The organism is Castellaniella sp., assembly GCF_049650445.1.
In the GTDB taxonomy this organism is placed as follows: Bacteria; Pseudomonadota; Gammaproteobacteria; order Burkholderiales; family Burkholderiaceae_B; genus Castellaniella.
Genome location: NZ_JBASAD010000013.1, coordinates 1 through 51,455 on the forward strand (window position 1 = coordinate 1; position 51,455 = coordinate 51,455).

48 protein-coding genes and 1 pseudogene are annotated in these 51,455 nt (G+C 64.1%); 13 read left to right on the plus strand and 36 right to left on the minus strand.

The window, feature by feature from the left end; translation table 11 throughout:
• From WA983_RS03745 to WA983_RS03765, 5 genes are all read right to left on the minus strand, one after another.
• Nucleotides 1-247: GTP-binding protein (locus WA983_RS03745; RefSeq protein ID WP_424311615.1), on the minus strand; the 247-nt coding region annotated here is incomplete at its 3' end.
• A gap of 63 nt (nucleotides 248-310) precedes the next feature.
• On the minus strand, nucleotides 311-2,413 hold the full coding sequence (fusA, locus tag WA983_RS03750) for an elongation factor G (RefSeq protein WP_424250013.1): 2,103 nt from the start codon (nucleotides 2,411-2,413) through the stop codon (nucleotides 311-313).
• 30 nt (nucleotides 2,414-2,443) lie between these two features.
• Nucleotides 2,444-2,914 carry a 30S ribosomal protein S7 gene (rpsG, locus tag WA983_RS03755; protein ID WP_376813590.1) on the minus strand — a complete coding sequence of 157 codons (471 nt, stop codon included), beginning with the start codon at nucleotides 2,912-2,914 and terminating at the stop codon, nucleotides 2,444-2,446.
• Between the two features lie 134 nt (nucleotides 2,915-3,048).
• Nucleotides 3,049-3,423 (minus strand): 30S ribosomal protein S12, encoded by a 375-nt coding sequence (gene rpsL, locus WA983_RS03760; RefSeq protein WP_376813591.1) that lies wholly within the window; start codon nucleotides 3,421-3,423, stop codon nucleotides 3,049-3,051.
• A 354-nt stretch (nucleotides 3,424-3,777) separates the two neighbouring features.
• Nucleotides 3,778-4,677 carry a DMT family transporter gene (locus WA983_RS03765; protein WP_424250010.1) on the minus strand — a complete coding sequence of 300 codons (900 nt, stop codon included), beginning with the start codon at nucleotides 4,675-4,677 and terminating at the stop codon, nucleotides 3,778-3,780.
• A gap of 210 nt (nucleotides 4,678-4,887) precedes the next feature.
• Here WA983_RS03765 and WA983_RS03770 point away from each other — a divergent pair, with 210 nt between their 5' ends.
• From WA983_RS03770 to WA983_RS03780, 3 genes are read left to right on the plus strand one after another with little or no spacing between them, the layout of a single operon-like run.
• Nucleotides 4,888-5,601 (plus strand): IclR family transcriptional regulator, encoded by a 714-nt coding sequence (locus tag WA983_RS03770; protein ID WP_424250008.1) that lies wholly within the window; start codon nucleotides 4,888-4,890, stop codon nucleotides 5,599-5,601.
• Nucleotides 5,598-6,494, plus strand: coding sequence for a VOC family protein (locus tag WA983_RS03775; RefSeq protein WP_424250006.1), 897 nt, complete (start codon nucleotides 5,598-5,600; stop codon nucleotides 6,492-6,494). The genes WA983_RS03770 and WA983_RS03775 overlap by 4 nt, the downstream gene beginning before the upstream one ends.
• Entirely contained in the window at nucleotides 6,491-7,369 is an 879-nt protein-coding gene (locus WA983_RS03780) for a sugar phosphate isomerase/epimerase family protein (RefSeq protein ID WP_424311616.1), read from the plus strand. The genes WA983_RS03775 and WA983_RS03780 overlap by 4 nt, the downstream gene beginning before the upstream one ends.
• Here WA983_RS03780 and WA983_RS03785 read toward each other — a convergent pair.
• Entirely contained in the window at nucleotides 7,366-8,841 is a 1,476-nt protein-coding gene (locus WA983_RS03785) for an aldehyde dehydrogenase (RefSeq protein ID WP_424251168.1), read from the minus strand. The genes WA983_RS03780 and WA983_RS03785 overlap by 4 nt on opposite strands.
• A 57-nt stretch (nucleotides 8,842-8,898) precedes the next feature.
• A complete protein-coding gene (locus WA983_RS03790) occupies nucleotides 8,899-9,957 on the minus strand; it encodes a Gfo/Idh/MocA family protein (protein WP_424251166.1) in 1,059 nt (352 codons plus the stop codon).
• A gap of 178 nt (nucleotides 9,958-10,135) precedes the next feature.
• Here WA983_RS03790 and WA983_RS03795 point away from each other — a divergent pair, with 178 nt between their 5' ends.
• The 6 genes from WA983_RS03795 (at nucleotide 10,136) to WA983_RS03820 (ending at nucleotide 15,570) form a co-directional block, all read left to right on the plus strand.
• Nucleotides 10,136-11,029 (plus strand): shikimate dehydrogenase, encoded by an 894-nt coding sequence (locus WA983_RS03795; protein WP_424251164.1) that lies wholly within the window; start codon nucleotides 10,136-10,138, stop codon nucleotides 11,027-11,029.
• A 43-nt stretch (nucleotides 11,030-11,072) separates the two neighbouring features.
• Nucleotides 11,073-11,582: a TRAP transporter small permease gene (locus WA983_RS03800; RefSeq protein ID WP_424251162.1), complete on the plus strand. Its 510-nt coding sequence runs from the start codon at nucleotides 11,073-11,075 to the stop codon at nucleotides 11,580-11,582.
• Nucleotides 11,579-12,859 (plus strand): TRAP transporter large permease subunit, encoded by a 1,281-nt coding sequence (locus WA983_RS03805; protein WP_424251160.1) that lies wholly within the window; start codon nucleotides 11,579-11,581, stop codon nucleotides 12,857-12,859. The genes WA983_RS03800 and WA983_RS03805 overlap by 4 nt, the downstream gene beginning before the upstream one ends.
• Before the next feature lie 25 nt (nucleotides 12,860-12,884).
• Entirely contained in the window at nucleotides 12,885-13,898 is a 1,014-nt protein-coding gene (locus tag WA983_RS03810) for a TRAP transporter substrate-binding protein (RefSeq protein WP_424251158.1), read from the plus strand.
• 73 nt (nucleotides 13,899-13,971) lie between these two features.
• Nucleotides 13,972-14,421, plus strand: a complete 450-nt coding sequence (aroQ, locus tag WA983_RS03815) for a type II 3-dehydroquinate dehydratase (protein WP_424251156.1) — start codon at nucleotides 13,972-13,974, stop codon at nucleotides 14,419-14,421.
• A 141-nt stretch (nucleotides 14,422-14,562) separates the two neighbouring features.
• On the plus strand, nucleotides 14,563-15,570 hold the full coding sequence (locus WA983_RS03820) for a TRAP transporter substrate-binding protein (RefSeq protein ID WP_424251154.1): 1,008 nt from the start codon (nucleotides 14,563-14,565) through the stop codon (nucleotides 15,568-15,570).
• Between the two features lie 123 nt (nucleotides 15,571-15,693).
• Here the strand turns inward: WA983_RS03820 and WA983_RS03825 are convergent, their stop codons facing one another.
• The 4 genes and pseudogenes from WA983_RS03825 to WA983_RS03840 all read right to left on the minus strand — a co-directional run.
• Nucleotides 15,694-16,926 carry a CaiB/BaiF CoA transferase family protein gene (locus tag WA983_RS03825; RefSeq protein WP_424250802.1) on the minus strand — a complete coding sequence of 411 codons (1,233 nt, stop codon included), beginning with the start codon at nucleotides 16,924-16,926 and terminating at the stop codon, nucleotides 15,694-15,696.
• Nucleotides 16,927-16,937: 11 nt separating this feature from the next.
• The gene (locus WA983_RS03830; RefSeq protein ID WP_424311617.1) at nucleotides 16,938-17,393 is read right to left on the minus strand and encodes a MaoC family dehydratase; all 456 of its coding nucleotides are present in this window, start codon (nucleotides 17,391-17,393) and stop codon (nucleotides 16,938-16,940) included.
• 13 nt (nucleotides 17,394-17,406) lie between these two features.
• Complete coding sequence (locus WA983_RS03835) at nucleotides 17,407-17,772, minus strand: VOC family protein (RefSeq protein WP_424250808.1); 366 nt, start codon at nucleotides 17,770-17,772, stop codon at nucleotides 17,407-17,409.
• 3 nt (nucleotides 17,773-17,775) lie between these two features.
• Nucleotides 17,776-18,684: pseudogene (locus WA983_RS03840) on the minus strand (ketopantoate reductase family protein); the annotation flags it as partial.
• A gap of 110 nt (nucleotides 18,685-18,794) precedes the next feature.
• Here WA983_RS03840 and WA983_RS03845 point away from each other — a divergent pair.
• Together WA983_RS03845 and WA983_RS03850 are read left to right on the plus strand one after the other, a co-directional pair.
• Nucleotides 18,795-19,736: a LysR family transcriptional regulator gene (locus tag WA983_RS03845; RefSeq protein WP_424250798.1), complete on the plus strand. Its 942-nt coding sequence runs from the start codon at nucleotides 18,795-18,797 to the stop codon at nucleotides 19,734-19,736.
• 4 nt (nucleotides 19,737-19,740) lie between these two features.
• Entirely contained in the window at nucleotides 19,741-20,382 is a 642-nt protein-coding gene (locus tag WA983_RS03850; protein WP_424250796.1) for a TetR family transcriptional regulator, read from the plus strand.
• Nucleotides 20,383-20,446: 64 nt separating this feature from the next.
• On the opposite strand, the gene WA983_RS03855 is transcribed toward WA983_RS03850, so the two are convergent.
• From WA983_RS03855 to aroE (WA983_RS03905), 11 genes are all read right to left on the minus strand, one after another.
• Nucleotides 20,447-21,193: an ABC transporter ATP-binding protein gene (locus WA983_RS03855; protein ID WP_424250794.1), complete on the minus strand. Its 747-nt coding sequence runs from the start codon at nucleotides 21,191-21,193 to the stop codon at nucleotides 20,447-20,449.
• A gap of 4 nt (nucleotides 21,194-21,197) precedes the next feature.
• Nucleotides 21,198-21,941, minus strand: a complete 744-nt coding sequence (locus WA983_RS03860; protein ID WP_424250792.1) for an ABC transporter ATP-binding protein — start codon at nucleotides 21,939-21,941, stop codon at nucleotides 21,198-21,200.
• Nucleotides 21,938-22,924 (minus strand): branched-chain amino acid ABC transporter permease, encoded by a 987-nt coding sequence (locus tag WA983_RS03865; protein ID WP_424250790.1) that lies wholly within the window; start codon nucleotides 22,922-22,924, stop codon nucleotides 21,938-21,940. Before WA983_RS03865 ends, WA983_RS03860 begins: the two co-directional genes overlap by 4 nt.
• Before the next feature lie 10 nt (nucleotides 22,925-22,934).
• The gene (locus WA983_RS03870; RefSeq protein WP_424250788.1) at nucleotides 22,935-23,810 is read right to left on the minus strand and encodes a branched-chain amino acid ABC transporter permease; all 876 of its coding nucleotides are present in this window, start codon (nucleotides 23,808-23,810) and stop codon (nucleotides 22,935-22,937) included.
• A 99-nt stretch (nucleotides 23,811-23,909) separates the two neighbouring features.
• Nucleotides 23,910-25,058 carry an ABC transporter substrate-binding protein gene (locus WA983_RS03875; protein WP_424250806.1) on the minus strand — a complete coding sequence of 383 codons (1,149 nt, stop codon included), beginning with the start codon at nucleotides 25,056-25,058 and terminating at the stop codon, nucleotides 23,910-23,912.
• A gap of 58 nt (nucleotides 25,059-25,116) precedes the next feature.
• Entirely contained in the window at nucleotides 25,117-26,880 is a 1,764-nt protein-coding gene (locus WA983_RS03880; protein ID WP_424250786.1) for a thiamine pyrophosphate-binding protein, read from the minus strand.
• A 12-nt stretch (nucleotides 26,881-26,892) separates the two neighbouring features.
• Complete coding sequence (locus tag WA983_RS03885; protein ID WP_424250784.1) at nucleotides 26,893-27,735, minus strand: citryl-CoA lyase; 843 nt, start codon at nucleotides 27,733-27,735, stop codon at nucleotides 26,893-26,895.
• Nucleotides 27,736-27,753: 18 nt separating this feature from the next.
• Nucleotides 27,754-28,956: a CaiB/BaiF CoA transferase family protein gene (locus WA983_RS03890; protein WP_424250782.1), complete on the minus strand. Its 1,203-nt coding sequence runs from the start codon at nucleotides 28,954-28,956 to the stop codon at nucleotides 27,754-27,756.
• Between the two features lie 90 nt (nucleotides 28,957-29,046).
• The gene (aroE, locus tag WA983_RS03895) at nucleotides 29,047-29,862 is read right to left on the minus strand and encodes a shikimate dehydrogenase (protein WP_424250780.1); all 816 of its coding nucleotides are present in this window, start codon (nucleotides 29,860-29,862) and stop codon (nucleotides 29,047-29,049) included.
• Between the two features lie 100 nt (nucleotides 29,863-29,962).
• Nucleotides 29,963-30,793 carry an amidohydrolase family protein gene (locus tag WA983_RS03900; protein ID WP_424250778.1) on the minus strand — a complete coding sequence of 277 codons (831 nt, stop codon included), beginning with the start codon at nucleotides 30,791-30,793 and terminating at the stop codon, nucleotides 29,963-29,965.
• Nucleotides 30,790-31,602 (minus strand): shikimate dehydrogenase, encoded by an 813-nt coding sequence (aroE, locus tag WA983_RS03905; protein WP_424250776.1) that lies wholly within the window; start codon nucleotides 31,600-31,602, stop codon nucleotides 30,790-30,792. Before aroE (WA983_RS03905) ends, WA983_RS03900 begins: the two co-directional genes overlap by 4 nt.
• Nucleotides 31,603-31,760: 158 nt before the next feature.
• Between aroE (WA983_RS03905) and WA983_RS03910 the strand changes: the two genes are divergently transcribed.
• Complete coding sequence (locus WA983_RS03910) at nucleotides 31,761-32,561, plus strand: sugar phosphate isomerase/epimerase family protein (protein WP_424250774.1); 801 nt, start codon at nucleotides 31,761-31,763, stop codon at nucleotides 32,559-32,561.
• 106 nt (nucleotides 32,562-32,667) lie between these two features.
• On the opposite strand, the gene WA983_RS03915 is transcribed toward WA983_RS03910, so the two are convergent.
• From WA983_RS03915 to WA983_RS03970, 12 genes are all read right to left on the minus strand, one after another.
• Nucleotides 32,668-33,837 (minus strand): acyl-CoA dehydrogenase family protein, encoded by a 1,170-nt coding sequence (locus WA983_RS03915; protein ID WP_424250772.1) that lies wholly within the window; start codon nucleotides 33,835-33,837, stop codon nucleotides 32,668-32,670.
• A 10-nt stretch (nucleotides 33,838-33,847) separates the two neighbouring features.
• Nucleotides 33,848-35,017, minus strand: coding sequence for an ABC transporter substrate-binding protein (locus tag WA983_RS03920; RefSeq protein ID WP_424250770.1), 1,170 nt, complete (start codon nucleotides 35,015-35,017; stop codon nucleotides 33,848-33,850).
• 37 nt (nucleotides 35,018-35,054) lie between these two features.
• The gene (locus tag WA983_RS03925; RefSeq protein ID WP_424250768.1) at nucleotides 35,055-35,843 is read right to left on the minus strand and encodes an enoyl-CoA hydratase-related protein; all 789 of its coding nucleotides are present in this window, start codon (nucleotides 35,841-35,843) and stop codon (nucleotides 35,055-35,057) included.
• Between the two features lie 145 nt (nucleotides 35,844-35,988).
• Entirely contained in the window at nucleotides 35,989-36,996 is a 1,008-nt protein-coding gene (locus WA983_RS03930) for a Gfo/Idh/MocA family oxidoreductase (RefSeq protein WP_424311618.1), read from the minus strand.
• A gap of 15 nt (nucleotides 36,997-37,011) precedes the next feature.
• Nucleotides 37,012-37,767 (minus strand): SDR family NAD(P)-dependent oxidoreductase, encoded by a 756-nt coding sequence (locus WA983_RS03935; RefSeq protein WP_424250765.1) that lies wholly within the window; start codon nucleotides 37,765-37,767, stop codon nucleotides 37,012-37,014.
• 25 nt (nucleotides 37,768-37,792) lie between these two features.
• Entirely contained in the window at nucleotides 37,793-39,346 is a 1,554-nt protein-coding gene (locus WA983_RS03940) for an acyl CoA:acetate/3-ketoacid CoA transferase (RefSeq protein WP_424311619.1), read from the minus strand.
• Entirely contained in the window at nucleotides 39,343-39,804 is a 462-nt protein-coding gene (locus WA983_RS03945) for a MaoC family dehydratase (protein WP_424250761.1), read from the minus strand. The genes WA983_RS03940 and WA983_RS03945 overlap by 4 nt, the downstream gene beginning before the upstream one ends.
• 54 nt (nucleotides 39,805-39,858) lie before the next feature.
• A complete protein-coding gene (locus WA983_RS03950; protein WP_424250760.1) occupies nucleotides 39,859-40,905 on the minus strand; it encodes an alcohol dehydrogenase catalytic domain-containing protein in 1,047 nt (348 codons plus the stop codon).
• Between the two features lie 53 nt (nucleotides 40,906-40,958).
• Nucleotides 40,959-41,678, minus strand: coding sequence for an amino acid ABC transporter ATP-binding protein (locus WA983_RS03955; RefSeq protein ID WP_424250804.1), 720 nt, complete (start codon nucleotides 41,676-41,678; stop codon nucleotides 40,959-40,961).
• A gap of 89 nt (nucleotides 41,679-41,767) precedes the next feature.
• The gene (locus WA983_RS03960; RefSeq protein WP_424250758.1) at nucleotides 41,768-42,631 is read right to left on the minus strand and encodes a transporter substrate-binding domain-containing protein; all 864 of its coding nucleotides are present in this window, start codon (nucleotides 42,629-42,631) and stop codon (nucleotides 41,768-41,770) included.
• A 61-nt stretch (nucleotides 42,632-42,692) separates the two neighbouring features.
• Entirely contained in the window at nucleotides 42,693-43,343 is a 651-nt protein-coding gene (locus WA983_RS03965) for an amino acid ABC transporter permease (RefSeq protein WP_424250756.1), read from the minus strand.
• A 9-nt stretch (nucleotides 43,344-43,352) separates the two neighbouring features.
• Nucleotides 43,353-44,021, minus strand: a complete 669-nt coding sequence (locus tag WA983_RS03970) for an amino acid ABC transporter permease (protein ID WP_424250754.1) — start codon at nucleotides 44,019-44,021, stop codon at nucleotides 43,353-43,355.
• 254 nt (nucleotides 44,022-44,275) lie between these two features.
• Here WA983_RS03970 and WA983_RS03975 point away from each other — a divergent pair, with 254 nt between their 5' ends.
• Nucleotides 44,276-45,058, plus strand: a complete 783-nt coding sequence (locus WA983_RS03975) for an IclR family transcriptional regulator (protein WP_424250753.1) — start codon at nucleotides 44,276-44,278, stop codon at nucleotides 45,056-45,058.
• A gap of 254 nt (nucleotides 45,059-45,312) precedes the next feature.
• Here WA983_RS03975 and rpoC read toward each other — a convergent pair whose 3' ends face one another.
• Both rpoC and rpoB read right to left on the minus strand, forming a co-directional pair.
• Entirely contained in the window at nucleotides 45,313-49,575 is a 4,263-nt protein-coding gene (gene rpoC / locus WA983_RS03980) for a DNA-directed RNA polymerase subunit beta' (RefSeq protein ID WP_424311620.1), read from the minus strand.
• Nucleotides 49,575-51,455: DNA-directed RNA polymerase subunit beta (gene rpoB / locus WA983_RS03985; RefSeq protein ID WP_424311621.1), on the minus strand; the 1,881-nt coding region annotated here is incomplete at its 5' end. The genes rpoB and rpoC, both read right to left, overlap by 1 nt.

The following is a 51,455-nucleotide window of genomic DNA, read 5'->3' on the forward strand; positions in this document are numbered from 1 at the left end:
GGCAGTCCACGTGCGCGTAGTGACGGTTGGCCGTCTCGTATTCCACGTGCGAGGTGCTGATGGTGATGCCGCGCGCCTTTTCTTCGGGCGCGTTGTCGATCTGGTCGTAGCCCTTGGCTTCGCCGCCCAGCGCCTTGGCCAGCACCGTCGTGATCGCCGCCGTCAGCGTCGTCTTGCCGTGGTCAACGTGGCCGATCGTACCCACGTTCACGTGCGGTTTGGTCCGTTCAAACTTACCTTTTGCCATGATAGATCCCGTATTTCCTAGGAAATGAAAAGTGGATGCCCGGCCTGTCGGCCGGGCCGTGTATTACTTGCCGCGAGCGGCGATGACTTCGTCGGCGACGTTGCGCGGCGCCTCGGCGTACTGCTTGAATTCCATCGTGTAGGTGGCACGACCCTGAGTCTGCGAACGCAGGCTGGTCGAATACCCGAACATCTCGGCCAGAGGAACTTCGGCCTTGATGATCTTGCCACCGCCCGGGATGTCGTCCATGCCCTGGACCATGCCGCGGCGGGACGACAGGTCGCCCATCACCGTGCCGGCGTAGTCTTCCGGGGTTTCGACTTCGACGTGCATCATCGGCTCGAGCAGGACCGGGTTGGCCTTGCGCATACCGTCCTTGAACGCCATCGAGGCAGCCATGCGGAACGCGTTTTCGTTCGAGTCCACGTCGTGGTACGAGCCGAAGAACAGCGTGACCTTGACGTCCACGACCGGGTAGCCGGCCACCACGCCCGCAGGCAGGGTTTCCTGGATGCCCTTGTCCACCGCCGGGATGAACTCGCGCGGCACCACGCCGCCCTTGATGGCGTCGACGAACTCGTAGCCGCCGCCTGCTTCCAGGGGTTCGAGCTTGAGCACGACGTGACCGTACTGGCCGCGACCGCCGGACTGCTTGACGAACTTGCCTTCGATTTCTTCGCAGGTCTTGCGGATGGTTTCGCGGTAGGCCACCTGGGGCTTGCCGACGTTGGCTTCGACGCTGAATTCACGGCGCATGCGGTCGACCAGCACTTCGAGGTGCAGTTCGCCCATGCCGGAGATGATGGTCTGGCCGGATTCTTCGTCGCTGCGCACGCGGAAAGACGGGTCTTCGGCGGCCAGGCGTTGCAGGGCGATGCCCATCTTTTCCTGGTCGGCCTTGGACTTGGGTTCCACGGCCTGCGAGATCACGGGCTCGGGGAATTCCATCTTTTCCAGCAGGACGTGATCGCCCACGTCGCACAGGGTTTCCCCCGTGGTGACTTCTTTCAGGCCCACGACGGCGGCGATGTCGCCCGCCACCACTTCCTTGATTTCGGCGCGGTTGTTGGCGTGCATCTGCAGAATGCGGCCGATGCGTTCCTTCTTGCCCTTGATCGGGTTGTAGACGGTATCACCGGAAGACAGCACGCCCGAATACACGCGGATGAAGGTCAACTGGCCCACGAACGGGTCGGTCATCAGCTTGAACGCCAGCGCGGACAGCTTTTCCTTGTCATCGGCCTTGCGGGTGACTTCGTTGCCTTCGTCGTCGGTGCCGCGCACCGCCGGGATGTCCACCGGGGAGGGCAGGTAATCGATGACGGCGTCGAGCATGCGCTGCACGCCCTTGTTCTTGAAAGCGGTGCCGCACAGCATGGGCTGGATTTCGCCCGCGATGGTGCGCAGACGGATGCCCTTGTCGATTTCCTGCTCGGTCAGCGAGCCGGTCTCGAGGTACTTGTTCATCAGTTCCTCGTTGGCCTCGGCGGCCGATTCCATCAGCTTCTCATGCCATTCGTTGGCCTGGTCGACCATGTCGGCGGGAATGTCGATGTAATCGAACTTCGTGCCCTGGGAGGCTTCGTCCCAGATGATGCCGCGCATCTTGGTCAGGTCGATGACGCCCTTGAAGTCCTCTTCGGCGCCGATCGGGATGACGATGGGCACGGGGTTGGCCTTCAGGCGCAGACGCAGCTGGTCGTAGACCTTGAAGAAGTTCGCGCCGGTGCGGTCCATCTTGTTGACGAAGGCCAGGCGAGGCACGCCGTACTTGTTGGCCTGACGCCACACGGTTTCGGACTGCGGCTGCACACCACCCACGGCGCAATACACCATGCAGGCACCGTCGAGCACGCGCATGGAACGTTCGACTTCGATGGTGAAGTCGACGTGACCCGGGGTGTCGATGATGTTGACGCGGTGCTCTTCGTACTGGTGCTCCATCCCGCTCCAGAAGGCCGTGGTGGCCGCCGACGTGATGGTGATGCCGCGTTCCTGTTCCTGCTCCATCCAGTCCATGGTGGCGGAGCCTTCATGGGTTTCGCCAATCTTGTGATTGACGCCGGTATAGAACAGGATGCGCTCGGTGGTGGTGGTCTTCCCTGCGTCAATGTGCGCGGAAATACCAATGTTGCGATAGCGCTCGATGGGAGTTTTGCGGGCCATGATGTGTTTCCTGGTGATTGACCGACTGGATTACCAGCGGAAGTGGCTGAAGGCCTTGTTGGCTTCGGCCATCTTGTGGGTGTCTTCGCGCTTCTTCATGGCACCGCCGCGGCCTTCGGCAGCATCCATCAGTTCACCGGCGAGACGCAGGTCCATCGACTTTTCACCGCGCTTCTTAGCGGCTTCGCGCAGCCAGCGCATGGCCAGGGCCAGGCGGCGCACGGGGCGCACTTCGACCGGCACCTGGTAGTTGGCACCACCGACGCGGCGGGATTTGACTTCGACCACCGGCTTGATGTTGTTGATGGCGGTGTTGAAGATCTCGATGGGTTCCTTACCCGTTTTGGCCTGGATCTGGTCCAAGGCGCCGTACACGATGCGTTCCGCCACGGCTTTCTTGCCGGACAGCATGACGACGTTCATGAACTTGGCCAGCTCGACACTGCCAAATTTGGGATCGGGGAGGATTTCACGTTTCGGTACTTCGCGACGACGAGGCATTTCAATTTCCTTGTGACGATTCAGTTGAGCCGCTGGGCGGCCTCGGCTTCCATTCGGAGAGCCACTTACGTGCCACAGCGCCATAGCTGCTGCGGCTGCACGGCCGATCTAAAGCGATCGGGGTACTGCGGGAATTACTTCTTGGGGCGCTTGGCACCGTACTTGGAACGGGACTGCTTGCGATCCTTGACGCCTTGCAGGTCCAGAGAACCGCGGACGATGTGGTAGCGCACACCCGGCAAGTCCTTCACACGGCCGCCGCGCACCAGAACCACCGAGTGTTCCTGGAGGTTGTGGCCTTCGCCGCCGATGTAGGAGATGACCTCGTAGCCGTTGGTCAGGCGCACTTTGGCGACCTTACGCAGGGCGGAGTTCGGCTTCTTCGGGGTGGTGGTGTAGACACGGGTGCAGACGCCGCGACGCTGGGGGCAATTATCCAGCGCCGGGCTCTTGCTGCTCTCGCGACTGACTTGGCGCGGTTTGCGCAGCAGTTGAGCAATGGTAGGCATGACCTTTACGCATCCTTTGTACTTGCGTACGTTTACGTCGATATCCAAAGTGCCCGGGCTTGCTTGGCCGCGCAGGACGCGGCGGGGGCATTTTCAGGCGATGTGCGCAAAATCCGCCTGAAACGAATGACGTAAAGAGCGGGTCTTGCACAAGGGGCTTGCTCATTGAAACCGTAGGTTTTCAGTTTAAAAACCGGGGGTTTTCAATGGGTCTTCAATACGGACCGGGGTGTCATAAACCAGGCACAAGACCGGCGGCGCATACCGCGACCAGATGCCATTAACCCAGCAAGCCAGGAAGTTTAGCACGATTTGTTTTGGCGGAGCAAAGAGTTATTGCGTTTCAACGTGCTTTCAGCGCGGGCCTTTCGGCAGCATTCCGGCCACGCGGCGCAGCAGCGGCGCGAAGGACAGCAGCAAGCCGCCCGCAGCGATGATCAGCATTCCCAGCCGGCTCACGGAGTCCGGCACGGACGAAAAGGCCAGCCAGCCCAGCAGCGTCGCCCAGAAAATCTGGGTGTAGCTATACGGTCCCAAGGAGCCGGCCGGCGCGTACATCAGGGCCTGGGTCATCAGCAAATGCCCCAGCGCGGCCACCGTACCCAGGCCGATCAGCAGCAGCAGATCGAACCAGAGCATGGGTTCCCAGGCCATGGTGCCCCAGGGCGTCAGCACCAGCGCGCCGATCAGGCCGGTGTACAGATTACTGGTGGCGGGATGCTCGGAACTGCGTGAGAACCGCGTGACGATCTGGTAGCAGGCATTGCAGATGGCCGTGCCGATGGGAAACAGAATGGCCCAGGTCAGCAAGCCCCCGCCCGGCCGGGCGATGATCAGCACCCCCGCAAAGCCGCATGCCACGGCGGCCCAGTCCAGGCGACGGGCTTTTTCCTTCAGCACCAGCCCGGACAGCAGGGTGATGAGTACCGGCGCGATGAACACGATGGCGGTGGTCTCCGCCAGAGGCAGGCGTGCCAGGGCGTTGACCACCAGCATGCTGCCGCAGCACAGGCACAGGCCGCGAAACAACTGCACGCCATAGTGGCGGGTGCGGAACAGGTTGCGCCCCATGCGTGGCTGAAAGATCAGAAAGACAGCCAGCGCCTGCGCCGTGTAGCGCACCCAGACGAGCTGAATCACGGGATAGTCGGCCGTCAGGTATTTGGTACCCGTGTCCAGGACGGCAAAGAACAGACAGGCCGCGCACATGAGCAGCGGCCCCAACCAGACCCGGGTGGGACGATTCGCATCCATGGCGTCAAACCGGTCGAATCGGACTCTTGGAGGAACACGCGCCTGGAAGGGTCAAACAGTCAGTCATATGATGTTCCAAGAAAGCGTAAGAATAAATCATTACGGCGCTCATCGGTACTGATTCGGACGCGACAGGACCGAAAAATAGAACCGTATCGGTTATCATAGGTTCATGATCGAACTCCCCCTCTTGTGAGAAGGCCGCCACCTATGACTCGTGAAGGCGTCGCCGCGGTAGACCGCGCACTGACCATCCTGGACGTATTCATCGACGGGGGAGACAGCCTCACCCTCACGGACATTTCAAAGCGGGCGGGGTTCTATAAAAGCACGACGCTGCGGCTGGCCGAATCCCTGGAAAAATTCGGTTATCTCCGCCGCCTCGAGGATGGCACCTACCGCCTCGGCCCCAAGCCGCTATATCTCGGTTCGCTCTACCAGAAGCACTTTCGCAGCGCCGACATCGTCATCCCCGTGCTGCGCAAGATCGTGGACGAACTCCAGGAAGGCGCCTCCTTTTTCATCAAGGACCACGACGCCCGGATCTGCCTGCACCGGGTCGATGCGCCACGCTCCGTGCGCGACTCCGTCCACGAAGGCGATGCGCTGCCCCTGAACGTGGGCGCATCGGGCCACGTCATGCGTGCCTTCGCCCAGGAGGCAGGCGAGAAATATGACGACATACGACGATCCTTCTACGCGATCTCTCTAGGCGAGCGGGACCCGGAAATCGGTGCCGTGGCCTGTCCCGTCTTCGGCATCGGCCAGCAACTGACCGGCGTGGTGTCCATCTCCGGCCCCAAATACCGCTTCAGCGACGAAAAGATCGCTCAAGTCATCCCGACCCTCAAACGCTACGCGGCCGAACTCACCGACGCCCTGGGCGGGCACTGGCCCGACGGCGACACCGGTGCCACGTCATGAATGCCGAAGCAAGCGAGTTCGGCGGTCCGCCGCCCTCGATCCGAGGCATCGAGTTCATCGAATTCGCCTCCACCCGCCCCGAAGAACTGGGCGCCATCCTGAACCGGATCGGGTTTCGCCTGCTGGCCCGGCACTGCTCTCGCCAGGTGCTCCTGTACCGCCAGGGCACCATGAACATCATCGTCAACTCCGACCCCGCCACCCTGGAAAGCATGGCGCGCGAGGGCGAAGACCACCAGATCAGCGCGATTGCGTTCCAGGTGGACCACGCCGGCCAGGCCTACGACCGCAGCATGGCGTGGGGCGCCTGGCCCATCCCCACCCGGGCGAGCGCCATGGAACTGAACATCCCCGGCATCCACGGGGTGGGCGACACGGTCATCTATCTCGTCGATCACCTGCGTCCCTTCTCCATCTACGACATCGATTTCATCTACCTGAGCGAACAGCGGGACGTGGAACCCATCGTCCCGGACCTGCACTTCTTCGGCCTGGTGCAATACATCAACCTCGGGCGCAGCGCCCAATGGACTGATTTCTATGCCCAGCTGTTCGGCTTCAAGGCCCTGCCCCCGGAAACCCATTTAGGCATCCTGCCCCGTGGCACCATCCTCGCCAGCCCCTGTGAACGGTTCTATCTGCAGCTCGTCGAACCGGTCGGCGATGCCCTGTACGACACGGAATGGAACGAGCAATTCGCGCGGCTGGCCTTCGGGACGCCGGACGTGCTGGGAACGGTCCGGGCCATGGCGGCGCAAGGGGTGCCTTTCCAGGACAACGCCTTCGTCCATCCGGACAGCCACGGCGCCATCACCGCGGCCATGTCCTACGACGTGACGTTCGAACTGGTGCGCCACGTCGAATCCGCCCCGGCTGCGGACACCGCCCCATGACCCAGGAGCGCTTCGGCATCGACCTGGCCTGCATGGCCGGTTCCCTCGAAGAACGCCTGCGCGCCGCAGAGGCGGCCGGCTTCTCCCAGGTCATGCTGTGGGCCAGAGACCTGGTCAACCATCCGGACGGCTACGAGAACGCCGTCCGGATGGTGCGCGAAAGCGGCCTGGAAATCGCCGGTCTGCAGTTGATGCGCGACTACGAGGGCATGAACGGTCCGGCGCACCGACACAAGCTCGACGTCGCCAAGGCCTTGCTGGAGATCTGCGTCGACGTGGGCGCGCCGATGCTGATCGTGTCCGCCTCGGCGGCGATGCCCCGCCAGTGCGAGCCGGACCGCGCCGAGGCCGATCTGCGCAAATTGGCCAATCTGGCCGTGCCCACGGGCGTGCGGATCGGCTTCAAGGCGATTCCCTGGAGCCATACCAGTGCGGACATCCGCAGCGCCTGGGATCTGGTGGGCCGCACCAATCATGCCAACCTCGGTCTCGTGCTGGATACGTTCCATTTCATCGCCGAAGGCCAATCCTTCGAGATTCTGGACGAGATCCCGCCGGACAAGATCGTGCTGGTTCAACTCGCCGACTTCGGTGTCCCGGCCTTCCAGGAACATCGACGGCATGACGCCGACCACACGCGGGTGTTCCCGGGAGACGGCATGCTGAGCAGTCAGGTCGCCGCCCTCGTCCGACGCCTGGACGGCATGGACTACGCGGGCGGCTACAGCCTGCTGGTCTTCAACAAGGACTATCGGCAGTTGCCGGCCCACGTCGTGGCGCGCCTGGGCATCCGCTCGATTGCCTGGATCAACGACCAGGCCCTGCGCCGCCGCCTGCCGCTGCGGCAGGCGAGGACCGGCCAGGTTCCCTCTTAGCGCCGGATGAACGGATTCGGCACGTCCAGATCCGTGGACACCCAGACGCTCTTGGTATCCAGATATTCATGGATGGCGTCCGAGCCTGACTCGCGCCCGATGCCCGATCGCTTGTAGCCGCCGAACGGCGTCGTGAAACTGGTGGCACGGTAATTGTTGACCCAGACCGTGCCGGCCTTCAGGCGTTCCGTCACGTACAGCGCGCGATGCAGGCTGCGCGTCCAGACCGCCCCGGCCAGACCATAGAGGATGTCGTTGCCGATGCGGATGGCATCGGCCTCGTCCTTGAAGGGAATGATGCACAGCACCGGACCGAAGACTTCTTCCTGTGCGATCCGCATGCGGTTGTCCACGCCGGTGAAGATCGTGGGCTCGATGAACTGGCCCGCACCCAGGTCGGCGCGCGCCTTGCCGCCCAGCACGCATTGGGCGCCCTCGTCACGGGCGATGCGGATGTAGTCGAGAATCTTCTCGAACTGCGGCCGGGTCGAAATCGGCCCGATCTGCGTGTCGGGCTGGGTCGGATCGCCCAGCTTGGCCTTGCCGACGAAATCGACCAGGCGCCGGATCAGTTCATCGTGGATGCCTTCCTGCACCAGCACGCGCGAACCGGCCTGGCAGCTCTGGCCGGAGGCGGCGAAAATCCCCGACACGACGCCCTTGACGGCCTGGTCCAGATCGGCATCGTCGAAGATGATGTTGGGCGACTTGCCACCCAGTTCCAGGGTGACGGTCTTGAGGTTGCGCGCGGCGGCTTCGTAGATGCGCTTGCCGGCCAGTTCGCCGCCGGTGAAGCCGATGTGGGCCACGTCGGGGTGGGATACCAGCGGTTCGCCGACCTCGGCGCCGAAACCCGTGACGACGTTGACGACGCCTGGCGGAAAACCCGCCTGCTCGAACAGCGCGGCGAACTCCACCATCGAGGCCGAAGTGAATTCCGAGGGTTTGACCACCGCCGTGCAACCGGCCGCCAGCGCCGGCGCCAGCTTCCAGCTGGTCAGGGTCAGGGGAGAGTTCCAGGGCGTGATGATCGCCACCACCCCCTTGGCTTCGTAGCGGGTGAAGGTGAACACCCCGGTCTTGTCCGTGGGGATGACCTTGCTCTCGACCTTGTCGGCCAGGCCGGCGTAGTAATGGAAATATTCGCCCATGTAACGCACCTGGGCCACCACCTCGGAGGACAGTTTGCCGTTGTCGCGCTGCTCGATGTCCGCCAGACGCGGGGCGTGCTCGATGATGAGATCCGCCAGCCGGCGCAGCAACTGGCCGCGACGCGTGGCGGTCAGGCTGCCCCACGGCCCTTCGAAGGCTGCCTTGGCCGCCGCCACCGCAGCGTTCACGTCCGCCGCATTGCCTCGGGCGATGCGCGCCCAGGCCTCGCCCGAATACGGATTTTCGGTGTCGAAATAGTCCCCGGAAGCAGGCGGCACGCTGGCGCCGTTGATGAAATGATCGTATTTAGGCTGTGTCATGATGGTTTCAAACTCTTGGAATCGGATGAAAGGAATGGCGTGCGGAACGCCCGGCTGTCAGGCGGGCAGCGGGACGCGCACGCTGCGGCCTTCGCGGGCAGCCTCGCGAATGGCTTCCACCACTCGCAGGTTCTGCACGCCGTCGCGCACACTGACCAGCGGTTGCGCCTCGCCCCGGATGACGGCGGAAAAATGTTCGATCTGCTCGGCCAGCGGGTCCTTGCGGTGCAAATCCAGCATGTCCGTCTGGAACGGTTTCCACCACGAGCGATCCGCCTGGCTGGCATACGAGCGCAGGCGCATCGTGGGAACGGCCAGCGAACCCATCGTGCCCGCCAGGATGTAGCAATCCTCGTCGGGATAGGTGCTGTAGGCCTTGTTTTCCTGCGAGGTCTGTTCCCAGCTGCGCGGCGAAGCCGCCGTGTCCGAGAGCAGAAAGGTCCCGAGGGCTCCGCTGTCGAAGCGCAGGCTGATCGCTGCGGTGTCCTCGACCTCGAAGCCGCGCGTGGCATTCGAGACCACCGCCTGAACCTCGGTGATCTCGCCGCAAAGGGACCGCAGATTATCGATTTCATGGATCATGTTCACCAGAATGGGCCCGCCGCCCGGCTGGCGCCGCCACGGGGCCTCGGTGAAATAGTCATCCGGCTTGCAGAACAGGGCCGTACCCGTCACGGCGACGAGGCGGCCCAGGCGGCCGCTGCGCACGGTTTCGCGGGCCAGCGCCATGATGGGGCTGTGCGCGCGGTGGTGGCCCACCAGAAACGGCACCCGGCCGCCCTCGACGGCCGCAATCAGGCGTTCGCCCGCCTCGAGCGTGTGGGCAACCGGCTTTTCTATCAGTGCCGGGACCCCGGCGGCCAGGCATTCGAGCGCCTGGTCGACGTGCATGGCATTGGGTGTGCCGATGATGATGCCATCGGGACGGGCCGTGGCCAATAGCTGGGCCAGCGTCTGGAAATAGGCCACCCCGGCCTCGTCGGCCACCGCGCGCGCCCCGGGAGCCGGGTCGACGATCGCGGAAAGCACGCAGGATTCGCTGGCCTGGATGCGCAGCATGTGCTGCCGCCCGATGAGTCCGGCACCCAGCACGGCGATTTTGAGGCGAGTCGTCATGATGAGGCCCTTTCCCTTCGCGCAATCAAAAGTTCTTCCCTGCAGAATCTTATTCTGCTCCATAGAATAATTCAAGCCCGGAAAAATCCCTAGGGCAATTTCATTGACGCTGGCGCGCGCTCACTCCTATAGTGCGCGGTATGTACCAGATGGTACATAGGCACTCAACGGAACCCTCATGCGACCGGATCATGAAACCCCCGCCCTGCTGCTCGGCCTGATTGGCGAAGGCATCGGCGAATCACTCAGCCCCACCCTGTATGAAAGCGAAGCCGCCCACCGCGGCATTCTGTGCATCTACCAGCGCATCGATCTCGACGAACTGAAGCTCGGCCCTGATCACCTGCCTGAATTGCTGACGGCGGCCGAGCGCCTCGGCTTCGCGGGCCTGAACATCACCCACCCCTGCAAGCAGGCGGTCATTCCCCATCTGCACGAACTCTCGGACGAGGCGCGCGCGATCGGCGCCGTCAACACCGTGGTGCTGCGCAACGGCCAGCGCATCGGCCACAACACCGACCATTACGGGTTTTCGCAAAATATGCGCGAACACCTCGGGGCACGCGAACTGGGCCGCGTCGTCCAGCTCGGCGCCGGCGGCGCCGGGGTCGCAGTCGCCGACGCGCTCCTGCGTCTGGGCGCACACAGCCTGACCCTGTTCGACTCGGCGCCCGAACGCGCCGAGACGCTGGCGCAAACCCTGCAATCCCGCTTCCCGCAGGCGCAGGTACGCGCGGGCCACAGCCTGGCCGACGCCATGCGCGAGGCCGACGGCCTGGTCAACGCCACGCCGGTGGGCATGCGCAAGCATCCGGGCACACCGCTGCCGCCCGAGCTGCTGGAGTCGCGTCACTGGTTCTCGGAAATCATCTATTTCCCGCTGGAAACGGAACTGCTGCGCATTGCACGGCAAAAGGGCTGCCATACGGTCGACGGCCTGGGCATGGTCGTGCACCAGGCGGCCCGGGCGTTCGAACTCTATACCGGAGGGCTGCCGGCCGATGCGCGCCGCATGGCCGCCCACGTCACCGAAACGCTGAACCGGCGCGCCGAGGCCTCGCACGTCGTCTAGGATCACCCCAACCGGACTGGCTACCCACTCTAGGGAGACCCCATTGAACAAGTTTCTTGATATCTACATGAGAGGCCTGGAGATCCTCATCGCCGCCCTGCTGGTGGTGATGGTCGTCCTGGTCTTCGGCAACGTCGTGCTGCGCTACGGCTTCAATTCGGGCATTCTCGTTTCCGAAGAAATGTCCCGTTCGCTGTTCATCTGGGTCACGTTCCTGGGCAGCATCATCGCCCTGCGCGAAAACGCCCACCTGGGCTCAAACTTCATCATCAAACACTTCGGATCACGTGCCAAGCGATCCGCCCTGGTCGCGGGGCGTGTCATCATGCTCTACATCTGCTGGCTGATCTTCACGGGCGCGCTGACGCAGACCCGGATCAATGCGGACGTCGCCGCTCCGATCACCGGCATGTCCATGGGCATCTTCTATGCCAGCGGCATCGTGTTCAGCGTTTCAGCCGCGCTGATCCTGCTGGGCGACATCTTCAGGCTCTCGACCTGCCCGCGCGAGGCGATCGACACATTCCTCGACGAATCCGGAGAGCACGCATGATTCTCACGACTTTTCTCGTCGCCCTGCTGGGCGCGATGGCCATCGGCATTCCCATCGCCTTCGCGCTGCTGATTTCCGGCGCCGCGCTGATGTGGCAACTGGACATGTTCGATGCCCAGATCCTGGCACAAAACCTGATCAACGGGGCCAACAGCTTCCCCCTGCTGGCGGTGCCTTTCTTCATGCTGGCGGGCGAAATCATGAACGTGGGCGGCCTGTCGCGGCGCATCGTGGATTTCGCCATGGCGCTGGTGGGCCACGTCAGGGGAGGCCTGGGCTACGTGACCATCATCACGGCCGTCCTGATGGCGGCGCTGTCAGGGTCCGCCGTCGCGGACGCGGCCGCCATGACCGCCCTGCTGCTGCCCATGATGACGGCGGCGGGCCACGACAGGGCGCGCTCTGCGGGCCTGATCGCCTCGGCCGGGATCATCGCGCCCATCATCCCGCCCAGCATCGGCTTCATCATCTTCGGCGTGGCCGCCAACGTATCGATCTCCAAGCTGTTCATGGCCGGCATCTTCCCGGGGATCATGCTGGGCGCGGCGCTGTGGTTCACATGGCGCTACCTGGTGCGCCGCGAAACGCTCAACGAACCGCCTCCCCGCAAATCGCGCGCCGAGATCATGAAGGTCGCTCGCGAGGCCGCCTGGGCCATCGGCATGCCGGTGATCATCATCGTCGGCCTGCGCTTCGGGGTCTTCACCCCGACCGAAGCTGCAGTCGTGGCGGCGGTGTATGCCCTGTTCGTGTCGTTCGTGATTTATCGCGAAATGACGCTGCGTCAGCTCTACCAGGCATTCGTCACCTCGGCCAAGGTGACCGCCGTCATCATGCTGCTGGTGGCGGCCGCCATGGTCAGCGCCTGGCTGATCACCGTCGCCGGGCTGCCCGACCAGATCGTGGGCCTGCTGGATCCGTTCCTGGATCAACCCAAGCTGCTGATCGTGATCTGCATGGTGCTCATCATTCTGGTGGGTACGTCCATGGACATGACGCCCACCATTCTGATCCTGACGCCCGTGCTGATGCCCGCCATCAAGGCAGCGGGCATCGACCCGGTGTACTTCGGCGTGCTGTTCATGATCAATACGGCCATCGGCCTGATCACCCCTCCGGTGGGCACCGTCCTGAATACCGTGGCGGGCGTGGGGCGCATCAGCATGGACGAAGTCGTCAAAGGCGTATGGCCATTCATGCTGGCCCAGCTCACCGTGCTGGCCCTGCTCGTTCTTTTCCCCGATCTCGTGCTCGTTCCCGCGAGTTGGTTCTACTGATCCCTCCACAACCCAAGGAGTCACCATGAAACGTCTCATCCTTTCCTCACTGCTGGCCATGGGCCTCGGCCTGGCATCCCTGAGCGTCAGCCACGCGGCCGACATCCGCGAACATTCCATCAAGTTCGCCTCGCAGAACAACAAGGGCCATCCCCAGGTCATGGGCATGCAGAAATTCGCCGACCTGGTGGCCCAGAAGTCCGGCAACAAGATCCGCGTGCGGCTGTTCCCCGGCGGCGTGCTGGGTGGCGACCTGGAAACCGTGTCGTCCCTGCAGGGCGGCACCATCGAAATGACCGTGCTGAACTCCGGCATCCTGCAGGCACAGATCAAGGACTTCGCCGCCTTCGACTTCCCCTTCCTGTTCAACAATGACAAGGAAGTCGATGCCCTGGTGGACGGCCCCTTCGGCCAGACGCTGCACAAGAAGCTGCAGGACAAGGGCCTGGTGGGCCTGGCGTACTTCGACCTGGGCTTTCGCAACATCACCAACGGCAAGCACGCGATCAACAAACCCGAAGACATCGCCGGCCTGAAGCTGCGCGTGATCCAGTCGCCGATCTATGTGGACGTGTTCAAGGCGCTGGGCGCCAACCCCACGCCCCTGGCCTGGCCCGAGGTCTACAACGCGCTGGAGCAGGGCGCCGTCGACGGTCAGGAAAACCCGTTCACGGTCATCCTGAACGCCAAGCTCGACGAAGTGCAGAAACACCTGGCCATCACGCGCCACATCTACAACCCCCAGTCCGTCATCATCAGCAAGAAGTTCTGGGACTCGCTCAATCCGGATGAGCAGAAGCTGATCCAGGAAGCCGCCGACGAAGCCGCCGCCTACCAGCGCAAGGTGTCCCGCGACGCCGCCCTCACGGCGCTTGAAACCCTGAAGAAGCACGGCATGCAGGTCACGGAACTGTCGCCTGCTGACCTGGACAAGATGCGCGAGATGGTCAAGCCGGTGGTCGAAAAATATACTCAGGAAGTCGGCGAAGACACCATCAAGTCGATGTACGCGGAAATCGACAAGATCCGCAAACCGTAATCGCGTCCGGCGCGGGTCCCCCACGACCCGCGCCGGGGCGTCGATCCAGACCACGTAATACAGGAAACGTCGTATGAAAATCCTCATGCTGCATGGCATCAACCACAATATGTTCGGCAAGCGCGACCCCAAGCAATACGGGACGATCACGCTGGAACAGATCGACGCGCAACTGGCCGGCCTGGCCAAGGAACTGGGCGTCACGATCGACAGCTACCAGACCAACTGCGAAGGCGCGATGTGTGAACGGATCCACCAGGCCTACCAGGACGGCGTGGACGCCGTCCTGATCAACGCCGGCGCCTGGACGCACTACAGCTATGGTCTGCGCGACGCGCTGGCGATCCTGACCGTGCCCATCGTCGAACTGCACATGTCCAACATCCATGCCCGCGAGGAATTCCGCCACAAGTCGGTCTTCGCGGAAATCGCCCTGGGCCAGATCTGCGGCTTCGGCGTGGACAGCTACCTGCTGGCCCTGCGCGCCGCCGTGTCGGCGGCCAAGGCCCGGCAAGCAGGCTGATCCGCAGCACGCGTCACGCCGCACACATCACTGAACGCGCCGGGCGCACGACTTGCCACGGTGAACGAGGAACGAAGGCGGATGAGTCTCCCTCATCCCCCTCCTCGGAGAGGATCACCCCATGACAGGAGACAAAACCCCATGAAAAAACTGCTCACCCTCACGCTGATCGGCGCCTGCGCTGCATTCCTGGCCAGCGCGCCGGCACAGGCCGACACGCCGGTGCGCACGATCAAATTCGGCCATCTGAACAACACCGACCACCCCGTCAGCTTCGGGGCCCAGAAATTCGCCAAGCTGCTGGAAGAAAAAAGCGGCGGCAAACTCAAGGTCAAGGAATTCCCGGCCTCCACCCTGGGCAGCGAACTGCAGCAGCAGTCGGCCCTGCAAGGCGGCGTCCAGGAAATGTCCGCCCCCGCAACCACGTCCGTGGCCGGGATCGTCAAGGAGTTCGGCCTGGTCGACTTCCCCTTCTCCGTCTCCTCGTTCGAGGAGGCCGATGCGCTGCTCGATGGCCCATTCGGACAGGCACTGATCGACAAGCTGCCGGAAAAAGGGCTGGTCGCGCTCGGATACTGGGACCTGGGCTTTCGCAACGTCACCAACAGCAAGCACCCGGTCACCAAGACCGAAGACCTCGCGGGCCTCAAGATCCGCGTGATTCCGAATCCGGTGTTCCTCAAGACGTTCGAAGCGCTGGGCGCCAATCCGCTGCCCCTGACGTTCGGCGAACTGTACAACGCCATGGAATCCAAGGCGGTGGACGGCCAGGAGAATCCGTTCTCGGTCATTCTGTCGAACAAGATGTACGAGGTCCAGAAATACGTCAGCGCGACCAACCACGTCTACGCGGCCAACATTGTCCTGGTCAGCAAGAAGTTCTGGGACACGCTGTCCCCGCAGGAACAGCAGTGGATGCGTGAAACGGCGGATGAAACACGCGCCTACCAACGCAAGGTCAGCCGCGAAGTCGCGCAAAAGGCGGTCGACCAGCTCAAGGCTCACGGCATGGCGTACAACGATGTGGCGCCCGAAGAGCGCCTGCGCATGCGCAACACGGCCCAACCCGTGCTCGACCAGTTCACTGCCGAGTACGACCCGGCCATCGTGAAGCTGTACAAGGACGAACTGGCACGCATCCAGAAATAGCGCGGACTGCGCGAACCCTTAGGCCCCTGCGGGGGCCGTCCCGACGACACGAGGGGGCGCCGCAAGGCGCCCCCTCGTCGTTTCAGGCAGTGGCCCAGGCGGACTGCCGCCTCAAGGCGGCCCTCAGGCCTCCAGTCCGGCGACGGCGGCCTCCTGGTGCAGCACGCCTTCGTCCACCATGGCCTCGATCTCTGCCTGACCATAGCCCAGTTCTTCGGCGATCCACCGATTGTGCTGGCCCATCAGCGGCGCCGGTTCGCGGATCGTCGTGTCGCAGCCCGAGAACCGGAACGGCGTGTTGAGCAAATCGACGTCGCCCAGCACCGGATGGCGCTGGCGCACCACCATGCCACGCGCCTGAACCTGGGGGTCGTGGAGCACTTCGCCGATGTCCTGCACCTTGGCGCAGGGCACATCGACCGCGTCCAGGGCCTCCAGGCACTGCGCCACCGTGCGTGCCGCGACCCAGGCACGCACCACGGGCAGGATCTCGAGCCGATGGGCATTGCGCCCCGCCGCCGAATGGAACCTGGCATCGGCGGCCAGGGCCTCGCCGCCGACCAGCAAGGCCAGGCGTTTCCAGGACGCCTCGATTTGGGCGGCGATGACCAGATGGCCGTCCGTGGCCGTGAAGACGCCATACAGCGTCGAATCGGGCAGGTCGTGGCCGGTCTGTTCAGGGATCACCTGACCGTTCGACAAGGTGTAGCACTGCCCTGCGTACTCGTGCATGGAGACCAGGCAGTCGTACAGTGAAAGATCGATGTGCTGTCCCTTGCCGGACTTGATGCGCCCCAGCAGCGCCGCATTGATGGCGGCCACGCCATGGATGCCGGTGTACATGTCGCCCAGCGCAATGCGCAGCAGCGGCGGCGCCTCGCCCGGTGAACCGACCATGGCCATGATGCCGCTCTTGGCTTCGGCGATCAGCCCGAAGCCGGCACGGTGGGATTCCGGTCCGGTATGGCCGTAAGCCGAGATCGAGCAATAGACCAGGCCGGGGTTCAGCTTCGAGAGCGCCTCGTAGCCCAGCCCGAGCCGGGTCAGCGCGCCGGGCCGGTAGTTCTCGACGAAGACGTCGGCCGTGGCGACCAGCTTTTCCATCAATTCCCGCCCGCGCGGGTCTTTCAGGTTCACGCACAGGCCTTTCTTGCCCATGTTCTGCTGCAGGAAATACCCGCTCTGGCCCTGAATGAAAAAGGGGTGCTGCCGTCCGGCATCGCCTTCGGTGGGACGTTCGACCTTGATCACCTCGGCACCCAGCGCCGCCAGACAGCGCGACAGATAGGGGCCGGCAAGAAAATGGCTGTAGTCGATGACCCGGATGCCCTCCAGGGGGCGCATTTGCGTCGTCATGGTCGTTCCTATTAATGCGTGAAGCCGGGGCTGCAGGGAATCATGAGCCGGTGTTCGCCGCGCTGCACGACCTCGTCATGCTGATTGCGCAGTTCGGAAGGCAGTACCAGGATGCCCCAGCCCGGCCGGCTGCGCGACAGCCGGGCGCTGCCCACATGGAAGCGCACCTGCACGGTGTCATTGATCTTGATCGGGCCGGTGAAGTCCCACGCCCAGCCCAGCGACATGCCGGGCACGAAACGCAGGTTGGACTGGTTCTTGAGGCCGTCGGTCAGGGACAGGCCGAGCAGGCCGTGCGCCACGCGCGTGCCGAACGGCGTGGTGCGGGCATACGCTTCGTCGGTATGGACCGGGGTGTAATCACCGGTCAGGTCGGCAAACGTATTGATGTGGGCTTCGGTCACGGTCAGCGTGGGCGACACGCCCTGAGCACCGACCTCGACCTCGTCAAAATAGTGTTCTTTCATGGTTCCGGTCCTTTCAGCAATCAAACAATTCGAGCGCAATGCCATCGGGTGTGCGCAACCAGTTCGGCCCCTGCGGCAACGCCGTCACGGCCCAGTCCGCCGCCCGTGCGAGTGCCGTTTCCATCCCCTTCACACGGATCGCGACATGCGCGATCCAGGGCTGCGCCTGCGCGGCCTGCTCGGCCATGTCGGGCGAGGCGATGAGCTGGACGCCGCCTTTCAGCCAGACCTGGCGCGGCGCCTCGCGCGGGCCATCGGTCTCGCGCACCGGCATGTCCAGGACCTCTTCGAAGAAACGGATGTTCCAGGCGATGTCCTTGACCCGCACGGCGACATGATCGACGCCGGCCGGCCGCGCCGGCGCGGTCTTGCCCAGCATGGCCTCGATGCCTTTCACGCAGGCGACCAGCGTGCTGTTGACCGGGGTCGAAATGCCGAGCTGCAGGCCGCGATCCACCACGGCGCCATTGACGAAACCGATCTCGGTGACACTGCCTTTGTCCAGGCTCTGCAGCATCGACGTGCGGAAATCCGCCGGCAGGCCGGCGCCCGCCTTGCGCCAGGCCTCGAACGGATCGCTGATGGACAGACGCACGCCGCTGGCGGAGGCGATCTCCATCGCCTCGCGCACCGCGGCCACGCCCACGGCCTCGAGAGGGCCGCAGCCATACAGTTCACCGTAGGGCATGCGCGAAATGGCGGTGACCGCACCCGTCGCCACATTGATCAGGAGCTTGTCCCAGATCGTGCCCATGATGTTCTCGCTGACCTCGATCAGCATGCCGGCGCGCTCGAACTCGCGCGCGACCGCGCGCACGCGATCAGTAACGCGGCCGTCGAGTTCGCCGATCACGGTTTCCTTGCCGCGCACCCCATAGATGATGCGGCCCGGGCCCAACAGCGTCCCGCCGACATACGTCTTGCCGGCCAGCACACGCTCGCGGCCCACGTATTCCGCCAGAATGTCCTCGTGGCCCAGGCCGTTCTGCAGAGACAGCACCAGGGTGTGCGGCGCCAGCAACGGCCCGGCCTGTTCCATGGCCTCGCGCGTATGAAAGGATTTGACCAGCAGGATGATCAGGTCCACGGGCCCGACCTGCTCGGCCGAAGTCGCTGCCTTGATGCGCACCCGACGTTCGCCATCCTTGTCGCGCAGGCTCAGGCCTTCGGTGTTGATGGCATCCACGTGGTCGGCGTTGCGATTGACCAGCGTCACATCGGCGCCCCCTTCGGTCAGCCCGGCGCCAATGGCGCAGCCCAGGGCACCCGCGCCCAATATGCAGATCTTCATGGAAAAACTCTCCTCGGTACGCCCTTGCGTCTGGCATTCATTCTAGACAGGCAAGGATCTAAGTTAAATGCAATAATCACAATGTCGGTCATTGAGAATTTAAATAGACCATGTCTGATACGCCTCTCGAGCCCTTGCCCGAAACCAAGCTGCTGCGTCTGTTCGACGTGCTCTATGCCCAGGGCAGCGTCACTGCGGCCGCACAGCAACTGGGACTCAGCCAGCCGACCATCAGCATCTGGCTTGCCCAGTTGCGCGAGCAACTGGGCGACCCGCTGTTCGTGCGCACGTCCAAGGGCATGCAGCCGACCCCGCGCGCCGAAGCCCTGATCAGCATCGTACGCACCGCGCTGGACGCCCTGCGCCAGATCAGCGGCGTCGCGCCCGAATTCGACCCCACCCAGTCCGACCGGCACTTCTGCATCGCCATGAGCGACGCAAGCCACGTCAATCTGCTGCCGCAGATCCTCGGCCATCTGCGGCAGACTGCGGCCTCCTGCAGCCTCAAGGCCGGCCTGATCGATTCCACCCTGCCCGAGCGCCTGCAATCGGGCGTAGCCGACCTGGCTCTGGGCCTGATTCCCGAACTGGGGGCGGGTTTCTATCAGCAGACGCTGTTCACTCAGGACTGGGTCTGCCTGACGTGCGCCGACCACCCGCGCATCCGCGCGCGGCTGAGCCTGGCCGACTACCGCCGCGAGGGCCACGTCCAGATCGTCTCGGGCACCGGCCACAGCCTGCTCGAACACGCCCTCCGGCGCGCGCGGATCAGGCGTACGGTCGTGCTCGAACTGCCCGGGTTTCTCGGTCTGTCGGCGGTGCTGGAGGCCGGTGATCTGATCGTGACCGTGCCGCGCCAGACTGGCGAAACCCTGGCCAGCCGCAACGCGCTGCGCCTGCACCCGTGCCCGTTCCCGATCGCACCCTTCAGCGTGAAGCAGCACTGGCATACCCGATTCCACCACGACCCCGGCAACCGCTGGCTGCGTCAGGCCTGCATGACCCTGTTCGGCCACAGTCCCGCGCCGCGCCGCCGCTCTTCTTCCGTGTGACGTCATGACCCAGAAACCGTCTCCCCGCACCCGCAGCACTGATCCGGGGGCGAGCCGCAGAAACATCCTCGAAGTGGCCATCCGCGAATTCGCCAAGAAGGGGCTCGCGGGCGCACGCATCGACGAGATCGCCGCACAGACCTCGACCAGCAAGCGCATGATCTATTACTACTTCGGCGGCAAGCAGGGCCTGTACCTGGCCGCGCTCGAGGAATCCTACCGCAGCATCCGCCAGGTCGAAGGCACCCTGCATCTGGAAGCCCTGCCGCCCGACGAGGCCATGCGCACCCTGATCGGCTTCACGTTCGATTACCAGGCCAGCAATCCCGACTTCGTGCGCCTGGTGATGAACGAAAACATGCACCACGGGTCCTATCTCGCCCAATCCGCCTCGATCAAGGACCTGAACGTCCCGGCGATCGCAGGCATCCGTGAAATCTACGCACGCGGCTGCGCCCAGGGCCTGTTCCGGCCGGGTCTGGACCCCATTGACCTGCATGCATCGATCAGTGCGCTGTGCTTTTTCAACGTGTCGAACCAGCATACGTTTTCGCTGATCTTCAAACGCGACCTGATGGCCCCGGAGGCCTACGCACAACGCCGCAGCAATGTGGTCGACCTGATTCTGCGCTACATGCTGGCCTGAAGATCGGCCGCCGACGGCATGCACACGCCCGTCGCCGGGAGCGGGCATGCCGTCCGGCGCACCGTCACACGGTGGCCGAAGATTCCTCGGCAGGCAGCCCGGCCCCCAGGAACAGCCGTTCGATATGGGGATCGAGCAGCAGCTCGGCGGCGGGCTTGTGCAATACGCAGGTTCCCGAAGCCAGCGCCAGGGCATCATCCGAGATCTTGAGCGCGCTATTGACGTTCTGTTCGACCATCAATACCGTCAAGCCCTGCGCCACCAGTTGGCGCAGCAGCTCGAACACGCCCGCCACGATCTGCGGCGACAGGCCGATCGATGGTTCGTCGATCAGCAGCACGCTGGGGCGCAGCAACAGCGCGCGTCCGATCTCGAGCTGCTTCTGCTCGCCGCCCGACAAGGTCGAGGCCTGCGAATGCAGCCGCTCTTTGAGCCGGGGGAAACGATCCAGCACCTCGGGAATGCGCTCATGCGTGGTCTTCATGCCCAACGTGATGCCGCCCAGTTCCAGATTCTGATAGACCGTGAGCTGCCCGAACAGATTGCGCCCCTGAGGCACAAAGGCGATGCCGCGCGCCAGCAGTTCGCGCGCGCTGGTATTGGTGATGTCCTCGCCATGCAGCAGGATCTTGCCCTGGCGGACCTTGAGCAGTCCGAACAAGGTCTTGAGCACGGTGGACTTGCCCGCCCCGTTAGGGCCCAGCAGCAAGGTGATGGCACTTCGGCGGGCCTGGAAGGACAGCTCGTTGAGGATCATGAAATCCTTGTAGCCGGCCACGACACCCTGGAATTCAATCGCGGTTTCAGACATCGTCTCAGCTCCCCAGATAGGCGTCGAGCACCTGTTTGTTCGCCCGCACTTCGGCCGGAGTGCCCACCATCATCACCTCGCCTTCGACCATCACCAGGATGCGATGACAGAGATCCATGACGAAGTCCATATTGTGCTCGATCACCACAAACGAGCCCTGGCGCCGCTGGTTGAGTTCCTTGAGCATGCGTGCAATCCCGCTCACCAGCCGCGGGTTGACCCCGGCGCAAGGCTCGTCGAGCAACACCAGCGCGGGCTCGCTCATGAACGCCATGGCAATGTCCACGAGCTTCTGCTGACCGTATGACAGCGCACCGGCCGGCTTGTGCTTGACGTGCGCGATGTTGAACAGGTCGATCAGTTCGTCGGCACGGCCGCCCAGGCCCGAATCGGAGGGCGCGAACAGACGCTGCAGCATGGTGCCGCGATGCTCCTGCGCAGCCACGATCAGGTTGTCGCGCACGGTCATGTTGCCAAAGACCTGCAGGGTCTGGAACGTGCGCCCCACGCCCTGCATGCTGAGCTGCTGCGGATTGAGATGCGTGATCTCTTTGCCATTGAGGAAGATCTGGCCCTCGTCGGGCCGGATCTGCCCGAGCATGCTGTTGAACATGGTGGTCTTGCCCGAGCCGTTGGGCCCGATGACGCCGAAGATCTCACCCGGCATGACCTCGAAGGACACGCCGCGCACCGCCTGGATGGCGCCGTAGGATTTCTTGAGCCCCTTGACGCTCAGTATCGGATTCATGCGCCTCTCCTTGCCTGCGCGGCCGCCGACAGGCGCGCCACCTCGTGCGCCTTGGCTTCACGACGTGCGGCCAGGGCCTGGCGCAGCGACAGCAGCCCGCCCGGCAGCCAGATCATCAACAACACGACCACGCCGCCGAACAGCAGCAGGTACCAGCCCTCGGTAAAGCGCAGCCACTCGGGTGCGAAGACGCCGATGAACGAACCCAGCACCGGTCCGAGCAGATAGCCCGGGCCGCCGAGAATCACCATCAGGAACATCAGGATGGAGATCTGCACGCTGAAAGGCTCCGGATCGATGAACTGCACCAGTGAGGCGAACAGCGAACCCGCCACCCCGGCATACACCCCGCCGATGGCGAAGGCCAGCAGCGTGTAACGCTGGATGTTCACGCCCAGGCTCTCGGCGCGGATCGGATTGTCGCGCAGCGCCGTGAAGGCTTTGCCCCAGGGCGAATGGATCAGCCACCACAGCAGCAGGAAGGCGATCAGGGCGAAAGCCAGCACGAAGTAGTAGTACGGGATCGCCCCCTTGAAGACATAGCCGAACAGGCTGGGACGCGCAATGCCCGAGATGCCGAACGTGCCGCCGGTCAGCCATTCCTCGTTGCGCAGGACCAGCACGAAGATCTCGTTCAGGCCCAGCGTGGCGAAGGCCAGGTAATGCATCTGCACTCGCAGGGCCGGAAAGCCCACCAGCAGGCCCAGCACGAAGCACAGCGCCATGGCCACGGGCATCGCGGCCCAGAAGCTCACGCCGGCCTGCATCAGGATGGCCGAGGTATAGGCGCCGACCCCGAAGAAGGCGGCATGGCCCAGGGCCTTGAGGCCCGCATAGCCGACGATCAGGTTCAGCCCCAGGTTGGCGATGACATAGACCAGCCAGTAGGTCAGCAGATAAACGCCGTAGGTCTTGAAGAAGTGCGGGGCGATGATCAGCGCCGCGAGGCTCAGCACGCCCAGGAACAGATTGATTTTCTTCATGGCTGTCCCCTCAGACCTTGCGCTCGGCGGGCGCGCCCAGCAAGCCGTTGGGTTTGAACAGAATTACCAGCAGGAACAGGGCCAGGGCGACGCCGTCCTTATAGGCCGGCGACACGTAGGCACCGGCGAGGTTTTCGCTCACGCCGATGATGATGCCGCCCAGCAGGGCACCCCGCGAGTTGTTGAACCCGCCGATGATGGCCGCAAGGAACGCCTTCAGGCCCAGGGTGATGCCCATGTCGAACTTGGCCAGATACAGCGGCGTGACCAGCAGCGCGGCCAGGCTGGCCAACATGGCGTTGATGGCGAAGGTGTAGAAGATCATCCGGTTGACCCTGATCCCCAGCACCTCGGCCGACTCGGTGTTCTGCGCCACGGCCTGCATGGCGCGGCCGGTCACCGTGCGCTGCAGAAAACCCTGCAGGCCCAGCACGACGATCAGAGTGACGGCCAGCGTACCCAGGTCGCTGGCCGACACGCTCACGCCAGCGACACGAAAGACCTCGTAGCCGAAGATGTTCTGGAAAGGCAGCGCCTGGGCGCCGAAGGCGATCTGCACGCCGCTGCGCATGATCAGCGCCAGGCCGATCGTGGCAACCACCAGAGGCATCACGCCGAACTTGCGCATCGGATCGACGATGGCGCGCTTGAAGCCGAATCCCAGCACGGCGGTGGCGACCACCAGCGTGAGCAGGAAGCTCACCAGCAGGGGCAGGCCCAGCGACTGGAAGGCCAGCATCGAGAATGCCGGCAGCATGACGAACTCGCCCGTGGCGAAGTTGATCGTCCCGGAGGCTTGCCATAGCAAGGTGAATCCGAGGGCGGCCAGGGCGTAGATCGCCCCGGTGGCCATCCCGGAAATGATGAGTTGAATGAAGTCTGTCATCTTGACAATCACTGGTTTGGCCCCACCCGCAGGCAAGGCCCTTGTAATGTCTCATACGCCCTCTCCCGGAGAGCATCCGGGAGAGGTGCCTATGTCGATTTATTTCTTGCCCAGGGGCGGCAGGATTTCTCTGACTTTCTGGCGGCCGTTGTCCACCTGCACCAGAAAGCTTTCGCGGTCCAGATCACCCTTGTCGTCAATCGAGACGTCCATCAGAACACCCGGATGGTCCTTGGTCGAGATGTGGATGCCATGCAGGGTCTTGGCCACCAGTTCGCGGTCGAACTTGCCGGCCTTCTCGATGGCCGCCTTGAGGATGTAGATCCCGGTGTAGCCCTTGATCCCGTTATGATCCGACACGTAGCCATAGGCCTTCTGGAAGTCCTCGCTGTACTTTTTCATGCCACGGATGGGCGCATCCACCGTCAGGCCGACGTGGGCGATGGCGCCCTCGGCAGCGGGCCCCGCCAGCTCAATGACCTTCTGACCCGTGAGCGTGGTCTCGCCGATGACCGGCTTGTCCCAGCCCTGCTTCTTGAGTTCGCGCAGCAGGCGGGCGGATTCTTCTTCGTTCAGGTAGGCGAAGATGGCGTCGGCGTTGCTCTGCTTGGCCTTGAGCACAGCCGCACTGAAGTCCACCTGGCCGGTGCTGGTCGAAATGTCATCGGCGACTTTCACGTGGGTGCTCTTGAGCGCCTCGATGATGGCGTCACGCCCGCCCTTGCCGAAGTCGTTGTTGACGTAGATCACAGCCACGCTGTTGATGTCCGGACGGCCGTCGAGATAGCGCGCGACCTTGGGCATCGCATCGGCCTGGGTCAGGCTGGTGCGAAAGACGTAGGGATTGCCCTTTTGAGTGATGGCCGCAGCCTCGCCGCCGATGAAGTTGGGCACACCGGCCGCTTCGGTCGTGGCCATGCTGACCATGATCGAGCCCGAGAACACCGGGCCGAACACGGCGAAGACGTCATCGTCTATCGCCTTCTGGGACAGGCCCTTGGCGATGCCGGGGTTGGTCTGCGTATCGGCCGAAGTCACCTCGATCTGGCGGCCCAGAATGCCGCCGGCCGCGTTGATTTCCTTGATGGCCAGGTCCGCCCCGTTCTTGAAATTGGTACCGGCAGTCGTCCCCGGGCCCGTCAGTTCGACGACCTCGGCGATCTTGACGGTATCGGCGGCGGACGCGGGCGCAGCCAGTCCTCCGACGGCTGCGGCCAGCGCACTCGCCAGGGCCAGCTTCTTGAGCATGATCAGTGTTTTCATATTGTCTCCTTGAGTGATGCTGTGTGGCGCCGAACAGTAGGTGTCAGTCCACGCTGACGTGAGAAATCTTCTTGCCCGGCGAATAGATGTCGAGAATGTTCCAATGCCCGGACGTGGGAACCGGATTATTGCGCATCAGAACATCGATGACTGAAGGTTTCTTGCTGCTTATAGCATGCGCGAGCGCCTCCTTGAATTCTGCTGCACTCTGGACCTGAACGCCTTGCGCGCCATAGGCGCGGGCGATCGCGGCGTAATCCGGCGTGTAGGGCTTGCCGTCCTTGGCGAAGACCGTGCCGGTCGTCGTGCCGTAGTGCGCCTTCTGCAGCCCGGCGATCGTGCCGAACGCGCAGTTGTTCATCACCACCCACACGACGGGGATGTTTTCCTCGACCGCAGTCGCCAGCAGCGCGGGATTCTGGCCGAAACCGCCATCGCCCACCAGGGACACCACCACGCGGTCCGGGCACGCCAGCTTGGCGCCCAGGGCGCCGGGCGCGCCAAAGCCCATGGTGGCATAGCCGCCCGGGGTCAGGATGCTGCCCGGCTCATAGATGGGGAACTGCTGACCCACGCCATTCTTGTTCCAGCCCACGTCGGTCGTGATGATCGCATCGCGCGGCAGGACGGCGCGGACGTCGGACAGGATGCGCTCGGGCATCATCGGGAAGGCATCGCTTTCGATGGCCTCGGTGTTGCCGGAACTGAACGCGCTGCGCTGCACCGCCAGGCGTTCGCGCAGCGGCTCATTGCGGCGCGGCTGGGGCAGCATTTCGCGGGCCACGCGGTTCAGCACCTTGAGCGCCTGCTTGAGGTCGGCCACGGCGCCGATCTGCGCCGGATAGTTGCGGCCGATTTCGGCCGGATCGATGTCGATGTGGATCAGGCGGGTGCCGGGGAAGCGGAAGGTGTATTCGTTTTCCCAGGAACTGCAGTCGGCCTCGGCGAAACGCGTGCCCAGACCCAGCACCAGATCGGCGTTGAGGCAGGCGTCGTTGACGAATTGCGCGCCCCAGAAGCCGGTCATGCCCAGGATCAGCGGATGATCGTCCGGCAGCACGCCCTTGCCCATCAGCGTGTGGGCGACCGGCACGCCCAGGTGGTCGACCAGTTCGGCCAGCTCCCGGGCGGCATCCGCCAGGATCACCCCGCCGCCGGCATAGATCACCGGCTGCTTGGCGTCGAGCAGTTCCTGGATGATGCGCCGGGCCAGGGTGTCGTCGATCGAGGGCTTTTCCAGTTGCTTGGTGTGACCCCGCAGCCGATCGAACAGCGCGGTGTCGACTTCCTGGGAAAAGATGTCCATGGGCACGGAGACCAGCACCGGACCGGGACGGCCGCTTTCGGCCAGTTGGAAAGCCTTTTCGAGGATTTCCGGGAACAGGTCCGGGCGGTCGACGCGCCAGGCCCGCTTGACGAAGGGACGATAGATTTCCCACTGGGCGGCATCGGCGTGCAGATTGATTTCCTGGTGCGGATGCTTGCCGTAAAAATGGCTGGGAATGTCGCCGGCGATCACGACCATGGGGATGGAATCGAGCGCGGCATTGGCCACACCGGTCGCGGCATTGGTCAGGCCGGGTCCAAGGTGGCTCAGGACCACGGCGGCCTTGCGGGTCATCCGGGCATAGCCGTCCGCTGCGTGCGAAGCGATCTGCTCGTGACGCGTGTTGACGAAACGGATGGAACTGCTTTTACCCAGTTCCGTCAGCACGGCGATATTGGTGTGGCCGCACAGGCCGAAGACGTGTTCGACCCCGCGCTCTTCGAGGTAACGGACCAACTGGCGGGAAATGAGTTCTTGCATGAGACCTGTCTCCTAAGACTGCTGTGACTGCTGTTCTGGAAGTTCCGCGTGCTGCGGGCCCGTATAGGCATAGGGAATGGAGGGCGGCATGGGCCCCTTGATCCGGCGGCCTTCGCGCATCTGCTCCCAGGCGTGGGCCAGAATGCCGACCGAGCGCGACAGAATGAAAATCCCCCGGCCGAGTTCCGGCTCGAAACCGAGTTCGGCATAGATCACCGCAGTCACGCCATCGATGTTCATGGGGATGTGGCGGCCCTTTTCCTGCTCCAGGATGGCCTCGACCTGGCGGCCGATCCGGGCGAATTCGCCCGACACCACACCCTGTGCGACCGCCTCGTCGACCAGGGCCAGCAGCCGCTTGGCGCGCGGATCGCGCGGATGGAAGCGATGGCCGAAACCAGGCACGATCTTGCCGTGTTCGGCCCGATACGCATCCAGGGCAGCCTGCACGGGCTGCGGCTCACCGCGCCCGGCGCGCGCCTGGCTGTCCCGATAGATTTCCATGCACTGCTGGCCCGCCCCGCCGTGGATGTCTCCCAGGACGTTGACCGCCGAGCCCATGGCGCCGTTCAGATCCACCCCGCAACTGATCGCCATGCGGGAAATCGCGATGGAGGGTGCATGCGGGCCATGGTCGACCGAGGAGACCAGCGCGGCTTCGAGCAACGCCGCCTGGGCCTTGCCCGGCAGTTCGCCGCGCAGCATGAGCCAGATCATTTCCGGAAAGCTGATCCGGCCGATCAGATCCTGGATGGCATGCCCGCGGATGCTGATCTCGCCGGGATGAATGTCGATGATATCCGTGGACCACCAGCGACTGGCCTGATCCACACGATCGTCGTGCTGTGTCGTCATCTTTCGTGCCGCCCCTTTCTAAATGGCTCGTTCATCGCGCAGGCGCTCGATCTCGGCCTGCGTATAACCCAGTTCCGCCAGAATCGGCTCGGTGTGCTCACCCAGGACCGGCGGCGGCGTCTCGATGTCGGGGCTGCCGCCGGCCATCTTGAACCCCGCCCGGGCCAGCTTGATCGGGCGGCCCACGCCCGGCACCTCGTCGAACGACTTGAGCAGCGCCCGCTCGACGATCTGCGGATGGCTGAGTGCGTCCGGCACACTCAGCACACGCCCGGAAGGGATGCCGATCCCGGAGAGGATGCGCTCCCATTCATGCGCGGTTTTTTCACTCAGGGCCCGCTCGATCTCGACCGTCAGGGCCGCCCGGTTCTTCTTGCGGTTCTCGCGTCCGGCGAACCGAGGGTCGACCTTCAGTTCGGGGCGGCCGATCACATCCATCAGCGCTTCGAACTGTTCCTGCTTGTTCGCGGCGATGTTCAGCGGGCCGTCCCCGGTCCTGAACGTGCCGGAAGGCACCGCCGTGAAATTCTCGTTGCCCATGGGGCGCGGATCGACGCCGGCGATCAGATAGTTCGACACCACCCACCCCATGGTGACGATAGTGGAATCCAGCATGGAGACGTCGATGAAATCACCCTCGCCGGTGCGCTGCTGGCGCACCAGGGCGCTGGCCACGGCAAATGCCGCCGTGATCCCGCCGATGGTGTCGGCCATCGGATAGCCCACGCGCAGCGGCGCGGAGTCTTCGGTACCGGTGATGCTCATCACACCCGACAGCCCCTGGACGATCTGGTCGTACGCGGGCGCGTGGCGCATGGGGCCGTCCTGGCCAAAGCCGGAGATCGCGCAATACACGAGCCTGGGATTGACCGCCTTGAGCGCCTCGTAGCCCACACCCAGGCGATCCATCACGCCGGGCCGGAAGTTCTCGATCAAGGCGTCGGCGGATGCGACCAGACGGCACAGGACTTCGCGGCCCGCTGCGGATTTCAGATTCAGGGTGATGGAACGCTTGCCGCCGTTCTGGGCCAGAAAGGACGCGCCCATGCCGCGCCCGTTGAGCTCGGTGTCGGCGCCCAGTTGGCGGGCGAGATCGCCCGACCCCGGCACTTCGACCTTGATGACCTCGGCGCCGAGCAGCGCGAACTGATAGGCACAGAACGGCCCCGCCAGGACATTCGTCAGATCCAATACACGGATACCCGCCAGGGCCTTTGCCATTCTGTTCCTCTTCTATGCTGATGCGAATCGCTATACACCAACTCTAGAACACAATTCTATTCTACGCAACAACTTTTTAGAATCTGGTTTTTATTCTTCGCGCAACAGGGACATGGCTTCAGACACATCCGGGCGCACGCCGCGCCACAGCAGGAACCCCTCGGCGGCCTGGCTCACCAGCATGCCCAGACCATCGGAGATACGCGCCGCACCGCCCTGAGAAGCATCTTCCATGAAGGCCGTATGCCCCTTGTTGTAGGCCAGCTCGTAAGCCAGGGAGCCCTCGGCGAAGATTCCCTCGGGCAGCGGCAGACGCTCGCCCGTCAGACTGACCGAGGTGGCGTTGATGACGACGTCGAACCGGCCGCCTTCGGCGAGCGGGATCGGCCCAGCCTCGATCCTGCCGCGTTCGGCACGGTCGCCCACAATGGCATGCGCCTTGCTTTCCGTGCGATTCACCACGAGGAAATAGGCCGGCCCCGCCTCCAGCAGCGGCAGGAAGATGCCCCGGGAGGCGCCACCGGCGCCGATGACCAGCAGACGGCGTCCCGCCAGGGAGACCCCCATCCGCTCCTGAATATCGTTGACCAGCCCTGCACCATCGGTGTTGTCGCCGTAGACGCCCGTCTCATCGAATTTCAGTGTGTTGATGGCCTGCGCGGCGCGCGCGCGGTCGGACATCTCGTCGACCAGGTCGAGCGCATCGAGCTTGAAGGGCGCCGTGACGTTCATCCCCTTGCCGCCCTCGCCCATGAAGCGGCGCACCGTCTCGTGAAAGGTGCCGGCGGTCGCCAGGATGGCTTCATAGCTCATGTCCTGGCCTAGCTGGCGCGCGAAAGCCGTCTGCAGGAGCGGGGACTTGGATTGCGCCACGGGGTTGCCGATGATGGCATAGCGATCAGTCATGACAGGGTCTGCGTCTCGATGAAGAAGAAGTCTTCATCTTAGGAGGGTTTTCCACCCTACGCAACCGAGTTCTATTATCTGAGCGCTATCGATACCGCGATCAATCCCCAAATCCAAACAGGCGGCGCGGCGTATCCCACATGACCTGGCGCCGCGCCTGGGCATCGGGCATCAGGTCCTGAGCCAGCAAGAGCAGAGGACCGTAATCCAGGCGTTCGGGGGCCCTCAGAAACGGCCAGTCCGAGGCCCACAGACACCCTTCCGGACCAAAGGCGTCGAGCAGGGCCTGCTGATAAGGCCGCGTGTCCGCGAAGGGATAGGCCATGGTGGAGAACTTGGACATGCCCGACAGCTTGACCAGCGCCCGCCCGGTATCGGCCAGGCGCAGCAACGCCTGGAACCCGGGCTGGTTCAGGCCTGCCGCGGTGTCGGGACGGCCCGAGTGATCGACCAGCAGCCGGGTGCGGGTGCGTCCGATCAGCGGCAGCAGGCCGAGCAACTGATCTTTCTCGTATTGGATCTGGGCAAACATGTCCAGGTCGGCCAGCCGGTTGAACAGGGTATCGGCCTGGCTGAAGTGCTCGACCCCCTCGAGGGAGACGTTCACCGTGACGCCCAGGACGCCCTGCGACCTGAGCTCGGCGAGCCGGGCGGCCGACACGTCATTGGGCACGACCCCGACGCCCTTGAACCGGCCTTCGCCCTGCGCGATCGCATCGAGCATGCAACGATTGTCGAACCCGTAGCCCGAATTCGGTCCCACCAGCAGCGCATGCCGCACGCCGTACGCCCGCATGACGGCGCGGAACTGGATCGCAGTGCCGATTTCCTGCCCTGCCGGTCGGTAGCGCGTGTCCTCGCGATAGGGGAAACGTTGGGGATCGATGATGTGAAGATGGCAATCGATCCTGGGTTCGTCGAACACGCTCACCGCAGCATGGCCATGACGGGCTCGACGTCGGGCCGACACCCGAACCACAGGCGATAGGATTCCGCCGCCTGCCCGACCAGCATGCCCAGACCGTCCGCCACATGCGCGGCGCCCAGCCGGCGGGCATCGCTCATGAAAGCGGTGTCGCCCCGGCCATACACCAGGTCATAGGCCAGCGCATCCGGGGCAAAGACCCCACGCTCCAGAGGCAGATGGGCGTCACTGAGACTGGCGGAAGTGGCGTTGATGATGATGTCGAAGGCGCCTTCCTCGACCGCACCCAGCGGGCCGGCTGCGACAATCTGCGGGGACGCGCCGCAGGCTTCCACCAGTTCGTGCGCCTTGCGCTCGGTGCGGTTGACCAGCAGCAGGTGGGCCGGCCGGGCTTCGAGCAGCGGCAGCAGAATGCCGCGTGCCGCCCCCCCCGCGCCGATGATGAGGATGCGGCGGTTTTCCAGCGTGACCCCCAGGCGATCCCGGATGTCGCTGACCAGGCCCACGCCATCCGTGTTGTCGCCATGGACACCCTCGGCACTGAATTTGAGTGTGTTGATGGCCTGGGCGGCACGCGCCCGGTCGGACAGGGTATTGGCGAATTCCAGCGCGGCAAGCTTGAACGGCGCGGTGACGTTCATGCCCTTGCCGCCCTCGTCGATGAACCGCTGGACGGTCTGGACGAAATCTTCGTGGGTCGCCAGCAATTTGTCGTACTGGAGCGCGTGACCGAATTGACGCGCGAACGCCGTGTGCAGAATGGGGGACTTCGATTGGGATATCGGATTGCCGATGACGGCGTAGCGATCGGTCATCGCGGGCTCCTGCGCGTGCGAAAAGGGACTAAGGATACGGTGCGGATTTCCCGATGTAAACCGGCTCTCGATTTTACAGAACTCAATTTCATTTTGATGTTGCGTCTTTTAGAATAGAGTTCTATATTAAATAAACTTCGCCTTTCAGGATCTTTGCAATGGCTCTCCAGTTCTCGCTCGCGCATCTCACGGTGCTGACCTGCTCGCCCATGGACATGATCCGCATCGCCCAGCGCACCGGCTATGACTTCGTCAGCCTGCGGCTGACCGCGGTCACGCCCACGGAACACGTCTTCGCCCTGCAGAACGACCCGGCCATGCTGGCCGAGGTCAAGGCGCTGCTGAAAGACACCGGCGTGCGCGTACTGGACATCGAACTCGCCCGCATGCCGCCCGAGATCGAACCCGAGACCTACGCCTCGGTCCTCGACACGGCGGCGGAACTGGGCGCACAACACATCCTGACCCAACTGCCCGATCCGGACCGCGCACGCGCAACGGACCGGTTCGCACGCCTGTGCGACATGGCCCGCCCCCTGGGCCTGAATATCGGCCTGGAATACCCGAGCTGGACCGAAACCCCGAATCTCCGGGCCGCAGCGGACGTCGTGCGCGCAGTCAACCGCCCCAACGCGGGCATCGTCGTCGACACCTTGCACTTCAACCGCTCGCGCGACAGCGTGGACGAATTGCGCGCCCTGCCGCGCGAATGGTTCCGCTTCGCCCAGGTCTGCGACGCGCCGGCCGAAATCCCCGACACCGTCGAAGGGCTGATTCACACCGCACGCGACGAGCGCTTCGTTCCGGGCGAAGGCGGCATCGACATCCGCCAGATCCTGGACGCTCTGCCGGCCGCCCCTTACTCCCTCGAAATTCCCAACAACGAACAGGTCCAGGCCCTGGGCCACGAAGAATGGGCCCGCCGCTGCATCGAAGGCGCGCGCCGCTACCTGGCCTGAGCCCCGCCCCCAAGCCGCTGGCGCCACCGACGCCAACGCATGCAAACTGAAAAAGGCCTCACAGAGGCCTTTTTCAGTTTCAGCGAGACACACGCATCCCTCGGCCTCAGGCCGTGCCGTACAGCACCTCGCCATGCTTGCCCAGGCTGCGGGCGATGACGCTGCGGTGGACTTCCGACGTGCCGTCGAAAATGCGGAAGATCCGCGCGTCACGGTAGAGGCGCTCGACGGGCAGATCGGCGCAATAGCCCATCCCTCCATGCACCTGTACCGCACGGTCGGCCACGCGCCCCAGCATCTCCGAGGCGTAGACCTTGGCCATCGAGATCTTTTCGCGCGGGTCCTTGCCGTGATCGATATCATTGGCCGCATCCCACACCAGCCAACGGGCGGCATTGATCTCGATGGCGCTGTCGGCGAGCATCTGCTGGATCATCTGGAAGCCGCCGATGGCCTGGCCGAATTGCTGGCGATCGTTGGCGTAGGACACCATCATGTTCAGCAGACGGGTGGCCTTGCCCACGGCCCGCGCACACACCTGAGCCAGGCGCACCCGCCCCAGGGTCTTCAGGACCTGGCCGAAGCCGGAGCCTTCGGCGCCCAGCAGGCAGTCCGCGTCCAGCGGCACTTCATCGAAATGCAGTTCGACGTGGCTGGTGCCGGTCAGGCCCATCATCTTCTGATTGCGGCCCACCACCAGGCCGGGCAGGTCCTTGTCCACCAGGAACAACGAAATGCCGCGCGAACCGGCCTGCGGATCGGTCACGGCGGACACGATGAAGAAGTCCGAGAATTCGCCGTCACTGATGAAATGCTTGCTGCCGGAGAGCACCCAGCCATCGCCACGCCGCGTCGCCCGCGTGCGGATCGCAGCGGCGTCGGAGCCCGCCCCGGGCTCCGTGATGGCGATCGAGCAGGTCCGCTCACCCTGCACGGCCGGCAGCAGCCAGCGGGCCCGCTGGACTTCATTGGCACCCAGCAGGACTTCGTACACATTGCCGAAGGCACGCCGGATGAGGATATCCTTGGCGTGGCCGAACTGCTCCTCGACCAGCATGGTATCCAGCGCGGACAAGCCGCCGCCGCCGAATTCCTCCGGAATATTCATGGCGTACATGCCGTTGTCCCGCGATTTCTCGAACAGGGCACGCGCCAGTTCCGGCTCCAGATAGCCTTTTTCCTCGATACCTTCCTCGAGCGGCAGCAGCTCCCGCTCGACGAACTTTCTGACGGTATCGACGAGCATCACCTGCTCGGACGTGAGATTCAAATCCATGTGCAATCCTTTATTTTCCTGCCGACAGGGGCGGCAGGATCTCCGTTACCTTCTGACGGCCGTCGACCACTTCGACCAGGAAGCTTTCACGGTCGAGATCGCCCTTGTCATCGATGGTGACGTCCATCAGCACACCCGGGTTGTCCTTGACCGAAATATGCAGACCGTGCAGGGCGTCGGCCACCGCCTGACGGTCGAATTTGCCGGCCTTCTCGACGCCCGCCTTGAACAGATACACGCTGGTATAGCCCTTGAGCGCGTTGTGATCCGAAGTGTAGCCATAGGCGTCCTGGAAGGCCTTGGCGTAACGCTGCATCTCGGGGTTGGGCGCATCGGCGGTCAGACCGACGTGGGCCACCACACCTTCAGCGGCGGAACCGGCCAGTTCGATGACTTTCTGGTTGACCAGCGTCGATTCACCGACGATGGGCTTGTCCCAGCCCTGCTTCCTGAACTCGCCCAGCAGCCGGGCGGATTCCTCTTCGTTCAGATAGACGAAGGCGGCGTCCGCCTTGCTTTGCTTGGTCTTGAGCACGGCCGAGCTGAAGTCCACCTGGCCGACGGAAGTGGAGATATCGGCCACGACCTTGACCCTGGTTTTCCCCAGAGCCTCGATGATGGCGTCGCGCCCGCCCTTGCCGAAGTCGTTGTTCACGAACAGGACGGCAATGGTGTTGATGTCCTTGCGACCGTCCAGATAGCGCGCGACCTTGGGCATGGCGTCGGACTGCGTCAGACTCGCCCGGAACACATAGGGGTTGCCCTGCTGAGTGATGGCCGCCGCCTCGCCGCCGATGAAATTCGGCACCTTCGCCGCCTCGGTCGTGGCCATGCTGACCATGATGGAACCAGAGTACACCGGACCGAACACGACGAAAGCGTCGTCATCGATGGCCTTCTGAGCCAACGCCTTGGCAATGCCCGGATTGGTCTGGGTATCCGCCGAGGTGGCCTCGATCTGGCGGCCCAGGATGCCGCCGGCCGCATTGATCTCCTTGATGGCGAGATTCGCGCCATTGCGGTAGTTGGTCCCGGAGGTGGTGCCGGGGCCGGTCAGTTCAACGAGCTGCGCCACTTTGACGGTGTCCGCCGCGTGGGCGGAAAAGGCGAAGCCGGCCGCCATCGTGCCGATGGCGGCGGCGAGGGCAATACGTCGGGTCAATGCGATAGGCGTGTACATATTTTTGTCTCCATGGGTATTCATTGGTTCTCCGGACCTAGGTACCGGTCCAGTTCGGTTTGCGCTTCTCCGCAAAGGCTTTCGGCCCTTCGATCGCGTCGTTGCTGGCCAGCATCTGCTGCAGGATCGGATAGTTCTCGTGCATGACCGAGGCCAGATCGGCCACATCCCGGCTCTGCAGCATGGCCTGTTTGGAAGCCATGACGGCCAGCGGCGCGCAGGCAAGGATTTCTTCGGCCAGCTCGCGAGCCCGCACCAGCACCTGATCGGCAGGCACCACTTCGTTGATCAGGCCGATGCGCCATGCCTCCTGCGCCGGGATGGGCGTCCCGGTCAGCACCAGCCTCATGGCGTGCTTCATGGCGATCTCCCGCGGCAGACGCTGCAGCATGCCGCCGCCCGAGGCGGCCAGGCCGACGCGCGTCTCCGGCAGGCCAAAACGCGCATGCTCGGCGGCGACGACCAGATCGCAGCCGCCCAGCATTTCCATGCCGCCGCCCAAACACAGGCCATTGACCGCGCCGATCACCGGCTTCCACAGATCGAAACGGTGCGTCATGCCGGCAAAACCCGTCCTGGGCTTGTTTGCCAGGCCCGTCTCGGCCAGGAACTTCAGGTCGGTGCCCACGCAGAAGGCGCGGTCGCCGGCGCCGGTGACGATGGCCACACGCAACGAATCGTCCGCCGCATAGAGGTCAAAGGCATCGGACATTTCCTGATGGCCTGCAGGATGCAACGAATTGAGCACCTGGGGGCGGTCGATGGTGATGGTGACGACCTGACCATCGACCTCGTAACGGCAATGCTTGAAATCCGGCAGCTTCATGACAATGTTCTCTATCAGAAAGAGAGTCGCCTACAAGATAGAACTACGGTCTATTTATTGTCTATGCAATGAAGGCAATTCGGTTTATTGATATTTTCAATACGTCGATCGAATCCTGGTGACGGACGCCTGCGTCACATCACCATCAAATTTCCAGTTCGTCGATCCGGACACAGCGGCCTTCGCGCGCGGACAGGATGGCTGCTTCTGCAATGCACTGCGCCGCGTAGCCATCCTCGATGGTGGGCGCCGGCGCATCCGGCCGCGCGAGAAAGTCGGCGAACCCCTCGATGCAGCGATAGTACGAACCGCCGATCCGTTCGTAGATGTTCTGCGGAAACGGCCCGGCCGCCAGTTCAGCCCCGACCGCGCGCCGCACGGCCGACGACGGCTGGCGGCACGATTCCACCCAGCCGTTCGCGCCGAAGGCCTCGATGCGCTCGTCGTAGCCGTAGCTGGCCGTGCGGCTGTTGTCGATCTGGCACAGGGCGCCGCCGCGCATGCGCAAGCTGATGATGGCCGTATCGAAGTCGCCAAGCGCACGGACTTCCGGATGGACCAGCGCGGCGCCCATGGCCGAGACCTCCTCGACCTCGTCGCCTGTGATGAAACGCGCCAGATCGAAGAAATGCACGCCCTTGTCGCGGAAGAACCCGCCACTGGTGCGCAGATAATCCACGCTGGCAAGCCGGCTCGGGCCGCGCGACGTGAGCTGGACGATCTGCAGCCGCCCCAGGGCACCGGATGCGACTTGCGTACGCACGGCCGCGTGGCTTTCCTCGTACCGGCGGTTGAACCCCATCATCACCCGCGCGCCACAGTCATGGACCGCCGCAACCGCCCTGCGCGCCTCGGCCAGGCTCAGGTCGATGGGCTTTTCGCAAAAGACCGGCTTGCCCGAACGCGCGGCGCGCTGCAACAGTTCGCTATGGCTGTCGGTGGACGAGGCGATCATCACGGCATCGATGTCGGACGCCTGCAGGATCTCGTCCAGACTGCGCGCCGCGCGCCCGCCGTGCTCGGCGGCAAAGGCCTCGCGCCGCTCCGGCGAGCGTGAATACGAGGCCGCAAGGGTCAGGGCGGGGTGGCGCGCGATATTGCGCGCATGCACCGCCCCGATATGGCCGACGCCGATGAGTCCAACTCTATACATGGTTCACTCCAGCGCTCACAGAGACAGAAAACCGCCATCCACCGCGATTTCCACACCGGTGATGTACGAGGCCTCGGCCGAGGCCAGAAAGAGCACGGCGGCCGCCACTTCCTCGACACGGCCGACGCGCTTGAGCGGCACGGCGTCGATCTGTTTCTCGCGCCAGACGGGGTCCGCCGAACCTCGCGACGTGCGCATGGCCGGCAACATGCCGGGCGCCACCGCGTTGACGCGGATGCCATCTTCCGCGTAGTGGACCGCAGCCGCGCGGGTCATGGCCTGGACTGCAGCCTTGGAGGCGCTGTATCCCATGTGTACCCGGGGCTGCCCGACCGATGCCGAGATCGAAGACATGTTGACGATGGCTCCGCCGCCGCGCAAACGCATCAGAGGCACACCATGCTTCATGCCGAGGAAGACGCCCTTGGCATTGACATCCATCAGGCGTTCCCAGGCCTGCGTGCTGGTCAGGTCCGGCTCGAAAGTCCCACTGATGCCGGCATTGTTGAACAGCACGTCCAGCCCTCCCTGCGCGCGCAGCGTGTGCGCCAGCGCCTCCCAGTCGCCCTCGCAGGCCACATCCAGGCGGACGAACCGGGCACCCGGGCCGCCTGCGGCATCCAGGTCTGCCAGCAGCGTGCCGGCTTCTTCCTCCAGCAGGTCACAGGCCACGACGGCGGCGCCTTCGCGCGCAAAGGCCAACGCGGCGCTGCGGCCCATGCCGCTGGCCGCCCCGGTGACCACGACGGTCTTGTGCTCGAATTGCTTCATCTCTTCTCCTGTTGGACATCCGGCTTCAAGCCGGCTCTGCCCACACGGCCGCACTCTCGAACAGCGACAGGTCCATGCGCCTGGGTTCGGCCGGAACGAGCGGCGCGAACCCCATGTGGTCGAGCACGTCGCGTCGGACGTCGATGCCCGGCGCCACCTCGGTCAGCACCAGGCCTGCGTGGCTGAGCTCGAACACCGCCCGCTCAGTGACGAACAGGGCCTCGTGGCCGCGACGCAGCGCTTCGGCACCGGAATAGGTGATCTGCTCGACCCGCTCGACCAGTTTGCGCACGCTGCCCTGCCGGTTCACTCGCAAGCCTTCGGGCGTGACGCTCACGTCGCCGCCCTTGGTATCGAAGGTGCCGCAGAACACGACCTTGCGCGCATTCTGGGCAATGTCCATGAATCCGCCCGGCCCCACGGTCAGGCCGCCCAGCCGCGAGACATTGACGTCACCCCGGGCATCGAGTTCGCCAAACCCCAGAAAAGAGATGTCCAGACCTCCGCCGGCATAGAAGTCGAACTGCGAAGGCCCATCGATCATCGCCGAGGGGCTCTGCGCAAAGCCGAACAGCTGCCCCATCAACAATGAACCGCCGTAGGTGCCATGCTCGATCGTCTGATAATAGCGATCGGTCTCTCCCCGCTCCGCGATCAGGCGGGCCACGCCCTCGCCGATGCCCACGCCGAAATTCAGGATGGCCCCCTCGCGCAACTCCTGGTAGGCACGCCGCGCGATCAGGGCACGCACGGGCGAGGCCTCGGCCGCCAGCGCTCGCGCAGGTCCTGCGCGCTCGCCGGAGATCGTGGGGTCGTACGACAGGTCGTAGCTCATGCGCTGCTCCGGGTCCACGACCACCACGTCGACGATGGCGCCCGGCACCCGGACCGAGCGCGCCGGCATCGAGTTCACGTTGACGGCCGTGCGCACCTGGGCGATCACGAGCCCCCCGGAATTGTGCGCCGCCAGCGCCGCCGCGTAGACATCGACATTGGCGGCCTCCTGATCCAGGCTGATATTGCCATCGGCATCGGCAAACGAGCCGCGGATGATGGCCACGTCGATCGGGAATGGCTTGTACCGGAGCAGTTCGCGCCCGCCGATGTCAACCACCTCGACCAGATCCTCGGTGGCCGAACGGTTCATCTTGCCGCCCTGGTGCCGGGGATCGACGAACGTCCCCAGCCCCACGTGGGTGAAGAGGCCCGGACGCCCGCCGGCAATTTCCCGGTAGAGCTGCATGACGCAGCCACTGGGCAGGACATAGGCCTCGATCTTTTCATCACGCGCCATTTCCTGCATTTTCGGCGACCAGACCCAATGGCCGCCGATCACGCGCCGCACCAGGCCCTCGTGGGCGAAATGGTTCATGCCCTCGGTCTTCTTGTCACCGATCCCCAGCGCGTGCACCACCGTCAGATCGCGGGGATATCCGGTCTCGAGAAACCGCCGGGACACCGCGCGGAATATGCAGGTCGGCTCCATCAGGCCGCCGCCGCCGCCAATCAGCGCCACGGTGGCGCCGTCGCGAATCATGGCCACGGCCTCATCGGCCGTCCTGAATTTGCTGTGCTTCATGCCCGCACCGTCTCCGCCGGCCGGCGCGGCACCATGAGCTGGTGCTCGCCCTCCTGCACGACTTCGCCCCGCTGATTCAGCAGGGTGACCTCGACGTGCACGATACCCATGTGGGGCCGGCTCGCGGGCACCCGCATCGCGGCGATCCGCAGCCGCGCCTGGAGTGTGTCGCCGATGCGGATGGGGCGCTTGAACTTCCAGTTCCAGCCCAGCGCGATGCCGTCCTGGAAGAGGGCCGATTGCACCTTCAGCCCGTCCACCAGCGACAAGCCCATCAGCCCATGGGCGATCCGCTGCCCGAACTCGGTGGTCCGCGCATATTCCTCGTCCAGGTGCAAAGGCGAAAAATCCCCCGCCACACCCGCGTAGGCCAGAATGTGGCCCTCGGTGACCGTCACGCGCGGCGTCAGCCGTTCCTCGCCCAGCGCGATCTCGTCATAGTATTTGCCCGGCAGCATGATATTCCTCGAATGTTGAAAAGGTGCGCGACGCGCCCCGAATGACAGGGCGCCTCAGGGCACCAGCAGAATGCGGCCGGTCACACTGCGGTCGCCCAACAGGTGGTGGGCCTGCGCAGCCTGCGACAGGGGCAGTTGCCGCCAGACCGTCGGCACGATGCCGTGCTCGTGCATGAAGCCCAGTACCTCGACCAGTTCGCCACGATCCGCGCTCTGGACACCCTTGATCTCCCATTCCTTCAGGATCAGCAGGCCCAGGTTGATGTTCACGGGCGTCCCGTGCAGTTCTCCGATGACGGCACAACGCCCGCCGGGCGCCAGGCTGCGCATGGCCCCGTCGAAGGTCGGCGAACCGATCAGCTCGACGACCAGATCCACCCCACGGCCGCCCGTCAGGCGTCGGACGTCCTCGCCAAAGGCACCGTCAGGGCTGACGACGACTTCGTCGGCGCCTGCAGCGCGCAAGGCGTCCACCTTGCCCTGGCTGCCGGTGATGGCGATGCTGTGCGCCCCCAGTGCGCGCACGATCTGGATGGCGGCCAGCCCCAGGCCCCCGCTGGCACCGGTGATCACCACCCATTGCCCGGCGCGAATCCGACCGACATGCCGAATGGCCTTGTACGGCGGCGCGAACACGCACGCGCCGAAGCATGCGTGTTCGAACGGCATGCCTTCGGGCAGCTTGACCAGGTTGCCTTGCCGCAGGCAGGCATACTGGGCATAACCGCCATCGCGCGTCTGCCCGATGTCACCCTGCGTCTGCCGGCACAGGGAAGGACGCCCACGCTGGCAATCCTCGCATTCGCCACACGCCTGGAAATTGAAAGAAGTCACCCGATCGCCGGGTGCGAAGTCCTGAACGCCTTCGCCCACGGCAGACACCGTGCCCGCCAGCTCATGACCCATGATCCGGGGCGGCTTGACGCGCGAACGCATGCCCTTGCGCAGGATCAGATCCAGGTGGCAGACCCCGCAGCAACGGATCTCGACCAGGACCTCGCCGGGTCCCGGCGTCGGCCGGATGACCTCGGCGTATTCCAGGACCTCCGGTTCACCGAATGCGCGCAGCACCACGGCTTTCATCATTGCTTGTGCCATCATTGTTCCCATTGTTCCCATTGTTCCGATTTCGCCGGAGCGCCGGCGCACCGCCCTCATTTATGCAGAATCTGTCCCAGGAATTCGCGCAGGCGCTCGTGCCGGGGATTGGAAAAGAACGTGTCCGGCGCCGCCTGCTCCACGATCCGGCCGCCGTCCATGAAAATCACCCGATCCGCGACACTGCGGGCAAAGCCCATTTCGTGCGTCACGCACAGCATGGTCATGCCGTCCTGGGCCAGGCCGATCATGGTGTCGAGCACTTCCTTGACCATTTCCGGGTCCAGCGCGGAAGTCGGCTCGTCGAACAACATGATCCTGGGCGTCATGCACAAAGCCCGGGCGATCGCCACGCGCTGTTGCTGCCCGCCCGACAACTGGGCGGGATACTTGTCGGCCTGATCAGGGATCCGCACCCGCTCGAGATACTTCAGCGCCAGCTCGCGCGCCCGGCTCCGGGACACCTTGCGCACCTTCATCGGGGCGAGCATGCAGTTCTCGAGCACGGTCATGTGGGGAAACAGGTTGAACTGCTGAAAGACCATGCCCACTTCGGCACGCACTGCCTGGACGTTGCCGGCATTGCCCCCCAGGTCGATCCCGTCGACCATGATGCGGCCCCGCTGGTATTGCTCCAGGCTGTTGAGGCAGCGGATCAGGGTCGACTTGCCAGAGCCGGACGGGCCGCAGATGACGATGCGCTCGCCTTTGGCGACCTCCAGGTCGATGTCACGCAGGACCTGGAATTCTCCATACCACTTCTGCACCCCCTGCATCGACACGATGCTCCCGGAGGGCTCGCCCGTCTCCGGCCAGGCCGGGACGCTGTGCTCAGTTGCTTGCCGATCGGACACATGAACCTCGCTTATCGGGTCACGATGACCGGCAGCGGCGCATCACCTTCACCGGTATCAGGCATGTTTGCGGGCAGATCCTTGCCGATCCACTGTTGGTAGAGAGCCGGAAGCTCACCATCGGCCAGCTTGCGGCCGATCAGGCCGTTGAGGTAATCCACCCACTCCCGCTCTCCGGGACGCACGGCGACACCGTCATAGACCCGGGAAAGCACCAGCCGGGACTCGTACTTGCCCGGTCCTGCGACCTGCGCCAGATTGCCCACCTGGGTCACTGCGGCGCCAATGGCGTCAACCTGGCCCGAGATCAGCGCCTGCACCGTCGCCGCATCATCGTCGAAACGCATCAGCTTGGCATCCGGCTTGGCATCGGTCAGGGCTTTGTCCTGAGGCGTTCCCCGGGGCACGCCGATCCGCATGCCCTTCAGGTCTTCCCAGCCCTTCATCTGCGGACCCGCCTTGGCGATCACGACGTTCTCGTTGACCGCATAGGGCCGCGAGAACAGCACGACCTTCTGCCGGTCCGGGAAGATCCCCATCACCGCCGCCAGCATGTCGACCTGCCCGGTCAGCAGCGCGGCCGTCCGGTTGGCCGGCGTCACCGGCACGATCTGCGGTTCGACGCCAAGGTCCTTGGCCACCATGCGGACGAACTCGACCTCGAAGCCGGTGAGCTTGCCCTGGGCATCGGTGAAGCCCCAGGGCACCTGTGCGACCTGGACGCCGGCCTTGAGCACGCCGGACGCTTTCACTGCGGCGACGCTCTGGGCCTGGGCGGCCGGCATCAGAACCGACCCGAAGGCCAGCGTGGCGATGGCGCTCAGCAAGAACCGGCGCATACGGCCGGAAGGGTGGGACGGGGCAAATGTCTTCATGATGTCTCCTGTGGAGGAATGCGGTCCGCGGACCGCGACGAAAGGATGCTCTGCCATGCTGTCAGGCGGCCGCGGCATAGCGGCGCTCGAGCCGTGCCGCATAGCGAGACAGGGGAAAGCAGATCAGGAAATAGCCCAGAGCGGCGAAACCGTAGGCCCACAAGGGCTTGTAGGTCGCGCTCGAAACGAGTTGTGCGGAACGGGACAGCTCCACGAAACCGATGATCGCGGCCAGCGATGTTCCCTTGATCAACTGCACCAGGAAACCGATGGTCGGGGCGAAGGACATGCGCAGCGCCTGTGGCAACACCACGTAACGCATCCGATGCACGTAGCTCAGCCCCAATGCGCTGGCCGCCTCGCTCTGGCCACGCGGTACCGCCTGAACGCCACCGCGCCAGATTTCGCCCAGGAATGCGGCGGCGTGCAGGGTCAGGCCCGCGGCCGCCGCCACCCACACGTTCACATGCAGTCCAAAGACCGGCAGGCCGTAAAAGACCAGGAACAACTGCAGCAACATCGGCGTGCCCTGGAAAAAGTCGATGAATCCCGCCGCCGGGACGCGCAGCCAGCGCATCGGTGCCGTGCGCGCCAGGGCCACCAGCAGGCCGAATAGCCCGCCGCCGGTGAAGGCAATGACGGACAGGACGAGCGTGGCCTGGGCGCCGGCCAGGATCATCCAGATTTCATTGATCGTGAATTCGCGAACCATGGCCGGGTCTCACTTGGTCGGATAGGAAAAGCAGGCGCGGTCGATCGCCTTGAACAGGGTCGAGAACAGCAGCGACATGCACAGGTACAGCAAGGTCGCGACGATGTAGACCTCGAAACTGCGAAATGTCGTCGAATCGATGCTCTGAGCCACAGAGGTGAGCTCCTCGGCCGAGATCGAAGACACGATGCTGGTCGTCAGCAGCAGCAGGACGAACTGCCCCGAAAGCGCCGGAAAGATCACGCGGAACGCAGGCTTGAGGATGATGAACCGGAACGTCTGCATGGGGGACAGACCCAGCGCCGCTCCCGCCTCGAACTGGCCGCGCGGGATGGCCTCGATCCCGCCGCGCACGATCTCGGCGGAAAAAGCGCCCAGGTTCAGGCTGAGCGCCACGACGGCCGCCGTCCAGGGCGACAGGCTGACGCCGAGCTGGGGCAGGCCGAAGAAAATGAACAAAACCTGCACCAGGAAAGGTGTATTGCGGATGATCTCGATATAGCTCACGCCCACGGCCCGCAGGAAACCGAAACGGCTACGGCGCGCCAGTATCGTCAGCATCCCCAGACTCAGCCCGAGCACGGTCGACAAAGCGGTGAGCGCCAGTGTCAGCAGACAGCCCTGCAGGAAAATTTCCCAATACGGCAGCAGCGCGGCGAAGTTGAAGGTGTAAGTCATGCGGGTCTCGACCTTTGTTCGTGAGACCAGTATATCAATCTATGGAAAGCCTTTCCGTTTTAGAAACACGTTTTAATACTAGGGCTTTCCCTTAATAGAACCTAGTTCTAAAAGTGAACATATCTGATTGATCGCGACTACTCGCGCATCGATTCAGTCAGATCCTTCGAGAGAATTCCAATATGGAACAGCTTTCCAATACAATAGCATCTACCCTGACCCTCTCCGCTGCACACTCCCCACAAGGCCGACCCATGAGTAGCAATCTGCCCCGAGGGCTGTCCGTTCTGGAACTGCTCACCCGCAACCCGGACGGCCTGCCCCTGCACGTCATCGCCACTGAACTGCAGGTCCCGCGCAGCACGGCCCACCGGATACTCGCCGAACTGGTGAACGCCGGATACGTACGACAGCAGGACGGTGATTTCAGCCCCTACCGGCTGACCCTGAAGATCGCCACCCTGGGCATGCAATTCCTCTCGGCCACCGGTGTCGTCGAACTGGTCCAGCCGGTGCTCGACAAGCTGGCCGTGGCCAGCGGAGAACTCGCGCGCATGAGCCTCGTCGAAAACGATCGCTTGATCTGGGTCGCCAAGGCGCAAGGCGCCCAGGGCGGTCTGCGCTACGACGCGCTGTCGGACCCGGGCGAAGACGTGCGTCTGTTCTGCAGCTCCAACGGTCAGGCCTGGCTATCGACGCTGACCGACCAGAAAGCGCTCGAAATCGTCGCCCGACAGGGCTTCGGCGAGCCGGGACAGTACGGGCCCAACGCCCCCCGCACCATCGAGGCCTTCCTGGACTGCCTGCGCCTCGCCCGCGAGCGAGGCTACGCCATCGTCCATGAAACCTATGAGCTTGGCCTGGCGGCCATCGCGGCGCCCGTCCTCAGCTCGAACACCCAGACGGCAATCGGTGCCGTCAGCATCGCCGGCCCCGAGGCCCGGATGAAGCACGCCGAACACCTGATTCCTCTGATCCTGAACGCCGCCCGCGAACTGTCCGAACTCAGTCCCGGCATCCTCGCCTGCGGACGGTAGGCCCCCGGCGGCCCGGCGGCCCGGCGGCCCGGCGGCAAAAAATACCCCCACGCTGCGCCTTCGGCTTGCATCCACCGCGCGGCTTGCAAGCCGCTTGGATACGCCAGGCACGAAACAGTCCACTGGGACTGTCCCGTGTCCGGGCTTATCCCCCCAAGGGGGCGCTTTTTGCCTTGGGGGCGGCCCGGCGGCAAAAAAAACGGGACGCCTCCGAAGAAACGCCCCGCTGATCAGGACTTCAGAATACGAAGTCCTTATTCCTCGCTCGAACCCTCGCCGTCAGCCGCACCAGCGGCGTCCGGGTCGGCCTCGCCCGAACCCACGTGGGCCATTTCCGACGGTTCTCCGAACGGATTGGCCAGTTCGCGGGCTGCGGCACGCTCGGCTGCCTCGAAGACTTCCTTGTCGTGGCGGGCGATGTGGTAAGCCATCCCCGTACCGGCCGGGATCAGGCGGCCCACGATGACGTTTTCCTTCAGGCCACGCAGTTCGTCGCGCTTGCCCATGATGGCAGCCTCGGTCAGCACGCGAGTGGTTTCCTGGAAGGACGCCGCCGAGATGAACGAGTCCGTCGACAGGGACGCCTTGGTGATGCCCAGCAGCACGTTGTCGTACGTGGCCGGGATCTTGCCTTCGGCATCCATGCGATCGTTTTCGTTCAGCAGTTCGGAGCGCTCGACCTGCTCGCCGGTGATGAAGCTGGTGTCACCGGAGTTGCTGATGTTCACGCGACGCAGCATCTGGCGCACGATCACTTCGATGTGCTTGTCGTTGATCTTCACGCCCTGCAGACGGTAGACGTCCTGGACCTCGTTGACGATGTAGGAGGCCAGCGGCTCGATGCCCTGCAGGCGCAGGATATCGTGCGGGTCGGCCGGACCGTCGACGATCAGTTCGCCCTTGTTGACCACCTGGCCGTCGTGCACCAGCACCTGCTTTTCCTTGGAAATCAGGAACTCGTGGCTGACGCCGTCCATGTCGGTGATGACCAGACGCTGCTTGCCCTTGGTGTCCTTGCCGAAGGAGACCGTGCCGGTGACTTCGGCCAGCATGCCGGCGTCCTTGGGCGAACGGGCCTCGAACAGCTCGGCCACGCGCGGCAGACCGCCGGTAATGTCGCGGGTCTTCTGGGATTCCTGCGGAATCCGGGCGAGGAAATCGCCCACACCCACGGCCTGACCGTCGCGCACGGTGATCAGCGCGCCCACGGGCAGCGAGATCGCCACTGCGTGATCGGTGCCGGCCACCTTGATTTCCTGGCCCTGCTCGTCGAGCAGCAGAATCTGCGGGCGGGCAGCGGCGCCCTTGGTGCCGCGCGTCTTGGGCGTGATGACGACCAGCGTGGACAGACCGGTGATCTCGTCCACCTGGCGGGCCACCGTGACGCCTTCTTCGATGTTGGCGAAGCGGATCGTGCCGGAGTATTCGGACACGATGGGGCGCGTCAGCGGATCCCAGGTCGCCAGCTTGGCACCGGCCTTGACCACGTCACCGTCGCCCACGGCGATGGTGGCACCGTACGGCACCTTGTGGCGTTCGCGTTCGCGACGGTTGTCGTCATAGATGACGATTTCGCCGGAGCGGGACACGGCAATGCGGTCGCCCTTGGCGTTGGTCAGGTAGCGCAGACCGATGGCAAAACCCACCGAACCGGCGGACTTGGTTTCGATCGAGCTGGCCATGGCCGAACGCGAGGCGGCGCCGCCGATGTGGAAAGTCCGCATCGTGAGCTGCGTGCCGGGTTCGCCGATGGACTGGGCCGCGATGACGCCGACGGCCTCGCCCTTGCTGACCAGATAGCCTCGACCCAGGTCGCGGCCATAGCAGTGCGCGCACAGGCCGTGGCGGGTTTCGCAGGTGAGCGGGGTGCGGATCTTGACTTCGTCCACGCCCACTTCGTCGATCAGTTCGACCAGGCCTTCATCCAGCAGGGTGCCGGCCGGAATCACGGTTTCCTGGGTATCGGGATTGACGATGTCCAGGGCCGCCACGCGGCCCAGCACGCGGTCGCGCAACGGTTCGATGACTTCGCCGCCTTCGACCAGGGCCTTCATCACGTAGCCGTGAGTGGTGCCGCAATCGTCTTCGGTGATCACCAGATCCTGGGTCACGTCCACCAGACGGCGGGTCAGGTAACCCGAGTTGGCGGTCTTCAGCGCGGTGTCGGCCAGACCCTTGCGGGCGCCGTGCGTCGAGATGAAGTACTGCAGCACGTTCAGGCCTTCACGGAAGTTCGCCGTGATGGGGGTTTCGATGATGGAGCCGTCCGGCTTGGCCATCAGGCCGCGCATCCCCGCCAACTGGCGGATCTGTGCGGCGGAACCCCGGGCGCCGGAGTCGGCCATCATGTAGATGGAGTTGAACGATTCCTGACGGGCTTCCTTGCCGTGACGGTCGATGACCGGCTCGGTGGAGAGCTGTTCCATCATGGCCTTGCCGACGCGGTCGCCGGCCTTGCCCCAGATGTCCACCACGTTGTTGTAGCGTTCCTGGGACGTGACCAGACCGGAGGAATACTGCTTGTCGATTTCCTTGACCTCTTTGGAGGCCTGGGCCAGGATTTCGTTCTTGACGTCGGGCACGACCATGTCGCCCATGGCGATCGACACGCCGCCGCGCGTGGCCAGGCGGAAGCCCGACTGCATCAGCTTGTCGGCGAAGATCACCGTGGCACGCAGACCGCAGCGGCGGTACGACATATTGATCAGGCGCGAGATTTCCTTCTTCTTCAGCGCCTTGTTCAGCACCGAGAAGGGCAGGCCCTGGGGCAGGATCTCGGACAGCAGCGCACGGCCCACGGTGGTCTCGAAGCGACCGACGACGGCCTTCCATTCGCCGCTCTCGTCCTTGACGTATTCGGGCAGGCGGGTCGTGATGCGCGTCTGCAGTTCGACTTCGTGGTTGTCGTAGGCACGCTGAACCTCGGCCAGGTCGGCCAGGAACATGCCTTCGCCCTTGCCGTTGACGCGCTCACGCGTGGCGTAGTACAGACCCAGCACGATGTCCTGGGACGGCACGATGGCGGGTTCGCCGTTGGCCGGGAACAGGACGTTGTTGGAGGCCAGCATCAGGGTGCGGGCTTCCAGCTGGGCTTCCAGCGACAGGGGCACGTGCACGGCCATCTGGTCGCCGTCGAAGTCGGCGTTGAAGGCCGCGCAGACCAGCGGGTGCAGCTGGATGGCCTTGCCTTCGATCAGTTGCGGTTCGAAGGCCTGGATCCCCAGGCGGTGCAGCGTCGGCGCGCGGTTGAGCATCACCGGGTGTTCGCGGATGACCTCTTCGAGGATGTCCCAGACCACCGGTTCCTGGCTCTCGACCAGCTTCTTGGCCGCCTTGATGGTGGTCGCCAGACCCATCATTTCCAGACGGTTGAAGATGAAGGGCTTGAACAGTTCCAGCGCCATCAGCTTGGGCAGACCGCACTGGTGCAGACGCAGTTGCGGACCCACCACGATCACGGAACGGCCGGAGTAGTCGACGCGCTTGCCCAGCAGGTTCTGACGGAAGCGGCCGCTCTTGCCCTTGATCATGTCGGCCAGGGACTTGAGCTGGCGCTTGTTGGCACCGGTCATGGCCTTGCCGCGACGACCGTTGTCCAGCAGCGAATCGACGGCTTCCTGCAGCATGCGCTTTTCGTTGCGCAGGATGATGTCCGGAGCCTTCAGTTCCAGCAGGCGCTTCAAGCGGTTGTTGCGGTTGATGACGCGGCGGTACAGGTCGTTCAGGTCTGACGTGGCAAAGCGCCCGCCGTCCAGCGGCACCAGCGGACGCAGGTCCGGCGGCAGCACCGGCAGCACTTCCATGATCATCCAGTCGGGCTTGATGCCGGACTTCTGGAAGCCCTCCAGGACCTTCAGGCGCTTGGAGATCTTCTTGATCTTGGCGTCGGAGCCGGTGGCCTTGAGTTCGGCACGCAGCTTTTCGACTTCGGAATCGATGTCGATGTTGCGCAGCAGTTCACGCACGGCCTCGGCGCCCATCAGGGCGTGGAAGTCGTCGCCGTATTCCTCGGTCTTGGCCAGATAGTCGTCGTCGGACATGATCTGACCGCGCTTGAGCGGCGTCATGCCCGGTTCGATCACGCACCAGGCTTCGAAGTACAGCACGCGCTCGATGTCGCGCAGCGTCATGTCCAGCACCATGCCCAGACGGGAGGGCAGGGACTTCAGGAACCAGATGTGCGCGACCGGGCTGGCCAGTTCAATGTGGCCCATGCGCTCGCGGCGCACCTTGGCCACGGTGACTTCGACGCCGCACTTCTCGCAGATCACGCCACGGTGCTTCAGGCGCTTGTACTTGCCGCACAGGCACTCGTAGTCCTTGATCGGGCCGAAGATCTTGGCGCAGAACAGGCCATCGCGCTCGGGCTTGAAGGTGCGATAGTTGATGGTCTCGGGCTTGCGGACTTCGCCGAAGGACCACGAACGGATCTTTTCCGGCGACGCGATGCCGATCTTGATGGCATCGAACTGCTCGTCCTGGGAGACTTGCTTGAAGAGATCGAGTAGCGCTTTCATTATTTACGCTCCAGATCCATGTCCAGGGACAGGGATCGAATTTCCTTGACCAGCACGTTGAACGATTCGGGCATGCCCGCGTCGATCACGTGATCACCCTTGACGATGTTCTCGTAGACCTTGGTCCGGCCGGTGATGTCGTCGGACTTCACCGTCAGCATTTCCTGCAGGGTGTAGGAGGCGCCGTAGGCTTCCAGGGCCCAGACTTCCATTTCCCCGAAACGCTGACCGCCGAACTGGGCCTTGCCGCCCAGCGGCTGCTGGGTCACCAGGGAGTACGGACCGGTGGAACGGGCGTGCATCTTGTCGTCCACCAGGTGGTGCAGCTTCAGGAAGTGCATGTAGCCCACGGTCACGGGACGCTCGAACTGCTCGCCTGTGCGACCATCGGTCAGCCAGGCCTGGGTGCGACCGCTGGTGAGCTTCAGGCGCTCGGCGATCTCGTCCGGGTAGGCGATTTCCAGCATGCGGGTGATGTCTTCCTCGGCCGCGCCGTCGAACACCGGCGTCGCCAGAGGCACGCCACGGCGCAGGTTGTTCGCCATCGTCAGCACTTCGTCGTCGGTGAGCTGATCGAGCTTCACCGAACCGCCGCACGAGTTGTAGATGGCGTCCAGCGTCTTGCGCACGGCCTTGACCTGGGTGCCGCGCTCTTCGTCGAGCATGTCGGCGACACGCTGGCCCAGACCCTTGGCGGCCCAGCCCAGGTGGACTTCCAGCACCTGACCGATGTTCATCCGCGAGGGCACGCCCAGCGGGTTGAGCACGATGTCCACAGGGGTACCGTCGGCCATGTGCGGCATGTCTTCGACCGGGGTGATGCGCGAGACCACACCCTTGTTGCCGTGACGGCCGGCCATCTTGTCGCCCGGCTGCAGACGGCGCTTGACGGCCAGGTAGACCTTGATCATCTTCAGCACGCCCGGGGGCAGCTCGTCGCCTTGCGTGAGTTTCTTGCGCTTTTCCTCGAAGGCCAGATCGAACTGGTGGCGTTTCTGCTCCAGCGCGTCCTTGACCTGCTCCAGGGTGACGGCGGCTTCTTCGTCGGCCAGGCGGATGTCGAACCACTGCCAGCGGTCCAGATCGTCCAGGTACTCGGCAGCCAGGTCGGTGTTCTTGGCCAGCTTGCGCGGGCCGCCGTTGGCGGTCTTGCCGATCAGGGTCTTGCGCAGACGGTCGAACGCGTCGTTCTCGACGATGCGCAGCTGGTCGTTCAAGTCCTGGCGGTAGCGGCGCAGTTCGTCATCGATGATGGACTGGGCGCGCTTGTCACGCTCGATGCCTTCGCGGGTGAAGACCTGCACGTCGATGACCGTGCCCACCATGCCCGAAGGCACGCGCAGCGAGGTGTCCTTGACGTCGGAAGCCTTCTCGCCGAAGATCGCGCGCAGCAGCTTTTCTTCGGGAGTCAGCTGGGTTTCGCCCTTGGGCGTGACCTTGCCGACCAGCACGTCGTCGGCGCGCACTTCGGCACCGATGTAGACGATGCCGGAGTCATCCAGGCGGTTCAACTGCGTTTCAGCCAGATTGCTGATGTCGCGGGTGATTTCTTCCGCGCCCAGCTTGGTGTCGCGGGCAACCACGGTGAGCTCTTCGATGTGAACCGACGTATAGCGGTCGTCGGCCACCACCTTTTCCGAGATCAGGATCGAGTCCTCGAAGTTGTAGCCGTTCCAGGGCATGAACGCGATCAGCATGTTCTGACCCAGGGCGAGCTCGCCCAGGTCGGTCGATGCGCCATCGGCCAGCACGTCGCCGCGGGCGACATGGTCGCCGCGCTTCACGATGGGGCGCTGGTTGATGTTGGTGTTCTGGTTGGAACGGGTGTACTTGATGAGGTTGTAGATGTCCACGCCCACTTCGCCGGCGACGTTCTCGTC

What these genes read in the sequence shown, in the direction of transcription:
- WA983_RS03830 (WP_424311617.1), bottom strand. Translation starts at nt 17,393, where the DNA reads ATGAAAGAACACTATTTTGACGAGGTCGAGGTCGGTGCTCAGGGCGTG.
- WA983_RS03775 (WP_424250006.1), top strand. Translation starts at nt 5,598, where the DNA reads ATGAATGCCGAAGCAAGCGAGTTCGGCGGTCCGCCGCCCTCGATCCGA.
- WA983_RS03915 (WP_424250772.1), bottom strand. Translation starts at nt 33,837, where the DNA reads ATGGATTTGAATCTCACGTCCGAGCAGGTGATGCTCGTCGATACCGTC.
- WA983_RS03795 (WP_424251164.1), top strand. Translation starts at nt 10,136, where the DNA reads ATGCGACCGGATCATGAAACCCCCGCCCTGCTGCTCGGCCTGATTGGC.
- WA983_RS03880 (WP_424250786.1), bottom strand. Translation starts at nt 26,880, where the DNA reads ATGCAAGAACTCATTTCCCGCCAGTTGGTCCGTTACCTCGAAGAGCGC.
- WA983_RS03790 (WP_424251166.1), bottom strand. Translation starts at nt 9,957, where the DNA reads ATGACGACTCGCCTCAAAATCGCCGTGCTGGGTGCCGGACTCATCGGG.
- WA983_RS03955 (WP_424250804.1), bottom strand. Translation starts at nt 41,678, where the DNA reads ATGCAGGGGGTGCAGAAGTGGTATGGAGAATTCCAGGTCCTGCGTGAC.
- WA983_RS03805 (WP_424251160.1), top strand. Translation starts at nt 11,579, where the DNA reads ATGATTCTCACGACTTTTCTCGTCGCCCTGCTGGGCGCGATGGCCATC.
- WA983_RS03860 (WP_424250792.1), bottom strand. Translation starts at nt 21,941, where the DNA reads ATGAATCCGATACTGAGCGTCAAGGGGCTCAAGAAATCCTACGGCGCC.
- WA983_RS03765 (WP_424250010.1), bottom strand. Translation starts at nt 4,677, where the DNA reads ATGGATGCGAATCGTCCCACCCGGGTCTGGTTGGGGCCGCTGCTCATG.
- WA983_RS03925 (WP_424250768.1), bottom strand. Translation starts at nt 35,843, where the DNA reads ATGAAGCTGCCGGATTTCAAGCATTGCCGTTACGAGGTCGATGGTCAG.
- WA983_RS03835 (WP_424250808.1), bottom strand. Translation starts at nt 17,772, where the DNA reads ATGCTGGGCAAGACCGCGCCGGCGCGGCCGGCCGGCGTCGATCATGTC.
- rpoC (WP_424311620.1), bottom strand. Translation starts at nt 49,575, where the DNA reads ATGAAAGCGCTACTCGATCTCTTCAAGCAAGTCTCCCAGGACGAGCAG.
- WA983_RS03940 (WP_424311619.1), bottom strand. Translation starts at nt 39,346, where the DNA reads ATGAAGCACAGCAAATTCAGGACGGCCGATGAGGCCGTGGCCATGATT.
- WA983_RS03975 (WP_424250753.1), top strand. Translation starts at nt 44,276, where the DNA reads ATGAGTAGCAATCTGCCCCGAGGGCTGTCCGTTCTGGAACTGCTCACC.
- aroE (WP_424250776.1), bottom strand. Translation starts at nt 31,602, where the DNA reads ATGACCGATCGCTACGCCGTCATCGGCAATCCGATATCCCAATCGAAG.
- WA983_RS03970 (WP_424250754.1), bottom strand. Translation starts at nt 44,021, where the DNA reads ATGACTTACACCTTCAACTTCGCCGCGCTGCTGCCGTATTGGGAAATT.
- WA983_RS03810 (WP_424251158.1), top strand. Translation starts at nt 12,885, where the DNA reads ATGAAACGTCTCATCCTTTCCTCACTGCTGGCCATGGGCCTCGGCCTG.
- WA983_RS03965 (WP_424250756.1), bottom strand. Translation starts at nt 43,343, where the DNA reads ATGGTTCGCGAATTCACGATCAATGAAATCTGGATGATCCTGGCCGGC.
- aroE (WP_424250780.1), bottom strand. Translation starts at nt 29,862, where the DNA reads ATGACTGATCGCTATGCCATCATCGGCAACCCCGTGGCGCAATCCAAG.
- WA983_RS03850 (WP_424250796.1), top strand. Translation starts at nt 19,741, where the DNA reads ATGACCCAGAAACCGTCTCCCCGCACCCGCAGCACTGATCCGGGGGCG.
- WA983_RS03885 (WP_424250784.1), bottom strand. Translation starts at nt 27,735, where the DNA reads ATGACGACACAGCACGACGATCGTGTGGATCAGGCCAGTCGCTGGTGG.
- WA983_RS03780 (WP_424311616.1), top strand. Translation starts at nt 6,491, where the DNA reads ATGACCCAGGAGCGCTTCGGCATCGACCTGGCCTGCATGGCCGGTTCC.
- WA983_RS03770 (WP_424250008.1), top strand. Translation starts at nt 4,888, where the DNA reads ATGACTCGTGAAGGCGTCGCCGCGGTAGACCGCGCACTGACCATCCTG.
- WA983_RS03890 (WP_424250782.1), bottom strand. Translation starts at nt 28,956, where the DNA reads ATGGCAAAGGCCCTGGCGGGTATCCGTGTATTGGATCTGACGAATGTC.
- WA983_RS03950 (WP_424250760.1), bottom strand. Translation starts at nt 40,905, where the DNA reads ATGATGGCACAAGCAATGATGAAAGCCGTGGTGCTGCGCGCATTCGGT.
- rpsG (WP_376813590.1), bottom strand. Translation starts at nt 2,914, where the DNA reads ATGCCTCGTCGTCGCGAAGTACCGAAACGTGAAATCCTCCCCGATCCC.
- WA983_RS03875 (WP_424250806.1), bottom strand. Translation starts at nt 25,058, where the DNA reads ATGCTCAAGAAGCTGGCCCTGGCGAGTGCGCTGGCCGCAGCCGTCGGA.
- WA983_RS03930 (WP_424311618.1), bottom strand. Translation starts at nt 36,996, where the DNA reads ATGTATAGAGTTGGACTCATCGGCGTCGGCCATATCGGGGCGGTGCAT.
- WA983_RS03845 (WP_424250798.1), top strand. Translation starts at nt 18,795, where the DNA reads ATGTCTGATACGCCTCTCGAGCCCTTGCCCGAAACCAAGCTGCTGCGT.
- fusA (WP_424250013.1), bottom strand. Translation starts at nt 2,413, where the DNA reads ATGGCCCGCAAAACTCCCATCGAGCGCTATCGCAACATTGGTATTTCC.
- WA983_RS03910 (WP_424250774.1), top strand. Translation starts at nt 31,761, where the DNA reads ATGGCTCTCCAGTTCTCGCTCGCGCATCTCACGGTGCTGACCTGCTCG.
- WA983_RS03935 (WP_424250765.1), bottom strand. Translation starts at nt 37,767, where the DNA reads ATGAAGCAATTCGAGCACAAGACCGTCGTGGTCACCGGGGCGGCCAGC.
- WA983_RS03820 (WP_424251154.1), top strand. Translation starts at nt 14,563, where the DNA reads ATGAAAAAACTGCTCACCCTCACGCTGATCGGCGCCTGCGCTGCATTC.
- WA983_RS03920 (WP_424250770.1), bottom strand. Translation starts at nt 35,017, where the DNA reads ATGTACACGCCTATCGCATTGACCCGACGTATTGCCCTCGCCGCCGCC.
- WA983_RS03855 (WP_424250794.1), bottom strand. Translation starts at nt 21,193, where the DNA reads ATGTCTGAAACCGCGATTGAATTCCAGGGTGTCGTGGCCGGCTACAAG.
- WA983_RS03785 (WP_424251168.1), bottom strand. Translation starts at nt 8,841, where the DNA reads ATGACACAGCCTAAATACGATCATTTCATCAACGGCGCCAGCGTGCCG.
- WA983_RS03945 (WP_424250761.1), bottom strand. Translation starts at nt 39,804, where the DNA reads ATGCTGCCGGGCAAATACTATGACGAGATCGCGCTGGGCGAGGAACGG.
- WA983_RS03870 (WP_424250788.1), bottom strand. Translation starts at nt 23,810, where the DNA reads ATGACAGACTTCATTCAACTCATCATTTCCGGGATGGCCACCGGGGCG.
- WA983_RS03865 (WP_424250790.1), bottom strand. Translation starts at nt 22,924, where the DNA reads ATGAAGAAAATCAATCTGTTCCTGGGCGTGCTGAGCCTCGCGGCGCTG.
- WA983_RS03960 (WP_424250758.1), bottom strand. Translation starts at nt 42,631, where the DNA reads ATGAAGACATTTGCCCCGTCCCACCCTTCCGGCCGTATGCGCCGGTTC.
- WA983_RS03825 (WP_424250802.1), bottom strand. Translation starts at nt 16,926, where the DNA reads ATGACGACGCAAATGCGCCCCCTGGAGGGCATCCGGGTCATCGACTAC.
- aroQ (WP_424251156.1), top strand. Translation starts at nt 13,972, where the DNA reads ATGAAAATCCTCATGCTGCATGGCATCAACCACAATATGTTCGGCAAG.
- rpsL (WP_376813591.1), bottom strand. Translation starts at nt 3,423, where the DNA reads ATGCCTACCATTGCTCAACTGCTGCGCAAACCGCGCCAAGTCAGTCGC.